At 28.6% G+C, this 57,671-nt stretch carries 60 protein-coding genes (2 of these 60 cut by a window edge); 50 read left to right on the forward strand and 10 right to left on the reverse strand.

The genetic code is table 11. From position 1 onward, the window contains the following. From L3B98_RS29130 to L3B98_RS16070, 24 genes are all read left to right on the forward strand, one after another. Positions 1 to 57, forward strand: the 3' end of a protein-coding gene (locus L3B98_RS29130; RefSeq protein WP_343073689.1) for a GNAT family N-acetyltransferase. Its footprint begins 750 nt before the window's first position; the window shows 57 of its 807 coding nt (coding positions 751–807); its start codon lies off the left edge, out of view; it ends in the stop codon at positions 55 to 57. Positions 58 to 132: 75 nt separating this feature from the next. Further along, on the forward strand, positions 133 to 732 hold the full coding sequence (locus L3B98_RS15960) for a Crp/Fnr family transcriptional regulator (RefSeq protein ID WP_238917477.1): 600 nt from the start codon (positions 133 to 135) through the stop codon (positions 730 to 732). A gap of 64 nt (positions 733 to 796) precedes the next feature. After that, a complete protein-coding gene (locus L3B98_RS15965) occupies positions 797 to 1,597 on the forward strand; it encodes an SDR family oxidoreductase (protein WP_238917478.1) in 801 nt (266 codons plus the stop codon). Positions 1,598 to 1,696: 99 nt separating this feature from the next. Further along, the gene (locus L3B98_RS15970; protein ID WP_238917479.1) at positions 1,697 to 2,686 is read left to right on the forward strand and encodes an alpha/beta hydrolase; all 990 of its coding nucleotides are present in this window, start codon (positions 1,697 to 1,699) and stop codon (positions 2,684 to 2,686) included. 242 nt (positions 2,687 to 2,928) lie between these two features. Next, positions 2,929 to 3,747, forward strand: coding sequence for a GNAT family N-acetyltransferase (locus L3B98_RS15975; protein WP_238917480.1), 819 nt, complete (start codon positions 2,929 to 2,931; stop codon positions 3,745 to 3,747). Between the two features lie 5 nt (positions 3,748 to 3,752). Then, positions 3,753 to 4,010 (forward strand): GNAT family N-acetyltransferase, encoded by a 258-nt coding sequence (locus tag L3B98_RS15980; protein WP_238917481.1) that lies wholly within the window; start codon positions 3,753 to 3,755, stop codon positions 4,008 to 4,010. A 565-nt stretch (positions 4,011 to 4,575) separates the two neighbouring features. Beyond that, positions 4,576 to 6,384 carry an N-acetylmuramoyl-L-alanine amidase family protein gene (locus L3B98_RS15985; protein WP_238917482.1) on the forward strand — a complete coding sequence of 603 codons (1,809 nt, stop codon included), beginning with the start codon at positions 4,576 to 4,578 and terminating at the stop codon, positions 6,382 to 6,384. A 292-nt stretch (positions 6,385 to 6,676) separates the two neighbouring features. Next, positions 6,677 to 7,750 (forward strand): S66 peptidase family protein, encoded by a 1,074-nt coding sequence (locus L3B98_RS15990; RefSeq protein WP_238917483.1) that lies wholly within the window; start codon positions 6,677 to 6,679, stop codon positions 7,748 to 7,750. Between the two features lie 62 nt (positions 7,751 to 7,812). Further along, on the forward strand, positions 7,813 to 8,448 hold the full coding sequence (locus L3B98_RS15995; RefSeq protein ID WP_238917484.1) for a GyrI-like domain-containing protein: 636 nt from the start codon (positions 7,813 to 7,815) through the stop codon (positions 8,446 to 8,448). Positions 8,449 to 8,473: 25 nt separating this feature from the next. Next, complete coding sequence (locus L3B98_RS16000; RefSeq protein WP_238917485.1) at positions 8,474 to 9,190, forward strand: DUF1287 domain-containing protein; 717 nt, start codon at positions 8,474 to 8,476, stop codon at positions 9,188 to 9,190. Between the two features lie 169 nt (positions 9,191 to 9,359). Then, entirely contained in the window at positions 9,360 to 10,652 is a 1,293-nt protein-coding gene (locus L3B98_RS16005) for an MFS transporter (RefSeq protein WP_238917486.1), read from the forward strand. Positions 10,653 to 10,842: 190 nt separating this feature from the next. Beyond that, entirely contained in the window at positions 10,843 to 11,094 is a 252-nt protein-coding gene (locus L3B98_RS16010) for a hypothetical protein (protein WP_238917487.1), read from the forward strand. 162 nt (positions 11,095 to 11,256) lie between these two features. Further along, positions 11,257 to 12,297 (forward strand): hypothetical protein, encoded by a 1,041-nt coding sequence (locus L3B98_RS16015; protein WP_238917488.1) that lies wholly within the window; start codon positions 11,257 to 11,259, stop codon positions 12,295 to 12,297. A 166-nt stretch (positions 12,298 to 12,463) separates the two neighbouring features. Beyond that, positions 12,464 to 13,072, forward strand: coding sequence for an HAD-IA family hydrolase (locus L3B98_RS16020; protein WP_238917536.1), 609 nt, complete (start codon positions 12,464 to 12,466; stop codon positions 13,070 to 13,072). 112 nt (positions 13,073 to 13,184) lie between these two features. Further along, positions 13,185 to 13,613: a pyridoxamine 5'-phosphate oxidase family protein gene (locus L3B98_RS16025; RefSeq protein WP_238917489.1), complete on the forward strand. Its 429-nt coding sequence runs from the start codon at positions 13,185 to 13,187 to the stop codon at positions 13,611 to 13,613. Between the two features lie 251 nt (positions 13,614 to 13,864). Then, positions 13,865 to 14,539: a ribose-5-phosphate isomerase RpiA gene (gene rpiA, locus L3B98_RS16030; RefSeq protein WP_238917490.1), complete on the forward strand. Its 675-nt coding sequence runs from the start codon at positions 13,865 to 13,867 to the stop codon at positions 14,537 to 14,539. A 97-nt stretch (positions 14,540 to 14,636) separates the two neighbouring features. Beyond that, positions 14,637 to 15,167 (forward strand): flavodoxin domain-containing protein, encoded by a 531-nt coding sequence (locus L3B98_RS16035; RefSeq protein WP_238917491.1) that lies wholly within the window; start codon positions 14,637 to 14,639, stop codon positions 15,165 to 15,167. A gap of 77 nt (positions 15,168 to 15,244) precedes the next feature. Next, positions 15,245 to 15,793 carry an AAA family ATPase gene (locus L3B98_RS16040; RefSeq protein WP_238917492.1) on the forward strand — a complete coding sequence of 183 codons (549 nt, stop codon included), beginning with the start codon at positions 15,245 to 15,247 and terminating at the stop codon, positions 15,791 to 15,793. 58 nt (positions 15,794 to 15,851) lie between these two features. Then, positions 15,852 to 16,625, forward strand: coding sequence for an RNA polymerase sigma factor (locus L3B98_RS16045; RefSeq protein WP_238917493.1), 774 nt, complete (start codon positions 15,852 to 15,854; stop codon positions 16,623 to 16,625). A 90-nt stretch (positions 16,626 to 16,715) separates the two neighbouring features. Further along, complete coding sequence (locus L3B98_RS16050) at positions 16,716 to 17,072, forward strand: VOC family protein (protein WP_015393478.1); 357 nt, start codon at positions 16,716 to 16,718, stop codon at positions 17,070 to 17,072. A gap of 88 nt (positions 17,073 to 17,160) precedes the next feature. After that, positions 17,161 to 17,631, forward strand: coding sequence for a GNAT family N-acetyltransferase (locus L3B98_RS16055; RefSeq protein WP_015393477.1), 471 nt, complete (start codon positions 17,161 to 17,163; stop codon positions 17,629 to 17,631). Positions 17,632 to 17,783: 152 nt separating this feature from the next. Then, on the forward strand, positions 17,784 to 18,290 hold the full coding sequence (locus L3B98_RS16060) for a DNA topology modulation protein FlaR (protein ID WP_238917494.1): 507 nt from the start codon (positions 17,784 to 17,786) through the stop codon (positions 18,288 to 18,290). A gap of 56 nt (positions 18,291 to 18,346) precedes the next feature. After that, a complete protein-coding gene (locus L3B98_RS16065) occupies positions 18,347 to 18,631 on the forward strand; it encodes a hypothetical protein (RefSeq protein ID WP_238917495.1) in 285 nt (94 codons plus the stop codon). 25 nt (positions 18,632 to 18,656) lie between these two features. Further along, the gene (locus L3B98_RS16070; RefSeq protein WP_238917496.1) at positions 18,657 to 19,124 is read left to right on the forward strand and encodes a hypothetical protein; all 468 of its coding nucleotides are present in this window, start codon (positions 18,657 to 18,659) and stop codon (positions 19,122 to 19,124) included. Positions 19,125 to 19,318: 194 nt separating this feature from the next. Here L3B98_RS16070 and L3B98_RS16075 read toward each other — a convergent pair whose 3' ends face one another. The 4 genes from L3B98_RS16075 to L3B98_RS16090 all read right to left on the reverse strand — a co-directional run bounded on the left by L3B98_RS16075 (position 19,319) and on the right by L3B98_RS16090 (position 23,060). Next, positions 19,319 to 20,116, reverse strand: coding sequence for a hypothetical protein (locus L3B98_RS16075; protein WP_238917497.1), 798 nt, complete (start codon positions 20,114 to 20,116; stop codon positions 19,319 to 19,321). A gap of 279 nt (positions 20,117 to 20,395) precedes the next feature. After that, a complete protein-coding gene (dapB, locus tag L3B98_RS16080) occupies positions 20,396 to 21,151 on the reverse strand; it encodes a 4-hydroxy-tetrahydrodipicolinate reductase (RefSeq protein ID WP_238917498.1) in 756 nt (251 codons plus the stop codon). Positions 21,152 to 21,160: 9 nt separating this feature from the next. Then, the gene (gene dapA / locus L3B98_RS16085) at positions 21,161 to 22,039 is read right to left on the reverse strand and encodes a 4-hydroxy-tetrahydrodipicolinate synthase (protein ID WP_077363794.1); all 879 of its coding nucleotides are present in this window, start codon (positions 22,037 to 22,039) and stop codon (positions 21,161 to 21,163) included. Positions 22,040 to 22,067: 28 nt separating this feature from the next. Further along, a complete protein-coding gene (locus L3B98_RS16090; RefSeq protein WP_015393470.1) occupies positions 22,068 to 23,060 on the reverse strand; it encodes an aspartate-semialdehyde dehydrogenase in 993 nt (330 codons plus the stop codon). A 269-nt stretch (positions 23,061 to 23,329) separates the two neighbouring features. Between L3B98_RS16090 and L3B98_RS16095 the strand changes: the two genes are divergently transcribed. The 11 genes from L3B98_RS16095 (at position 23,330) to L3B98_RS16145 (ending at position 33,604) form a co-directional block, all read left to right on the forward strand. After that, a complete protein-coding gene (locus tag L3B98_RS16095) occupies positions 23,330 to 23,545 on the forward strand; it encodes a small, acid-soluble spore protein, alpha/beta type (protein ID WP_077363792.1) in 216 nt (71 codons plus the stop codon). A 118-nt stretch (positions 23,546 to 23,663) separates the two neighbouring features. Beyond that, positions 23,664 to 24,401, forward strand: coding sequence for a class I SAM-dependent methyltransferase (locus L3B98_RS16100; RefSeq protein ID WP_015393468.1), 738 nt, complete (start codon positions 23,664 to 23,666; stop codon positions 24,399 to 24,401). A 140-nt stretch (positions 24,402 to 24,541) separates the two neighbouring features. Beyond that, entirely contained in the window at positions 24,542 to 25,423 is an 882-nt protein-coding gene (gene hslO / locus L3B98_RS16105) for an Hsp33 family molecular chaperone HslO (RefSeq protein WP_077363788.1), read from the forward strand. 209 nt (positions 25,424 to 25,632) lie between these two features. After that, on the forward strand, positions 25,633 to 26,391 hold the full coding sequence (locus L3B98_RS16110; protein WP_077363786.1) for a YdcF family protein: 759 nt from the start codon (positions 25,633 to 25,635) through the stop codon (positions 26,389 to 26,391). Between the two features lie 42 nt (positions 26,392 to 26,433). Beyond that, a complete protein-coding gene (locus L3B98_RS16115; RefSeq protein WP_238917499.1) occupies positions 26,434 to 27,282 on the forward strand; it encodes a pseudouridine synthase in 849 nt (282 codons plus the stop codon). Positions 27,283 to 27,333: 51 nt separating this feature from the next. Next, positions 27,334 to 27,669: a hypothetical protein gene (locus L3B98_RS16120; protein ID WP_077363782.1), complete on the forward strand. Its 336-nt coding sequence runs from the start codon at positions 27,334 to 27,336 to the stop codon at positions 27,667 to 27,669. A gap of 76 nt (positions 27,670 to 27,745) precedes the next feature. Then, positions 27,746 to 28,444, forward strand: a complete 699-nt coding sequence (locus L3B98_RS16125; protein ID WP_077363780.1) for a response regulator transcription factor — start codon at positions 27,746 to 27,748, stop codon at positions 28,442 to 28,444. A 285-nt stretch (positions 28,445 to 28,729) separates the two neighbouring features. Next, positions 28,730 to 29,989, forward strand: coding sequence for a TolC family protein (locus tag L3B98_RS16130; protein WP_173696425.1), 1,260 nt, complete (start codon positions 28,730 to 28,732; stop codon positions 29,987 to 29,989). A 2-nt stretch (positions 29,990 to 29,991) separates the two neighbouring features. Then, positions 29,992 to 31,413, forward strand: coding sequence for an efflux RND transporter periplasmic adaptor subunit (locus L3B98_RS16135; protein WP_238917500.1), 1,422 nt, complete (start codon positions 29,992 to 29,994; stop codon positions 31,411 to 31,413). Positions 31,414 to 31,418: 5 nt separating this feature from the next. Further along, complete coding sequence (locus tag L3B98_RS16140) at positions 31,419 to 32,156, forward strand: ABC transporter ATP-binding protein (RefSeq protein ID WP_077363774.1); 738 nt, start codon at positions 31,419 to 31,421, stop codon at positions 32,154 to 32,156. Continuing rightward, positions 32,147 to 33,604, forward strand: a complete 1,458-nt coding sequence (locus L3B98_RS16145; protein WP_077363772.1) for an ABC transporter permease — start codon at positions 32,147 to 32,149, stop codon at positions 33,602 to 33,604. The genes L3B98_RS16140 and L3B98_RS16145 overlap by 10 nt, the downstream gene beginning before the upstream one ends. Positions 33,605 to 33,745: 141 nt before the next feature. Here the strand turns inward: L3B98_RS16145 and L3B98_RS16150 are convergent, their stop codons facing one another. Continuing rightward, entirely contained in the window at positions 33,746 to 34,369 is a 624-nt protein-coding gene (locus L3B98_RS16150; RefSeq protein ID WP_077363770.1) for a hypothetical protein, read from the reverse strand. Between the two features lie 328 nt (positions 34,370 to 34,697). Here L3B98_RS16150 and leuA point away from each other — a divergent pair, with 328 nt between their 5' ends. The 11 genes from leuA to L3B98_RS16205 all read left to right on the forward strand — a co-directional run bounded on the left by leuA (position 34,698) and on the right by L3B98_RS16205 (position 45,210). Beyond that, a complete protein-coding gene (gene leuA / locus L3B98_RS16155; protein ID WP_077363769.1) occupies positions 34,698 to 36,368 on the forward strand; it encodes a 2-isopropylmalate synthase in 1,671 nt (556 codons plus the stop codon). 315 nt (positions 36,369 to 36,683) lie between these two features. Next, positions 36,684 to 36,953, forward strand: a complete 270-nt coding sequence (locus tag L3B98_RS16160; protein WP_015393454.1) for a CD3324 family protein — start codon at positions 36,684 to 36,686, stop codon at positions 36,951 to 36,953. A 58-nt stretch (positions 36,954 to 37,011) separates the two neighbouring features. Next, positions 37,012 to 37,389, forward strand: a complete 378-nt coding sequence (locus tag L3B98_RS16165) for a DUF1304 domain-containing protein (protein WP_236907718.1) — start codon at positions 37,012 to 37,014, stop codon at positions 37,387 to 37,389. A gap of 71 nt (positions 37,390 to 37,460) precedes the next feature. After that, positions 37,461 to 38,519 carry a histidinol-phosphate transaminase gene (gene hisC / locus L3B98_RS16170; protein ID WP_077363765.1) on the forward strand — a complete coding sequence of 353 codons (1,059 nt, stop codon included), beginning with the start codon at positions 37,461 to 37,463 and terminating at the stop codon, positions 38,517 to 38,519. A 115-nt stretch (positions 38,520 to 38,634) separates the two neighbouring features. Continuing rightward, positions 38,635 to 39,678 carry a M42 family metallopeptidase gene (locus L3B98_RS16175; protein WP_238917501.1) on the forward strand — a complete coding sequence of 348 codons (1,044 nt, stop codon included), beginning with the start codon at positions 38,635 to 38,637 and terminating at the stop codon, positions 39,676 to 39,678. Between the two features lie 96 nt (positions 39,679 to 39,774). Then, on the forward strand, positions 39,775 to 39,954 hold the full coding sequence (locus tag L3B98_RS16180) for a hypothetical protein (RefSeq protein WP_015393448.1): 180 nt from the start codon (positions 39,775 to 39,777) through the stop codon (positions 39,952 to 39,954). A gap of 146 nt (positions 39,955 to 40,100) precedes the next feature. Next, on the forward strand, positions 40,101 to 41,573 hold the full coding sequence (locus tag L3B98_RS16185) for a leucine-rich repeat domain-containing protein (protein WP_077363761.1): 1,473 nt from the start codon (positions 40,101 to 40,103) through the stop codon (positions 41,571 to 41,573). Positions 41,574 to 41,762: 189 nt separating this feature from the next. Next, on the forward strand, positions 41,763 to 42,695 hold the full coding sequence (locus L3B98_RS16190; protein WP_077363759.1) for a GTP-binding protein: 933 nt from the start codon (positions 41,763 to 41,765) through the stop codon (positions 42,693 to 42,695). A 52-nt stretch (positions 42,696 to 42,747) separates the two neighbouring features. After that, positions 42,748 to 43,380 carry a GTP-binding protein gene (locus L3B98_RS16195; RefSeq protein WP_238917502.1) on the forward strand — a complete coding sequence of 211 codons (633 nt, stop codon included), beginning with the start codon at positions 42,748 to 42,750 and terminating at the stop codon, positions 43,378 to 43,380. A 29-nt stretch (positions 43,381 to 43,409) separates the two neighbouring features. Beyond that, positions 43,410 to 44,405 carry a permease gene (locus L3B98_RS16200; RefSeq protein WP_238917503.1) on the forward strand — a complete coding sequence of 332 codons (996 nt, stop codon included), beginning with the start codon at positions 43,410 to 43,412 and terminating at the stop codon, positions 44,403 to 44,405. A gap of 37 nt (positions 44,406 to 44,442) precedes the next feature. Then, positions 44,443 to 45,210 carry a TIGR03943 family protein gene (locus L3B98_RS16205; protein WP_238917504.1) on the forward strand — a complete coding sequence of 256 codons (768 nt, stop codon included), beginning with the start codon at positions 44,443 to 44,445 and terminating at the stop codon, positions 45,208 to 45,210. Between the two features lie 408 nt (positions 45,211 to 45,618). Here the strand turns inward: L3B98_RS16205 and L3B98_RS16210 are convergent, their stop codons facing one another. The 3 genes from L3B98_RS16210 to L3B98_RS16220 all read right to left on the reverse strand — a co-directional run bounded on the left by L3B98_RS16210 (position 45,619) and on the right by L3B98_RS16220 (position 49,990). Continuing rightward, a complete protein-coding gene (locus tag L3B98_RS16210; protein WP_238917505.1) occupies positions 45,619 to 46,332 on the reverse strand; it encodes a FlxA-like family protein in 714 nt (237 codons plus the stop codon). Positions 46,333 to 46,485: 153 nt separating this feature from the next. Beyond that, entirely contained in the window at positions 46,486 to 48,255 is a 1,770-nt protein-coding gene (locus tag L3B98_RS16215; RefSeq protein WP_238917506.1) for an ABC transporter ATP-binding protein, read from the reverse strand. 1 nt (position 48,256) lies between these two features. Further along, a complete protein-coding gene (locus tag L3B98_RS16220) occupies positions 48,257 to 49,990 on the reverse strand; it encodes an ABC transporter ATP-binding protein (protein WP_077363751.1) in 1,734 nt (577 codons plus the stop codon). 606 nt (positions 49,991 to 50,596) lie between these two features. On the opposite strand from L3B98_RS16220, the gene L3B98_RS16225 reads away from it, so the two are divergent. Next, a complete protein-coding gene (locus L3B98_RS16225; RefSeq protein ID WP_238917507.1) occupies positions 50,597 to 50,842 on the forward strand; it encodes a hypothetical protein in 246 nt (81 codons plus the stop codon). 103 nt (positions 50,843 to 50,945) lie between these two features. On the opposite strand, the gene L3B98_RS16230 is transcribed toward L3B98_RS16225, so the two are convergent. Then, entirely contained in the window at positions 50,946 to 51,875 is a 930-nt protein-coding gene (locus tag L3B98_RS16230; RefSeq protein WP_238917508.1) for a DMT family transporter, read from the reverse strand. Positions 51,876 to 52,057: 182 nt separating this feature from the next. Continuing rightward, positions 52,058 to 53,281 carry a DEAD/DEAH box helicase gene (locus L3B98_RS16235; protein ID WP_238917509.1) on the reverse strand — a complete coding sequence of 408 codons (1,224 nt, stop codon included), beginning with the start codon at positions 53,279 to 53,281 and terminating at the stop codon, positions 52,058 to 52,060. Between the two features lie 356 nt (positions 53,282 to 53,637). On the opposite strand from L3B98_RS16235, the gene L3B98_RS16240 reads away from it, so the two are divergent. The 3 genes from L3B98_RS16240 to recQ all read left to right on the forward strand — a co-directional run. Further along, positions 53,638 to 55,080, forward strand: coding sequence for a DEAD/DEAH box helicase (locus L3B98_RS16240; RefSeq protein ID WP_238917510.1), 1,443 nt, complete (start codon positions 53,638 to 53,640; stop codon positions 55,078 to 55,080). 120 nt (positions 55,081 to 55,200) lie between these two features. Beyond that, a complete protein-coding gene (locus L3B98_RS16245; protein ID WP_238917511.1) occupies positions 55,201 to 56,070 on the forward strand; it encodes a methionyl aminopeptidase in 870 nt (289 codons plus the stop codon). A gap of 191 nt (positions 56,071 to 56,261) precedes the next feature. Further along, positions 56,262 to 57,671, forward strand: partial view of a DNA helicase RecQ gene (gene recQ, locus L3B98_RS16250; RefSeq protein WP_238917512.1) — the 5' portion only. It continues 1,047 nt past the right edge of the window; only the first 1,410 of its 2,457 coding nucleotides appear in the window; the start codon lies at positions 56,262 to 56,264; the stop codon falls past the right edge of the window.

Below are 57,671 nucleotides of genomic sequence, written 5' to 3' on the forward strand. Positions count from 1 at the left end.
TGGCAATGGTTAAATGGTGATAATTCAAGAGGTTCATCAATTATAGTGGAATTATAAATTAAAATTAGTATTGATACATAATTTTGAAGAGGAATAAATGTGTTAAGGATAATCAATGAAAGAGGTTTCTGAATGAAAGAGAAAACTGACAGTAATTTATTGATAAATCTCATGAAAAGTAATGAGGTTTTTCTTGATGAAGAAAATATAGCTTCATTAGAAAAAATTTTTAAGCCAAAGATAATAAAAAAAGAAATGTACTTTTTGGAAGAAGGAGAAAAATCTACAGAAATCGGATTAATCACTAATGGGATTTTTCGTTCTTATTATATAGATGGAATGGGTAATGATATAACAAAATATTTTTATAAAGAAAGTGATATTTTATTTTCTTACATGGCACATCTTTGTCAGAAAGAATCAGAATATTACATACAAGCATTAGAAGATAGCGAAATTCTTGTAGCTAAAATTTCTGATTTTGAAAAAATAGTTGAAAGTAATGATAAACTACTTTTGTTTTATAAAAAAATGATTGATAAGGTTTTGGTTATGAAAGAAAAACATGCAAGTAGTTTTAAATTATTAGATAGTGTGGGACGATATAAACAATTCCTTGATATGTACCCTGATTTAGAAAAGCGCCTTAAGCAATGTCATATTGCTTCTTATTTAGGAATGACTCCTGTATCTCTTAGTAGAATAAGAAAAAAATTGAATCTTAACAAATGATAATGCAAACAATCTCTAAGTAATTTATGATGTATATAAATTTTACTAATGGAGGTTGATTTATATGAAAAAAGAATTAGTTATTTTAATTACAGGTTGTTCCACAGGAATTGGACGAGAACTTTGTAAGAGTTTATCCGAGAAAGGATATACAGTTGTAGCAACAGCTAGAAATGTGGAAAGTATTATGGATTTGCCGGTGTCATTAAAGTTATCTCTTGATGTAACTCAAAAGGAATCCATATCTAATGTAATAAACGAAGTGTTATCAAAATTTAAAAAAATTGATATATTAGTCAATAATGCAGGTTACTCAGCTAGAGGAGCTTTGGAAGAGCTTGATTTAAATGTTGCAAAAAGTATGTTTGATGTAAATGTATTTGGTATAATTAATATGATTCAGGCGGTCATTCCAGAAATGCGTAAGAAGAATTTTGGCAAGATTATAAATGTGGGATCTATTTCTGGAAAATTTGTTCAGCCTATTAATGGTATGTATTGTGCATCAAAATTTGCAGTTGAAGCATTAAGTGATTCATTAAGATTAGAATTGTACAATGATAATATTCAGACAACTGTTATCGAACCTGGCCCTATAAAAACCAATTTTTTTAAAACTATGGTTAATAACTCAAAAGATATACTGACAAATCAAAATTCACATTATTCTAGGTTTTATGAATCAGACGCTAAATATAGGGATAAGCAAAATTTAACTGATCCTAAAGTGGCTGCAAAAGCAATTGCTGATATAATCCTTAGAAAACGACTTAATTCAAGATATAAAGTGGCTGTTCCGTTTTTGCATAGTATGGTAATACACTTTCCAGATTTTTTGAGAGAATATATTATGAGGAAGCGTTAGCTTTTAGTGATATATAGTACTAAAGAAGTATTCAAAAGCAAGTGGTTATGTATTTTTTATTTAAATGATACAGTACAGTCTTCATCAAAGGAGAAGTATATGAAGGTATTAGAAGAAGGTAAGAATAAGAGAAAATCGAGACTTAAAAAAATTATCGTTGTTGCTATAATAATGCTTTTAATTGGGACAGTATGCCAAAGTATAATGGTTGAAAAAGAAATGAAGATATTATTGCCTAAGGGAGAAATATTTAATATTAATAATCACAATATGTATATAAATTCGATAGGAAGTGGAAGAAATACTGTTGTTTTTGTTGCAGGCTCAGGAACACCAAGTTCCTTTACAGATTTTTATAGGATGCAAATGGAACTAAAGCCGTATGCAGAAACAGTAAGTTTTGATAATGCTGGCTTTGGTTGGAGTGAAAAAACAGATTTACCTAGAACCATAAATGTATTAACTGAAGAGCTACATGAACTTCTTAAAAAATCAGGACAACCATCACCTTATATATTAGTTGGACATTCATTGGCTTCTTTGGAAGTAATCCATTTTGCTCAAAAATATCCTAATGAAGTCAAAGGCATTGTTCTATTAGATGGAGGAAGCCCAGAATTTTATGCAAACGATTCTGAGGTAAAATCATATATATTAAATCGTATTAGTGCAGGATTAAGAATAACAGGAATTGCAAGAGCACTTGGAAGTTTAGATATTAAACTGCCACTGCTTGGAGAAAATTTACGTTTTAATGGATTACCAGAAGATATAAAGAAGGTAGATTTAGCAATGTATTATAGATATCTTGGGAATCCAATGAATTTAGAATATATTAAAAATATAAATGAAAATGCTACAGAAGTAATGAAGAATGGACATCTTAACAACGTTCCTTTAGTTATTATATCTTCTGATAGTGGGGAAGATTGGGAAAAAAGTCAGAAGGAATTATTACATTGGTCAAATCGAAGTTCACAGGAAACACTTCCTAATTCCAGTCACTATATTCATTGGACTAATAATGATTATGTAGTTGAAAAAATAAAGAGTCTAATATTTTTAACATCAAATATTGAAGATAATTAACTTGTAATAAAACACAGAAAATTTTTGAAGCAGAAGTATATCTGCAATGGTTAGAAGGAAATCAGGAAATTAAAAATTTAGGGATAGAAGGTTTTGGGGAGAAAAATTCTGAAAAACCACATTATAAGATATATAAGGAAAAATAAAAGAGCTCTAATTATTATTGTAATAGCTGAAGGAGGTGGTTTCATGATAAGTGACATAAGTGATATAAGGTTTATGAATTATAGAGGAGGAATATCATGTTTAAACCATTTTTTAGAGAAGATAAAGTTTTAAATGGAGGGATATTTTTAAATTATGAAGTACAATTTAACTTATTCCATTATATTATCGAAGGAAAAGAAGTAATTGCTTTAAAAACCTGTGATAATAATGCAATAGCAATCCAAAATACAGGGCATGCAATGTGGTTATGGGTGAATGAAAATCTTGAAAAATCCAAAATTGATAAAATAATAGGCTCTTTATGCAATCAATTGAAGGAGAGTAAATTATCTTCGATTTCAGGAAAACCTAAATTTGTAAAGAGCTTTTCAGAGAAGTATTCAAAAATTGCTGAATCATCTAATAAAATATCTCTTAGTATGGAAGCTTACCAATGTCAAAAAATTATTCAGCCTAAAAATGTTCAAGGAAAATTAATAAAAGCAGAATTAAGTAATAGGGATATTATTATTAAGTTTTGGATAGGTTTTGTTTTTGATTGTTATGGAATAAAGCTTATGGAAGAAAAGCAAATTGAAGTAGTTGAATCAATGATAAAATCTGGAGGTCTGTATTTGTGGAAAGTAGAAGCTGAGATAGTTGGCATGGTAAATATAGCACATAAAACAGAGAGACATGCTCGTATCAATAATGTTTATACACCACAAGAACAAAGAAAAAAAGGATATGCTAGTGCAATGGTTGCGGAATTATGTTCAAGTATACTTAAGGGAGGATTAACTCCTATGTTATATGCAGATATTAAAAATTATGATTCTAATAAGGTTTATAAATCAATTGGTTTTACTGAAAGTGGTAGGATTGACAATATTGTATTTGATTATAGTTTGTAAAGAAGGTGAAATCATATGATGATGAGAAAACTATTGGAGCAGTAACAATTGTTTCAAGAACTGATAATATAAATATGCTTGATGAAAGAGATGATATGACTGCATTATGGGATATACGTGTATCTGATACATATAAACATAAAGGTGTGGGGCAGAAGCTGTGGAGTGGTCTAAAGACAATGGCTTTAAACAAACGAAAATTGAATGTCAAAGTAATAATGTACCTGCCTGTAAGTTCTATCACAAACAGGGAGCAATTTTAAGAATGATTGATGAGTATGTTTATATTAAGAATGCTGATAGTAGATTTGAGGTACAGTTTATTTGGTATCTTGATTTGTAGTAAGGTATACATTATATGAATGTTATTGTGAAAAAGGTATTTATAGATTTTGGATGGAAATTCAATTATTGAATATTGAAGTTAGAAGCATCTGTATTTTCAGGTGATTCTTTATGAAATAAGGAATTAGAGAATAGTTTTTTGTATCTAAAGAAATATATTGAGGAAGTTTTAGCTTATTTCTTTACTTTAAGAAAATTAGTATAATATTGGTTAACCTAAAATTAACTTTACTTAATGAACGTTTTAAGATATCTTTAACATATGGAAATGTTACTAAACTATACCTTTTGAATATGTTATTGTATATTTCTAAAGTATGTCCATATAATGCAAAGGACATTTGACAATAAAATAATGTTTAAACTTTTTCTCTAAAATTAAGGATATAGGACTCTTGTTTTGAAAACGTGTGCAAGAATTGATATTAAATAGAGAAAGGTTAATATAAAATAAAAAAAATTCACTAGGGGGAAATTAAAAATATGTTAAAAAGAATTTCAAAAATGACAAGTTTATTAGTTTGTGCAGCATCAATTATCTCAATTGTTCCAGCGATGGCTGCTGATGTTAAAAAGGTAGATTCACAAGATGGAACTGTTTATGCTGCAAAAGCTAAAGGTGCAGGAATTTATATTGATGGAGAAATAAATGGTAAAGATGAAGCAGAATATTTTATGACTCCTGATGGAAAATACAATTCTATTGATGGTATTGATGCTGGACTTGCAGTGGATGATTTATTATTAAATCAATATCTTGTAATGGATGATAATGATACAGTTGCAGATATAAAAGACAACTATAAGATAGTAGATGGTAAGAAAAGATCGGATTTACAAGACGATGTAGCTACAACCTTAAGAAAAAAAATTAAAAATGACAATGATGGAAGATTTTCAGATTCTGACAAACAATTTACTACTACTAATAAATTTTTAGATGGTGGTAGTGGATTAAGTGCTTATACTTATACGTTAAAAACTCCATTTAATATTGGGGCTACATCAATTAAAACTACAGATACAGTTTATGTAGATTATGCTGGAAACTATGTTGATGCAGATTATAACTTAGGTAATATGAGAGTTGGTACGACAACTAGCAGCAGTGTTTATATCAAAAATACTAAGGATACTTATGAAATAAAGGACAATATAGGTACAGGAGATCATGAATTAAAAGCTGTAATTAGCAACTCATCATACATAACTGTTAGTTCTGATGTAGTGTATAGATGGGCAAACCTTTCAATATTTGAAAAGGATAAAGGTGCTGATGACTCAACTTATACGAATGTTACAGATACAATATTATTTGGAGGAAAAGGTACATTATTTACTTCAGGTTCAGGTCTAAATAAATCTGTGGCAGTATTACAACAATTTACAAAGGCTACTGCGACAGATGATATAGATGGTATTAAGTATCCTAAAGATTCAACTGTTTATTTCTGCGCAAAATACGATTCAAAAAGTAGCACTAATGGTGGAGTTTCAGATAAATTAGTATTAGGAAAATCTGTAGCTGATGCAAGCAGTAAAACTAGTCATACAATCAGTGCGGCAAAAATGACAGGTGATGCAACAGGTTTTGTAAGTGCAGCCTTAGACACTTCAACTGCTGGAAGTCATAAATTATATGCAGAAACTGTTAAATTAAAATCAGAAAATGGATTTAATCATTTAGACATTAGTGATTCTGACAGTATCGATGTACCAGATAATTATGCTATTCAAACTGGAAGTGGGACTTTATGGGGATTAGATTCAGGATATGTAAAGCAATGGGATAAGTCAAATGATAACTTTGCAAAAGTATATAAGGTAGATGGCGGATTGAATAATCTTTCTGTTGGTAACAAAGATATCATGATTCTTTGGAATGAAGATGATAAAAACTATTCAATTATAAACAATACAGCTAAAACAGGAACAACTGGAAGTACAGCAGCTACAAATGCAGGTACAGCAGCAACTACTACAGCAGCAACAGCTGGTTGGGTAAAAGCAGCTGATGGAACTTGGACTTATAACAAAACTGATGGAACTAAGGCTATTGGCTGGTTAAAAGATGGAACTGCTTGGTACTATTTTAAAACAGATGGCGTTATGTCTACTGGATGGATTAAGGATGGAGGTAATTGGTATTACTTAAATGCTTCAGGAGCAATGCAAACTGGTTGGATTAATGACAACGGAACTTGGTACTATTGCAATGCATCAGGTGTTATGCAAGCTAATACAACTGTTGATGGATATGTATTAGGTGCAAGTGGTGCTTGGATTAAGTAATTTTAAATTATAGAAATACAAAGGTAACTCAAAATTATTGAGTTGCCTTTTTTAGTTCTTCAAGAAAATATAATTAAGTTAAAGCTTTAGATAATTTTTGAAAGTATTAGAAACACAGAGTTTGCAAAACAGATTATTTTATTAAAAATAGTACTATTTTTATGGCTATTATTTGTAATATTTGTTATTATTTAATCATCAAGAATATTTCAAGTGCTGAGAGTATATTTATTGGTTTGTTTATAACTTTTTTGGTTATCTGCGTAATAAATTCATAAGGAGAGTGGGAGTTATGAAAAAGCCAAAAGCTTTAGTAAAGGGAGACAAAGTTGCAATTGTAAGTATGTCAAGTGGCTTGCTTGGTGAGGATTCTGCAAAACATGAATTAGAGTTAGGATTAAAAAGAATCAAGGAGTTCGGATTAGTGCCAGTTCTAATGCCAAATGCATTAAAAGGGATTGAATATTTAAAAAATCATCCAGAGGCTAGAGCACAGGATTTAAAAGAGGCATTTTATGATAAATCAATTAAAGGGATTATATGTGCTATTGGTGGAGATGATACTTATAGAACTTTACCATATTTGTTAGAGGATAGAGATTTCATTAATGCTGTTCAAAATAATCATAAATTATTTACTGGTTTTTCAGATACAACAATTAATCATTTGATGTTCTATAAGTTAGGAATGGAAACTTTTTATGGTCCTTGTTTTGTTTGCGATTTAGCAGAATTGGATGAAGAAATGCTCCCATATACTAAAAAAGCATTTCAGAAGTATTTTGAAAATAGTGAAGAGCAATGTATAGAATCAAGTAAGATATGGTATGAGGAACGCACAGACTTTTCAACAGCTGCAATTGGAACAAGTAGAATAGAACACTTAGAACAAAAAGGATATGAAGTCCTACAAGGAAGTGGAAAAGTTAATGGTAGACTTTTAGGTGGATGTCTTGAAAGTTTTTATGATATATTGACTAAGAATCGATATGACGATGAAAAAGCTATATGTGAAAAGTATGGAATATTTCCAAGATTAGATGAATGGGAAAATAAAATATTGTTTCTTGAAACTTGTGAAGAAAAACCGAAACCTGAAGAATTTGAAAAAGAATTGCTTATTTTAAAAGAGACAGGTATATTTGATGTTGTAAATGGAATTATTGTTGGAAAGCCTCAAGATGAGCAATATTATGAAGAATATAAAGAACTTTATTGCAAGATTATAGATAATAAAGATTTACCAATTATGTACAATGTTAATTTTGGACATGCGTTTCCAAGATGCATAATTCCATATGGAATCGATATTGAGATTGATTTATGTAAAAAGGTACTTACTTTGAAGGAAGCTATCTTTTCATGATTGATTGATATATATTAATATAATTTAGTTGTAATTTTTGAATGGTGATGGAGGTGTTAATTTTGAAATATGAATGGAAAAGAGAGGAAAAGGAACTCTATTTACCGAAAGAAAAACCAATTTTAGTTAAGGTTCCTAAAGCAAAATATTTTTGTATTAATGGAAAAGGAAATCCTAATTCTGAAGATTTTTCTAATAGGATTGGTGTTTTATATTCTCTATCTTATGCAGTGAGAATGATGCCTAAAAATGGTTTTATTCCTGATGGATATTTTGAATACACGGTTTATCCATTAGAAGGCTTATGGGATCTGACCGAAGAAGGTAAAAAAAGCGAAATATTTAATAAAGAAGAACTTTTATATACTATAATGATTAAACAACCAGATTTTGTTAATGAAGAAGTCGTAAAAAAAGCTTTTGAAATTGCTATTAAGAAAAAGTCAAACCCTTTATTAGAAGAAGTCTATTTTGATGAAATAGAAGATGGGTTAGCAGTTCAAATACTACATATAGGTTCTTATGACACTGAATCGGAAAGTTTTAATAAGATGAAGGACTACATTGATGAAAATAATTTAATAATTAAAACCCTTGTTCATAGAGAAATATATTTGTCAGATGCTAGAAAAGTAGAAAAAGATAAATTGAAAACAGTATTAAGATATATGGTAAACAAGAATGAGAATATAGAGTGAAAAATTATACAAGTGGAGGATCTGTGTGAAAAAAGTAAAAACGATTATTATAGTATTAAGCTTAATAGCAATAATTTCAGCAACTGTTACATTTGTGGTGAAATTTAAATATAATAAACCAAATAATGAATTAAATAGTAAAGTGGAAGAAATTGCTGATGATATTTCAGTTAATAGAGTTAACGTTCCAGATGAAAGTTCAAAGGTTGATAAAAATCAAAATGGAATACCAGATCCTATTGATATAGTGAATTCTGCTAGAAAAGAAGCTGAGAGGAAAACTATATATAAAGATGCATATTATGTTGGGGGATATCCACCAGATGGTGAAGGAGTTTGTACTGATGTAATATGGAGAGGTTTTAAAGGCATCAATGTATCAATTAAAGATTTAATAGACAAAGATATTAAAGAAAATATAACACAATATAAGGGAATCAATGGGAAGGCAGATCCTAATATTGATTTTAGACGAGTATTGAATCAAGATGTATTTTTTAAGAAAAATTGTATCCTGTTAACTACAGAATTCAAGCAAAATGACATTAATAATTTAAAAGAATGGCAGCCAGGTGATATAATAGTATTTATAGAAGGATATGAGCATATTGCTATTATTTCAGATAAAAGAGATGAGGATGGAATTCCTTATGTAATTCATAACTCTCATCCATGTGCTTCAGAAGCAAAATTAAGCTGGTTTCATAATCCAATTCATGGACATTATAGATGGAAATATTAGATAAGTTACATGATTATTTTTAATTAGGAGGAAGAAAAATGAAGCGTTGTATTGTATTAGCTCCATGCAGAGTCTAACTAGGACTAACCAGCATGGAGTAAAATAAAATTAGTCCTAAAAGACTTTGCATTTTTAGAGATAATATCAAAATAAAAGGAGCAAAGTCAATATGAATTTATTTAAGAATAGTATAAAGGAACTTCACAGTTTTTTAATTTTATGGATTACACAATCACTTTCAGAGTTAGGTAGTTCTATGACCAATTTTGCTTTAATTATATGGTCATATCAACAACATGGCTCGGCTTTAATAACGGCCATGCTTTCTGTTTGTACGTATTTACCATATGTAATTATGAGCATATTTGCAGGAGCATTGAGTGATAAATGGAATAAAAAAATAACAATACTTGTAAGCGATAGTTTTGCAGCTTTATGTACGATTGTAGTATTAATCCTACTTAAAACAAATAGGCTGGAGATATGGCATATTTATTGCTTAAATGCATTAAATGGCCTAATGAATACAATTCAGCAGCCTGCTGCAGATGTAACAATTAGTATTCTTACGCCCAAAAAACATTATCAAAAGGTAAGTGGAATGCGTTCATTTTCAAATTCTTTAATAACTATAATGACACCAATTATTGCAACAGCATTGTTGACACTAACTAATATGCAGGTAGTTATTGCATTTGATCTATTAACTTTTGGTATTGCTTTTATTTCTTTGCTATGTTTTGTGAAAATACCAAAAGTAGAAAATGAAAATACAAAGAAAGAATCTATGTTATCTTCAGTAAAAAGTGGACTTAGTTTTCTAAAACATAACCGGGGAATTTTAGATTTGATCTTGTTTTTAGCAGCAATTAATTTTACAGCTTCTATATTCAATGCAACTTTGCCTGCTATGATTTTATCAAGAGCTGGAGGTGGTGAGGTTGCACTTGGTATTATTAATACAGTCACAGGAAGTGCTATGCTCGTTGGCAGTATTGTGGCATCTATTTTACCAGCCCCTAAAAGTCGTGTTCGAGTGATTTGTAATGCTTTATTGCTTTCAATGAGTACTGAAAACTTTTTTCTTGCCTTTGGGAATACCGTGCCAATATGGTGTGTTGGAGCAGTTTTAGGTTGGATTGCTATTCCTATTATGGGGACCAATATGGATGTATTATTAAGAAGCTATATTCCAATTGATATACAGGGAAGAGTTTATTCTGTAAGGAATACATTGCAATTTTTCACAATCCCAATAGGATATTTTTTAGGTGGTATATTAGTTGATAAAGTATTTGAACCTTTTATGTTATATCAGCCATCAAGTGGATTTCTGGCAATGATATTTGGAACAGGAAAGGGTTCAGGTGCAGCATTATTGTTTTTTATTCTTGGCATTTTGGGTGTATTAACATGCATAATCTTTCGTAGAAATATTCACATATGGAATTTAGAAAAATAATTAATTAGAAAAAGCGCTAATCATAAATGATTGGCGTTTTTTTACCTTTATGTTTACTTATTAGTGAATTAAGAGAAAATTAAGGAAGATATAATGTATTGTATTTACAAAATATGCTATGATTAACTTAATATGAATTGTAAATTTATGAGAATGAAAAAATTATTATCCATTTGCATATAAAAATGATTTGATTAAACCATTTATAGGTTGTGCTATTTTCATTAATACCCCTTTAGATATTGCAATGGCAAGACGCGTGTTACGGGATATGCACAATTCCACTGGGGATGAAATCAGGGAAGAAATGATTTTTTATTTAAAATATTCGAGAATTGCATATGAAGAAATGTTAAACATTATTCTGCCAAATTCCGATTATGTTATTGATGGCAGTATTTGCGTAGAGGAGATTGTAAAAAAAATTATGGATATAATATGATGATGAAGTTCGAATTACATGGTATTTAGATTTACAATTATTTGGCTTTAAGGACGTATTATTCAGATGGAGAATCAAAATAACAAACACATGAAATTGACGAATACAAAGTTTGTGTTGCTCTAGACAATAGCGTTTTAGAATTTGCGAAGGGAGAAATTTATGAATAAAAGAAATGATATGATTATTGAATGGGCAATAAAAAAAATAGAAACAGATTTTAAGGATGATGTAAGCCTTTTACTTTTTTATGGCTCCTATGAAAATGGAACTGATAATCCGCTTTCAGATGTAGACTTCTATTTTATACCAAAGACAGAACGCGCATATAAATTGACTAAAACATTTATAGTAGAAGGCGTAGGTTTTGACTTGTTTCCGATGTCATGGGAACGTATTGAAGGAATTGCAGAAGTTAATGAAGTTTTGTTACCATGTATAGCAAACGTCAAGATTCTCTATTGCAATTCAGATGCTGACAAAACAAGATTTAAAGAATTACAGAATAAGTTAAAGAAAAATTTAAGTAATAAAGTGTTTATGTTGGATAAAGCATCTAAGAAGATGGGAAGAGTAGAAGATTTATATAAAACTATGATTTTTGAAGATAATATGTGTGAATTGAGAACAATTGCTGGTCATATAATTTTGTCTTTAGCAGATATTGTGGCATATTCAAACCAAACTTATTTTAGTAGAGGAGTAAAGAAACAGATAGAGGATTTGAAAAATATGGAGGTAACTCCAAAGGACTTCATTTTACTGTATGAATCAGTTATAAAAGCTGATTTAGAATTTCAGCTCAAAAAATATTGTTACAAAATTATAAAAAATACACAAGAATTTTTGGATAGCAAAACTGAAAAAGCAAATAAGGAAGAAAATAAAGCAAATTATGAAGCTCTTGCAGAACTTTACCAAGAAATTATTTCTACTTGGAATAAAATCTATATATGTTGTGATAGTGGAGATATTAATCTTGCATATATTTCGGGGACAAGTCTTCAACGAACATTGAATGAGGCTGCAAGAGAAAATGGTTTGAATAAATTCGATTTAATGAGTTATTATGATTCAAGACATTTAAATCAATTTAAAGAGAGAGCTATGGAAATACAAAAGACTTTTGTGAAAACAATTGAAGAGAATGGTGTAGTAATTGAATCATACGATAAAATAGAAGAGTTTATAGAAAGAAATTAACTATTTTAATAGTTTTTAACAAGATTGCGTTACGCCACGAAGATCTTAAACCATGGAATGAATCGCTTATTGGTATTGGAAATTATGAAAAATTATTGGAGATTTCAGTAGCTTCAAAGAACATGGAGCGTTTTGCTCAATTTGAATTTGAGGATGTGAGTATTTGATGGAATGGTTATTCATGGATATTGGATCTGCATTGGTTGATGAAGAGCAATGTGATAAGTATAGAATAAAGGAGACTTTAAAACAAGAAAAAGTACCTTTTAGAGACGAATTTGTATCGAGAATGAATTTTTATGCTACGCAAAATAAAGATGCATATAAATGTACTTTAAAAGAATTTGGACTAAATAAAGTGAAGTGGAATTGTGATTATGAAAAGCTATATGAAGGTACTTATGAGGTGCTTGAGTTACTGCACCAAAGATTTAAATTGGGGATAATAGCAAATCAAGTTCTTGGTACAGAGAAAAGGCTCTCTAATCTAGGAATAAGGTGTTTCTTTGATCTAATAGTAACTTCTGCTGAAGAAAAAACTTCAAAACCAGATTTAAAAATCTTTAATATTGCATTAAATAGAGCAAATTGTTGCCCTAGTAATGCATATATGATTGGAGATAGATTAGATAATGATATTACACCAGCAATAAAAATAGGAATGAAAACTATATGGGTGAAACAAGGATGGGGAGGAATGGGCAATTTGGATGAATTACCCAAAAAGCCTGATATTATAATTTCTAATTTCACGGATATTATTAATTATATATAAATCATAAAATGATTAAATTTGGTCTAAGTGGTTAGTAATTTAGAAAGTAATTGAAACAAGGAATAGTACAATCTATTTCTAATTAATAATGTTATATAAGGAGGTCTTGGGAATGATAGATGAAATTGTTATTATTGAAAGTAACCAGTTAGTGGAGGATTCGAAAATTGTGATGGTTGGGACAAATGGAGAAAATGGTTATCCTAATATAAAAGCAATGATGAGATTAAAACATGATGGGTTAAAGAAATTTTGGCTTAGTACAAACACTTCTACAAAAATGGTAGAACGCTTAAAAGATGATAATAAGATGTGCTTATATTTTGTTGACGATAATAACTTTGCAGGACTTAGGCTAATTGGTACAATTGAAATATTACAGGATAGAGCATCTAAGGAACTGTTGTGGACTGATGGCTGTGAAGTTTATTATCCATTAGGCGTAGATGATCCTGATTATACCGTATTATGTTTTACGTCAGAATGGGGAAACTATTATCGTCATTTAAAAAATGTAACATTTAAAATGGAAGATATTTAAAGTAATATATCAGTTACTTTGAATATTTTAGATTTGGTATATTAGGTTCTTGCTTTTTTATTAATGGAGGGATAGCTATGGATGAAAATAATGGGTAATTTATGTATGAGGAAACCTCAATAGGGAATGATGGTATTGAACTTGAATTACATGTTCTAAAAAAATATTATAATTACCTTGAAGTACCAGAATATTTAAAAATACTTCAAGAAAAATAATATATTAGTCACAAAGATATTTTGGAGGTATGTATGGAACTAAAAAGAGTGGCAGGAGAAAAAGCGGCGGAATATATAAAAGATGGAATGATACTAGGATTGGGAACGGGTTCGACATCATATCATATGATTAAAAAGGTAGGCGAGTTAGTTCAAAATGGTATGAATTTGAAGGCAATTGCAACTTCAAGAAGCACAGAGAATTTAGCAAAAGAATTACATATTCCTTTAGTAGAAATAGATGAAGTAGATAGAATTGACTTATGTATTGATGGTGTAGATGAAATAGATAAAAATTTCAATGCAATTAAAGGTGGTGGAGGGGCATTATTTAGAGAAAAAATAGTTGCTAACTTAGCAAATGAAGTAATATGGATAATGGATGATAGTAAATTAGTTGATAGCATTGGAGCTTTTCCATTACCAATTGAAGTATTACCTTATGGATATACACAAGTTATCAAGAAATTAGAAACATATTCTTTAAATCCTAAATTAAGGAGGAAAGGTGCCAATATTTATATAACTGACAATGGTAATTATATAGTTGATTTGCATATAGGAAAACCAATTGATATTATTGATGTTAGTGAGAAAGTTAATGGAATAATAGGAGCCTTAGAAACTGGATTATTTATTAATATGTGTAAGTACATTATTGTTGGCACTAATAATGGAGCAGAGGTTATTGAAAATAAAATTAATTAATATATAAAGTAGACTTGTTCTAGTTATGATTAAATGATGTGCCAAGTCTGAATAAGAATGGAAACTATATGATTGAAGTAAGGGGTGGAGGTACATAATGAAAACAATAGTAGTATATAAGTCTAAAACAGGTTTTACAAAGAAATATGCACAATGGATTACAGAAGATTTATCTGCTGATCTTTTTGAAGTGTCAAAGGTTAATATCGATATACTGACTCAATATGATACCATAATTTATGGCGGCAGTTTATATGCAGTAGGTATTATTGGAGTAAAATTAATAACAAAAAATATTAATAAGCTTAAAGACAAAAAGGTAATAGTTTTTGCAACAGGGGCATCACCAGCAAGGAAAGATGCGATAAAAGAGGTTACAGATAAAAATTTTACTCCAGAAGAACAAAAATATATTAAGTTTTTTTATTTAAGAGGTGGATTTAATTATAGTAAATTGAACGCTTTTGACAAATTCTTAATGACATTACTAAAATGGAAAATAAAACATAAAAAACAAGGAGAATTATCAAATGATGAAATAGGTATGCTTTCTGTTTATGATAAACCAGTTGATTATACATTAAGAAAGAATGTTGAATCAATAATAGCTTACGTTAACCGTAATTAACGTACTTAAAGATTAATAGGTTCTTTATAGTTTAAGTTTTGTTAGTAAATGAACATTAATTTGTAAAGGAGAAAACTATGTATCCAAGCGTAATTCACATATATGGAGCATCAGGTTCAGGAACAACTACATTAGGTAAATTCATATCAGAACAATTAGGATATACATTTATGGATACAGATGATTATTTCTGGATCAAAACGAATCCTGAGTACACACAAAAAAGAAAAATAGAAGAACGGATTCAAATGATGAAAAAAGATATTTTACATTCAGATAAAGTTGTTATTTCTGGTTCAATGGTAGATTGGGGTGATGACTTAATTCCATATTTCACATTAGCAGTTCGTGTGGTTACAGATAAAAATATTCGAATTGATCGCCTAAAGGAGAGAGAAAAGAAACATTTTGGCTCACGTATTGAGATAGGTGGAGACATGTATCAAAATCATATTGAATTTATTGAATGGGCAACAGCTTATGATACTGGGGATATTAATATGAGGAGTAAGTTAAAACATGACCAATGGCAAAAATTGATCAAATGTAAACAAATTATTGTGCGTGGTGAAGATGATTTAAAATATAATTTAGAAATCATAAAAGTTGCTCTTGTGTTAGAGTGATGGATTTCAGTTATAGATTTTGATGAAGTAATTAGTATATAAGAGAAAGGTGAAAATAATGAATGCTGATGAGTTAATATATAACTATGGAACATATATATACAACTATGCTCTTAAATTATCATGCCATCCAAATACGGCAGAGGATTTATGTCAAGAAACTTTTATAAGAGCATGGGAAAAAATTGATACTCTAAAAAATCCTGATGCAATTAAATCTTGGCTACGTAGAATATGTTTAAATAATTTCTTAATGAATGAGAGACAAAAAAACAATCATATGGAACTTCTTTATGATGAAATTGAAATCCTTGAACAGGAAGGTAATCTTTATATAAATACATATACTAAACCAGAAGATGAAGTTATTGTAAAAGAGTCAATAAGCGAATTACAAAATGGGTGTTTTCTTGCTATGGCACGGCTTCTTACCCTGAATCAAAGAATAGCTTTTTCCCTTGTAGATATGTTTGGTTTATCATTAGAAGAAGTATCAGAGATATTAAATATATCAAAAAGTGCCACAAAGGGACTTCTTTATCGTGCTCATATGAATCTTTCTTCTTTTTTTGATAAGCATTGCAATATTTTAGATGTGAAAAATCCATGTAGCTGTGAAGCATGGATTGAGTTTGCTAGTAAAAAAGAAAATTTACAAGATGAAGTGAAACAAAAGAACAGTAAACTAGTTAAAACCCTAAATTATAAAGAATCAAATTATGCTTTTAATGATAATGTTCGTAATAAAATCATTTATTTATATAAAAATATACCAGATAAGAAACCTTCAGATGAATGGTATGAAAGAGTTATTTGGGTTTTAAATAATTAATTTTAAATTTTTTTAATTAAGTTGCGTGACTTTCATATTTTTAGTGCATCTATATATATGAATAGGAAAAAATTTAAGGAGGAATTTATTATGAAAAACTATGATAATTTTTTTATGGGAGTAAGCAATTTAGAAGAGGCACGAAAGTATTATGAAAATATTTTAGGATTACAGTTAAAATTTGATTTTTCAAAAAAGGGAATGATTGCTTTTAATATTGGTGATGAAGAACCAGCAATTATTTTAAAAGACGAAAATATATTTCCAAATATAAAACCAACAATTTGGTTTGAAGTTGAAAATGTTGAAAATGAGTATAACAAATTAAAAGAAAATGGTGTTGCATTTTTATCTGAACCTTTTCAAATTATGACTGGAATGGCTGTAGAATTTGAAGATCCATTTGGAAATAGATTAGGTATCACAGATTATTCTAAAAGAAAGTAAAATGATACTTTACCAATGGACGTATGAGATAGATTTTCGGTATAACCATATATAAAAATAACATGATTAATAAAAGGAAGGTACAACAATGAAAATTACAGAAACTCAAGCGAATACACAAGATGCTATAAATTTAATGGAAGAACTATCTAAGAGTTTAGAATTTATAACGGGTGATAGTGGAAAAAATTCTTTTAATTCAAATGATGTTTCTGTTCCTCGTTCATTATTTGTAGTAGCATATAATGAAGAGGGGGAGGCAATAGGTTGCGGAGCAATACGACCTATTAATGAAGAGGTTGCTGAGGTTAAAAGAATGTTTGCAAAGACAAAAGCAATTGGAGTTGGAAGTGAAATCTTGCACTACTTAGAGAATGGAGCAAAAAAGTTGGGTTACTCTGCTCTTTGGCTTGAAACTAGATTGATAAATGAAAGAGCAGTAAGATTTTACGAAAAAAATGGTTATCATCGTATCTCTAATTATGGTAAGTATGTAAATAAACCTGAAGCAGTTTGTTTTGAAAAAAATATAATCATGGATTTGAAAGGGAACTATTAAAGTAATTGTGATTAATAAAGTTTATATGTAAATTAAAAGGTGAAAAAATCAATACAAATAATTTAAATATCGAACAAGTTGTAGATATTATTATTAAAAGAATTACGTAGCTTTGAAGTGTAAACTGTGTGCTTATTTATGGAGGTGATATTTTGAAGATAGATATTATTGGAGCAGTTGGAAGTGGTAAGACTACATTAGCACACAAGATAGCTAAAGAATTCCATATTCCTTGTTATGAACAAGATAATGTTGTTTGGATTAGAACAAGTAAAGGTGATGTTAGGCGTACGGATGATGAAATAGAAAAATTTTTTTTTGATATATTAGAAAGTGAGAATTGGATAATTGAAGGTTCACCAAGAAAGCTTTTAAAAAAGCGCTACGAATATAGTGAATATATTATTTTTTTAGATACAAATTCTTTATTAAGATTGTATAGAATTTTAAGACGATGGGTTCGGCAGAGATTTGGAAGAGAAGCTTATAATACCAAACCAACTTTAAAATTTTTATGGATGAATATAAAATGGCATTTTGAATTTAATAATGAAAAGAAGCTGTTAATGACAGAATTACTACAATGTGGTGAAAGGTATAAGAGATTTACAAATGGACGAGAAGTTATGGATTTTTGTTCTAGTACATACAAAAAGTAAGATGGTATTTAGCAAAATTTATAAATCATAATGTAATTTGAAAAGGAGTTTGTATTATGGAATATGATCAATATGTAGAATTAGGATTAAATGGTGAAGCACCGTTAAAATTAATATTATGCGGGAATGTTGAAAATAAAAATGACTGTAATGTTGGAGTAGTAGCAGTTGTATATGCTACTACCGATAAAAACTTGGCGGAAGAAAAGATGAAGGAATTAATAAATAATAAAGAGAATTCAGATAAGTATTATATGGTGTATAGTGTTCCACTTAATACTGATTTGACAACGCTTGATCATTATCCATCAATAGAAATAACTAAAGAAGATTTATTATAATTAAGAGAAGTAAATGGAGGTAAAAATGGAAAATAAAAATAAATTTGTACCAGATGATTTTATTGTTCCTATTGAGCATATAAGTGAAAATTTCACTATACGTAAACTAACTGCATTAGATTTAAAAGAAGATTATATTGCAGTTATGGAAGCTAAAGAGCATATTCATGAACTTTATACGGAAGAATATACAAATGGATGGCCAGCTGATAATCTAACAATCGAGGAAGATGAGATGGATTTAATAAGGCACGAGAAAGAATTTGATGAAAGAGTAGCGTTTGCTTATACTGTATTTGATTTAGAAAATAAAAACTGTTTGGGATGTCTTTATATTGATCCAAGCAATTATCATGATGCTGAAATTACAATGTGGACAAGAAATAGTATAACAGACGAACTTTTGTATAGAATCATTAAAAATTGGATAAAAAGAGATTGGCCATTTAAAAATGTCAACTACCCAATCTTTGAAGAATTATATGATAAATAGTGTCAATGAAGAATCTATTATCGTAATAGAACATAAGCTCAATTTGAAAATTAAAGAATAACCATTAATTGGTTATCCTTTTTTTCATATTAGTCATGCATAATACTTCACCCTTTGTTTTTCAGATTTTAAAATAAGCATTTGTTTATATTATAGTATTGACAAATATATTGTTACTTATAACAAGAATTTATTTATTTTATATTTGGATTTTCCCAATTTAATGAATAAACTAATAACATTTTGGGATCATCAATTGTTACTTCAATTTCACTATTATCAGGAAAATGATACTCTTTCGTTTCTAAAGCTATGCGGCTATCTGTAGAAGGAAATTTCTCATAAATTGCAGAATCAGTTCTATATTTTTTATTAATTTTAATTGTTAATGTTAGTTTTTTTGTAGGTTCAACAATTGTTGTAGAAAAAGATGGTGACGCTTTCATTTCTTTATCAGTTAATTTAAAAATTAGAGTTAAATCGATGATTTCTCCTTTTTTAAACTTTTTACCAAAATAGACTTCAAATTGTTGGTAAGAATCTCTTCTTGTTGTAGAAAAAATTTTATTATGAGAATCTGAACTTGTAATAATAGGATTATTGTCACCGGTCCAATTATATTTATCATGAAATCTATCAGTGCTCTTACGCAATAGAATTTTATATTTTTTTGTATATGTTATGTCCTCTGGACTATTATATTCATATGTCAGCTTTTTTTCGAGAAATATATAATCAAAATCTATATCTAAATAGAAATTATGAAGAGGACTAACCTTTTTATAGATCACTAATGCTAATAAAGCAACTAAAATAACAGAAGTAATAGTGATTATAGGTGCATAATCCATCAAATATTTGTTATTAATAGAAATAGAGTGAGTTATAAGACCAGAGATTCCACCAAGTGCGAAAACAAGCAAATAATTAATTAAATCATATATACCTTTGCCAAGTGCACTTTCCAATGCTTTTTTGATACATTCTAGCATTCGATAACCTCCATAAATATATAACTTTTATAAATTTTATTATTAGAAGTTATAAAATATACCCATACATTGTATCGATTAAAAAATATTTTTTTTATTAATGCAGATTTGCGGAATTTAATAAATATGCCAAATAAAATAACACAATATATTACATTTTCAATAATCTGAATAGATTATATTTAAGGTGGGATTTGACAATTGATAAGTGTTATATATAAATATATAAAAACAGAAGTGATGTAAGTATCACTTCTGTTTTTTATAAGTTCAAATTTATTATTCAAGCCCTATGACATCATTCATATCATAAAGACCTGGATTAGTTACAGTAGCCATGTATTCGCAGGCTTTTAAAGCACCAACTGCAAATACTTCTCTTGAAATTGCTTTATGAGTTAATTCAATTACCTCACCAGTTCCAGCAAAGATAACTTCGTGATCGCCTATAATACCACCACCTCTAACAGCATGGATACCAATTTCATTTTCTTCTCTTTTAGCATTGCCTTCTCTTCCATAAACATACGTTGTTGTATCTTTTATAGATTCCTTAGCAGCGTCTGCAAGCATTAATGCAGTACCGCTAGGTGCATCAACTTTTTGGTTATGATGTTTTTCGATTATTTCTATATCATAATTTCCATAAAGCATTGGAGTGATTTTCTTTAAAAGAGAACTTATTAAATTTATCCCAAAAGACATATTGCCAGATCTAAATAATTTTAAAGTTTTACTTTTTTCATCTATTAGTGCTATATCTTCTGGTGTAAAGCCAGTAGAACATATTACTAATGGCTTTTGAGTTTTTTCAGTTAAGTTTAATAAATCATTAAGAGCTTCGGCTCTTGAGAAATCTAATAAAACATCATATTCAAGATTTAAAGCTTGTGCATTTTCAAATATAGGGTAGGGTGCATTACTTTGGAACTTATCAATCCCAGCAACTATTTCTAAATTTTTGAATTTAGTAGAGCAGTCAGTAATCATTTTTCCCATTTTACCTGAACAGCCGTTTAATACTATTTTAATCATCTTATCACCTTACATTAATTTATTCTCTTTTAAAACAGCTTTTAAAAGTTCTTCATTTTTATCTTCCATTTCGCAAAGAGGAAGTCTAAGCTCTCCAACTTTAAAGCCTATAAGATTCATTGCTGTTTTAATAGGGATCGGATTTGTTTCTACAAATAGAGTATTTGTTAAAGCTAAAGTATCAAGTTGAATATCTAAAGCTTCTTTGAAATTATTATTTAAACAATTTTTAGCCATTTCATGGACTTTGTTAGGAATTATGTTGGCTAATACAGAAATAACTCCTTTACCACCAAGTGCCATAATAGCTACTATTTGATCATCATTACCAGAGTATATATCAATAGAATCTTTGCATAAGGCCTTCATTTGTACAACCTGACTGATATTTCCACTAGCTTCTTTTATTCCAACAATATTATTTAATTTAGAAAGTTCTAGTAAAGTGCTTGGAGTTACATTAACTCCTGTTCTACTTGGAACATTGTAAATTATTATTGGTGTATTTACTTCAGCATTGATAGCTGAAAAATGTTTTACCAAGCCCTTTTGAGTGGTTTTATTGTAATAGGGTGTAATAACAAGAAGTCCATCAGCTCCAGCTGCTTCTGCATATTTACTCATGGAAATGGCAGAAGCAGTATTATTAGAGCCTGTTCCAGCTATAACAGGAATTCTTTTGTTTATTACATCAACAGTAAATTTAATCGTAGCTTGTATCTCTTTTTCTGTCATTGTAGTAGCTTCACCTGTAGTGCCACAAATAACAATTGCATCTGTACCTTCCTTTACATGCCATTCTAAGAGCTCTTCAAGTTTCTTGAAATCAACTCCAGTTTCATTAAAAGGGGTAACTATGGCTACAGCTGAGCCTTGAAAGATTGACATTTAGATTCCTCCAACGTAATTACTTAAATTATTTGTTGTCCTTTATCATTATTTCTGCAATTTGGATAGCATTAAGAGCTGCTCCTTTTCTTATGTTATCACCAACAACCCATAGATTTAATCCATTGTCAATACTAAAATCTCTTCTGATTCTTCCAACATATACATCATCTTTACCTGAAACTTCAAGAGCTGTTGGATATTTTAATTCCTTAACATTATCATATACAGTTACACCTTGAGTGTTTCCTAATAATTCAAAAATATCTTTTATATCAAATTCAGAATTTAGTTCAACATTGATACTTTCACTATGTCCGTTAAGAACTGGAACTCTAGCAGTAGTAGCTGTAATTCTTAAGTCTGGTTCATGAAGAATTTTTCTTGTTTCTTTAATCATTTTTTCTTCTTCTTTAGTATAACCATCTTCTAAAAATACATCTATATGAGGTAAAACATTACCAGCTATAGGATATGGGAATTTCTTAGGTGCTACACCTTTAACTCCATCTTCTAAATCTCTTATACCTTGGATACCGGCTCCAGATACTGCTTGGTAAGTAGAATATACTATTCTCTTAATTCCATATTTGTTATGTAAAGCTTTCATGATTGGCATTGCTTGAATTGTAGAACAGTTTGGATTAGCTATAATTCCTTTATGAAGTTTGATATCTTCAGGGTTAACTTCAGGTACTACTAGTGGTACCTCAGGATCCATTCTCCAAGCACTACTATTGTCAATTACTACAGCTCCATATTGAGCAAAAACAGGTGCAAATTCTTTACTTGCATCCCCACCAGCTGAAAATAGTGCATAATCTATTTTTTTATCTTTTATATTCTTTTCACAAGTTTCTTCAACCACATATTCTTTTCCTTTAAAAGGTAAAGTACTTCCTTCTGATCTTTTTGATGCGAAAAGATATAAATCTTTTACTGGAAAGTTTCTTTCTTCTAAGATTTCTAAAAACTTTCTGCCTACGTTTCCAGTAGCCCCAACTATTGCAACATTATACACAATAATCCCTCCTAAATTTATTTATAATAATTTTATTTATACAAATACTATAGTTAAATATTGAATAAATATCAAGTCAATGAGAAAAATAATTTGAAAAAAACTATTCATTAATCAATAATTCTTTTCATTATCAAAGAAAAATCAAGGATTATGTGAATAATTATACATAATTATTTATAAAATTATGAAAAGTAATTTATAAGAATAGATATAAATAATAAGGATAAAATAGCAATAGTAGATTTTGAAATTTGGAGGAATAAGTTATGGCAGATAGAACTATGAAAAAAGTAATAAAGGCAAAATTAAAAGCAAATAAGGAACTTACAGAAGAAGAAAAATTGCGAGAAAAAATTAAATATGAAATAGCGGAAGAGCTAGGTTTAATGGATAAAGTTAATAGAGAAGGCTGGGGAGGCTTATCAGCAGGAGAAACTGGTAGAATAGGTGGAATTATGGCTAAGAGAAAAAAAGAAAAATAATCATAGCAATTCTTGACATGCTATTTATTTTCATGTGCCTAATTTGACTAAGTAAAGAATTACGATATAATATATTAGAAGAATTAGTATTTTAAAATTAAGGACGTGATTAAAGTATATGGCATATAAAGAATTTGCAACTATTTATGATGAATTAATATATGAAGATATTAATTATGATAAAATTGCAGAAAAAGTAGTGAATTTATGCAAAGAAAACAATGTGAATTTTGACAATTATCTAGATTTAGCCTGTGGAACAGGTAATGTAGCAATAAAGGTAGCAAAATACTTTAATAGCCTATATGCTGTAGATTTATCAGATGAAATGTTAAATATGGCTTTTGAAAAATTCAAGAAGAACAAGATCAAAGCAAAAGTAATATGCCAGGATATGAGTGAGTTAAGCTTGAATAAAAAATTCGATCTAATAACATCAGTTCTTGATTCAACAAATTACATAACAGAAACTGAAGCTTTAGAAAATTATTTTTTAAAAGTAAATGAGCATTTATCTGAAAATGGACTTTTTATTTTTGATATTAATTCATATTATAAACTTTCAACAGTACTAGGCAATAATATTTATACATATAGTTCTGACGATGTTTTCTACACATGGGAAAATTCATTTGAAGATGATATTGTAAATATGTTTTTAACATTTTTTGTTAAACAAGAAAATAATTTATATGAAAAGTTTGAAGAAGAGCATTTTGAAAGAGCTTATAGTGAAGAATATATTGAAGATATTTTAAAGAAATGTCAATTTAAAATACTGAATAAATTTGAAGGATATTCAAATGAAAAAGTAAAAGAGAATTCTGAAAGAATTCTTTATGTTGTGGGAAAATAGTGCTATTAGATGACAATTATCAATAGTAAACTATAAATGTTTAATTAATTAGGAAATTTAGGATTTCTTAAACTTAGATTTCTAATATTAATTAGAACCTATAAATAAATAATTAACTTAATAAAGTAGGAGATAAAGATATGGGAAAAGATAAAATAATAAGAGCAACTGCAAAAGGTGGAATGGTAAGAATTATTGCAGGAATTACAACTGAATTAGTAGATGAAGGTGCAAAACTACACGATTGTACTCCAGTAGCATCAGCAGCTTTGGGAAGAATGCTTACTGCAGGAGCTATAATGGGCGCTACATTAAAGAATAAGAAGGAAGTTATCACCTTAAGGATAAATGGTGGTGGTGAAATTAATGGAATTACTGTTACAGCTCATAGTGATGGAACTGTAAAGGGAGTTATAGGTAATCCATATATTGAAAGACCATTAAATAATATAGGAAAACTTGATGTTGGTGGAGCAATAGGAACAAATGGAATTTTTTATGTAATAAAAGATTTAGGATTAAAAGATCCATATATAGGACAAGTGCCAATACAAACTGGTGAAATTGGTGATGATTTAGCTTTTTACTATACAGTATCTGAGCAAACACCTTCAGCTGTTTCACTAGGTGTATTAGTTGATACAGATTTATCAATAAAAGCAGCTGGGGGATTTATTGTACAAATGATGCCAGGTGCAGATGAACTTCTTGCTGATGTAATAACTTATAGACTTCAAGAAATTCCTCCAATTTCAACCTTAATAAGTGAAGGCAAAAGTATAGAAGAAATTTTAGAATTTATATTTGATGGAATGGATTTAAAAATATTAGATTCAATGAATCCAGAATATAAATGTGATTGTTCTAGAGGAAGAATAGAAAAAGCTCTGATATCTATTGGTAAAGAAACACTTCAAGAAATATATGATGATAATAAAACAGAAGAAGTTGTATGTCATTTTTGTAATAAAAAATATGAATTTACGCATGAAGAAATTGGTAAATTGTTAAATAATAAATAATTTATATACCCAATTAAATGCACTTTTGTTGAAAGTTAGTTTAGCAAGAGTGTATTTATTTGTGAAAAATTAAGTATAACAATATTATTACAAACTATTAAGAATCTATTACATATCCTATAAATTTCTCTAAATATAAGCATAAAGCTACAAAAATTAGTTATAATGAGCTTAATAAAGACATGACTAATTTGAAGGAGATGAGATTTATGAGAAAAAATTGGAGCATTATATTAGGTATATTTTTACTTATTTATGTAATCTACATTAATTTTATTAGCGGAACTAAAATTGCCTTTAGTGTTCCAATAGTATTTTTAGGAATTATATTAATATTCTTTAATTTCATTAAGGAAAAAATTATGAGAAATAAAGCTATAATAAAAGGCTTAAGTATTATAAAAAAGCTTTTAGTCGTATTACTTATTTGCTTTATTAGTATTGAAATAGTTATTGTTGCTTTTCCTAAACATAATGATAAAAAGGATGATTATGCTATTGTTTTAGGTGCTGGATTAGCCAATGGAGAAACTCCTAGTTTAATACTTGAAGACAGGCTTGATGTAGCAATAAAATATTCCAAGGAAAATCCTGATTCATATTTGGTTTTATCTGGAGGGCAAGGTGCGGATGAAAAGCTGCCTGAATCTCTTGCAATGAAAAAATATTTAATTGACAATGGAATAAATGAAAACAAAATATTAATTGAAGATAAATCAAGAGATACAAATGAGAATTTTAAATATTCAAAAAAAGTAATAGAGAATAATAGTCATAAAGATATAAAAGATGTGAGCGTAAAAATAATTACAACAGACTTTCATGCATTAAGAAGTAGTATTTTAGCAAAGAAAAATGGTTATGGATATTTTGATAATTATTCAAGTGATACTGTTTGGTATTTAATTCCTATTACATATACTAGAGAGGCTTTTGCACTCATAAAAAGCATATTATTTGATAAATAGTAGAATGATTGATTTATATTGAGGAAGGAATAAAGATATTTAATGAGAATAAATAAACTTTTTAGCAATTATGGAATTTGTTCACGAAAAGAAACTAATAAATTAATTGAAGAAAAGCGAATTAAAGTAAATGGTAAACTATGTGTATTAGGACAATGGATTGAGGAGGATGTAGATAAAATACTTCTTGATGATAAACCTATTTACAAAAAGGATAAAATTTATATTGCTATGAATAAACCAGTTGGAATTATCTGCACAGCACAAAATGATGTCAAAGGTAATATAATCGATTTTTTAGGGCATTCTGAATATGTTTTTCCTGTAGGAAGACTAGATAAAGACTCTCAGGGACTTATAATAATGACTAATGATGGTGAATTAGCTAATGCAATTTTAGAATGTGAAAATTTACATGAAAAAGAGTATATTGTAACTGTTGATAGAAAATTTGAAGATGAATTTATTGCTAAAATGTCTGAAGGTGTTGAAATTTCAGTAGATGAGAGTTCTGGAATAAAAAGGATATCGGATACCTTAGGGGTATATAAAAATATAAATGAATTTAATTCAGAAAAATTCACTGATTTTGTAAGTTTAAAGGAATTAGCGGAGAAGAATCTTATTAAGAAAAATAAAATAAAAACCAGACCCTGCAAGCTTGTAAAAATAGATGATTTATCCTTTAGAATTATTTTAACACAAGGACTTAATAGGCAAATACGCAAAATGTGCGGAGCCTTAGGTTACAAAGTGATCAGGCTTGAAAGGGTCAGAATTATGAATATTACCATAGATAATTTAGAAGATGGAAAATGGAGATATCTAAGGAAAGAAGAAATAGCTGAACTTAAAAGTAAAGCTTTTAATAGTGAATATTGTAATAAGTAAAGCCTTATGAGATAATAGCTTGAATACAAATATGTGTGGAGCGTGTAGAAAATGGACAAAGAATATATAAATGCAATAGAAGCAGCAAAAAAGTATAATTTGTTTTTAAAGGTAGTTGTGTCAGTGAAAAGTTTTGATTCATATAATAGTTTCTTTAATATCTATAGTGAACAGGAGGAACCCTGTAGAAGAATTGCGGTTCTTACTAAAACTCAAGAGTTAGAGGAAGTCTATGAGAAAAATGATGCAGAAAAAATAAATGAATGTAAAATTGTAGATGGAAACATATGGATTAAGGATTACTCTTTGCTAACTAATCCAGAAAAGATTGATTTAAAGAGTTTGAGTGTTGATGAGAAATTAGTAGAGGAATTAGTTTGCAAATAAAATATAAAATTGATAAATGAAGTGCAAAGGGCACTTACTTCAAATAAGATTTAACCATTGATTTGGAGGAAATATGGTGAAAAAAATATTAATTATTGAAGATGATGAAAGCATTGCAGAGTTAGAAAAAGATTATCTTGAGATAAATGGATATAAAATAGAAATTGCGCACGATGGAATTCTTGGAGCTAAATTAGCATTAATGGAAGAATTTGATTTAGTATTGCTTGATGTTATGTTACCTGGAAAGGATGGCTTTAAAGTTTGTCAAGAAATTAGAGCAGTTAAACAAATACCTATTTTAATGGTTACAGCTAAAAAAGAAGATATATATATAATTCAAGGACTTGGGCTTGGTGCAGATGATTATATTCTAAAACCGTTTAACCCTAGTGAACTTGTAGCAAGAGTAAATGCACATATAGCAAGATATGAAAGGCTGACTTCCATAGAGAAAAACAATGATATTGATAAAAGTTTAATAGTAATAGGTAGAGTGAAAATATTACTAAAAGCAAGAAGAGTATATGTAGAGGAAAAGGAAGTAAGACTCGCAAATAAGGAATTTGAATTACTATTATTCTTAGCTTCAAATCCTAATATAGTATTTTCAAAAGATACATTGTTAGATAGAATTTGGGGAGAAGAATCTGTAGGTGATAATTCAACCGTAACAGTACATATTAATAGAATTAGAGAAAAGATTGAACAAAATAGTAGTAATCCTCAATATATAGAAACAGTATGGGGCGCTGGATATAGATTCAATATTTAGCAATTTAACTATAATTGTTTTAAATATAAGCATTAAGCTTTGGGAAAGTACAATTATCAAAATATAAAAATGGTAATTGTACTTTTTTTGTAATAAAAAAATAATTTAACATAAATTTAACATTGGTTTATATTTTGTTTAGAATTGTGTAATAGGGCTGTTACAATACCCAATTATAATTAGAGAAACAATTTAAAGTAAATATTGTAATTTTATAATTATATAAGGAAATTAGAAAAATATATAATTATGTTAGAAAAGCGACAAATATGAGGAGGAAAAATGTTGAAAAAGAAATTAATTGGATTTTTGATAATAACATTGGTTTTAACATCTAGTCAAGCATTAATAAGTCCAAGCCGTGTATATGCAGATACTACAACTACTAGCACCACAAGTGAAAATGATTCGACAACAGTAAATGGTAAGTTAAAAGTAAATTTAGATAATATCAAAGATATTATGATTGAAAATAGCTTGAATATGAAAACAATTGATAATAATTTGAAAATAACAAAAGAAAACTATAACTATAATAAAGATCAGAATGGTACAATACCAGAATTAAGGACAAAAATAACCGATACACAAAGTGATATAAGTGCATTTACACCAACTTATGATCCAATAACTGGAAAACAAACAAATGCAGATGATTATACTAAATTAACAAGCAATTTACAAAGTTACAAAAATGAACTTAATAGTTCTGTTTCGTTAAAGTTTCAGTATCTTAAAGCTCAAAAAGATTATAATGACAAAATAGAAACAGCAGTTTATCAGGCTCAAACTGATTATTTAAATTATCTAGTTGCTTTATCTAATGTAAATGTACAAGAAGATCAAACTAAGATTGATAATAAAACAAAAAATATAAATCAGATAGCATATGATAGTGGTTTTATTGCAAAAAAAGATAATGTTACAGCAGGATTAAACACAGCTCAATCAAATAATACTTTAAATGATTATAAAAATGCTGAAGCCTTAGCAAAAACCAAGTTATGTAATGAACTTGGTGTTCAAGAAGATAACGTAGAATTTCAGGTTGATGTTACCGAGGATTTTCAAAAAATAGAAAGTATTAATTATGAAAATGACTTAAATAAAATGTTAGAAAATAATTTGAGTATTCAAGAAGCAGATGATAATATATCTCAGCTTAAAGAAAATAATGATTTAAGAGACTATAATAATGAGGAAAGCGATTTAAATGACCACAATGATACTCTTTATAATTACAATTTAGATAATGCGAATATCTCGTTAGAACAAGCTCAAATGACGGCGAAAACAGATTTTCAAAATCAATATAATACTCTTATTAGCGAATATAATGCTATAAAAAACAGTTACAATCAAATAATTGAATTACAGTCAGAATATAAGGCACAACAAATACAAGTAGATTATGGATTTTTAGCTGCAAATGATTTAGAAAACAATAAATTAAATTTAGATAAAAAAACAGCACAATTTATTAAGGATAGAAATACATGCTACTTGGCGTATTTAAAGTACATTGAAATGAAAGAAGGGTATTAAAATTGGCAGTTAGAAGCGAAAAGTTTAAAAAAATATTGAAAAATAAAAAAATAATAATTAGTGTAGGATTAATATTAGTTTTAGTTGCTGCTGGCGTAGGAGCTAAAGTTTATATTTCAAATAAAAATAGCAAAACTCAAACTAATGTCAGATATGTAACACTTAAAAAAACAAAGGTTGAAAGTACAATTAGTTCCTCAGGTGCAATAAAAAGTGGTGACTCCACTAATGTTTATTCAAACTTTACCTATAATGTGCAAAGTATAAATGTTAGCATTGGAGATGTTGTGAAAAAAGGTGATGTTTTAGCTACAATTGATACTACGACATTAGAACAAGATATTGCGCAAAATGAACAAAGTGTTACTTCTAGTGAGCAAAAAGCTCAATTGAATTTAGCTAATGCAAAGCAGAAGTATGATAATTTGCAATATTTAAATGACAATAACTTGAATACTGATATAATAAATTCTGAAAAAGCTCTTGCTGCTGCAAAACTTGATCTTGAAGAAAAGCAAAGGGTGTATGAATATGATAAAACAATGCTGTCAAATGGACAAATATCTCAAGATACATTAAACAAAGCTAAAGCAGATTATGATAATGCACAAGGGGTTTCTGATAAGAGCTCAGTTGCATTAGAAGCAGCAAAAGTTAATGCAAAGCAAAATCTTGCTCAGGCAAAATCAGATTATGAAACAGCAGAGGCAAATGCCAATGATCACAGTGCAAGACTTCAGTTACAAAATAAAAAGGATCAATTAAAAAATCGTGAAGTAGTAGCACCAGTTGATGGAACTGTAACTAATATAAATGCAGTAGTTGGACAAGAAAGTAGTGGAGCATTATTTGTAGTTCAAGATTTAAATAATTTAATAGTAAATGTAACCGTAGATGAAACAGATATAAATAAAATAAAAGTTGGACAAAAGGCAGAAGTGACAACAGCAGCAAGTGGAAATAGCATTGTTGAAGGTCAAGTTGTTAGCTTTGAACCAGTTTCTAGTGCAGCTAGTGCAAATACTAGCTCAACTTCTACAAGCAATGGAAAATCTAGTACATCTAGCTCTAGTAGCAGTAATTCTACAAGTAGTGATGTAACCTTTAATGTAAAAGTACAATTAACAGGTAAAAATGATGCAATTAAGGTTGGAATGAATTCAGTTGTAAATATTATAACTGATGAAAAATCTGATATTTATGCTATACCATATGATGCAGTTCTTAATAAAAATGGGAAAACAGAAGTTTATGCAGCAGTAGATCAAGGTGGTAAGTATGTTGTTAAAGAAATCCCAATAACCGAAGGGCTACAAGCAGCTGCTAACGTTGAAATTCAAGGAGATCTGTCTGATGGAATGATAATTCTTGATAATCCATCTAGTTATACTGTAGGAAATACAGTGGATATAAAAAAGAGGTGATTTTTTTGAGTGATAATATAATAGAAATGAAGGATATTAGAAAAAGCTTTTACATAGGAACTCCAAATGAATTACACATTTTAAAGGGAATAGATATTAGTGTAAAAGAAGGGGAATTTGTATCCATAGTAGGATCATCAGGATCAGGAAAAAGTACTTTAATGAATATTATAGGAGCACTTGATAGAGCTACTTCTGGAAATTACATTTTAGATGGAACTAATATTGAAGAAATATCTGATAATGGTTTATCAGAAGTAAGAAATAAACAAATAGGATTTGTGTTTCAAACTTATAATTTGATACCAAGAAGTTCGGCTTTGAAGAATGTTGAGTTACCAATGCTTTATTATGGAATGGGAAGAAAAGAAAGAAAAGAACGTGCAAAAGAGCTTTTAGAACTTGTAGGAATGGCGGATAGAATGAATCATCAACCTAATGAATTATCAGGAGGTCAAAAGCAAAGAGTTGCTATAGCTAGAGCTCTTGCTAATAATCCAAGTATTATACTTGCAGATGAACCAACAGGTGCACTTGATTCGTCAACTGGTAGATTAGTAATGGACTTATTTCATAAAGTTCATGAAGAAGAAGGTAAAACCATTGTATTAATTACTCATAATAATGAGTTAGCAGATGAGACCCAAAGAATTATAACCTTAAAAGATGGAAATATTATATCTGATAAAGAAAATATGGGTTATTATAAAAGAACTCATAAAGAGGAAAAAATATGTTTATAAAAGAAAATATAATGCTTGCAATAGCAGGCCTTAAGTCAAATAAAATGCGAGCATTGCTCACTATGTTAGGAATAATAATAGGTATAGCATCTGTAATAGGAGTTGTATCTGTAGGAAATGCAATGTCGTCATCTGTAACAAATTCAATGGGTCAAATGGGAGCTAGTAATATAACTGTAAATGTACAGCAAAAAGATACTTCTAGCAGCACGAATTCGTATAGTTCACAAGGAAATAATAGTCAATCAGGAAGTGGAAATAATCGAAATGCTTCTGGAAATAATGGAACAAATAGATCTGGTGGAACAGGTGGAGCAAATCCTCTTGGAGGTGCAGGAAGGGCACTAGGAGGTGGAGCACCAGGTGGAGCACCAGGTGGAGGTAGACCAGGAGGTGCAACAGCAGGAAGGCCTGGTAGTTCAAAAGTATCTTCAACAAAAGATACAGATCTTATAACAATGGAACAAATACAAACTTTGCAAAGTAATTTTAGTGACGAAATAGATAGTATAAGCATAAATGAAAACGGAAGTTCTGGAAAAGTTAAATCTGGTACTGCATATGCAAATGTGCAGATAAATGGAACTAATATTGGATTTCAAAATGTTAAGAATATACAAATGCAATATGGAAGTTATTTTTCTCAAGATGATATTGATGGCGCAAGGAATGTGGCAGTAGTTTCTGATAAATTAGTTACTAATGTGTTTGGAAGTGGAGTTAATCCAGTAGGACAAGACATACAAGTATATACTTCAAACGCTATATACACTTATACAGTAATTGGAGTATATCAATACAAATCGCAAGGAAATAGTAGAACTGACTCAGATGCTAATTTAACTACAGATTTGTATATCCCAATATCTGTTGAAAAGAAGACTGCAACTAATAAGAATTATCAAACGTTTCAGATAAAGGCAAAAGATGGAGTTAATGTTCAAGATCTAACAAATAATTTATCTAATTATTTGGCAAATCTTTATGCTAGAAATTCTAAGTTTCAGGCATCTGCAAGCAATATGGAAAGCATGCTTGAGTCAATGACTTCAATGATGAGTTCTATCTCAATGGCTATATCAGCAATTGCTGCAATATCTTTATTTGTTGGCGGTATTGGAGTAATGAATATAATGCTAGTATCAGTTACAGAGAGAACAAGAGAAATAGGAACGAGAAAAGCCCTTGGAGCCAAAAGTGGCCAAATAAAGATGCAATTTATTGTTGAATCTATGATAATCTGTGCAATTGGTGGTATAATAGGAATAATTCTAGGATTAGGGGCAGGAGCCATGGGATCAAAGGCTATGGGATATTCTACAACAGTATCTCCTTTTGTAGTTATAGCAAGTTTCACATTTTCAATGTTTATTGGAGTATTCTTTGGATATTATCCAGCTAAGAAAGCCGCAGAGCTTGATCCAATAGAAGCTCTAAGATATGAATAATTTTAAATGATAAATTAAGGTTGATTTCCTTTGGAAATCTTTAAAATCTGAATAAATTCGTTGTACAATATATGTATCAATTGAATAATAAGAAAGAAAACAATACATTTTTCGTGTAATGTTTTCTTTTTTATAAGGAAACTAAATAAAAGCTTCATATATACCTAAGATGATTATAATAAGCCCAGAAATTATACTTCCATTTTTCTTTAACCAATTATAAACATCAGTATTGAAATATAAAGAACCTAAGTAAAGAAAAATAACAGAAAAGATAAAATAAAAGAAGATACTAATGCTAATATTAATACCAGTAAGCCCAGCACCAAAGGTAGTATAAAGTGTATTTAAAATTAGTGCAGTTGAAAGTGTTAAACCTTCCTTTAATTCAATAGAATTAGATTTATCTAAATCAACTATACTTGGATTTTCGAGAATACTTTTATATTGTAATCCGTTTTCAAAATAGAAGGAAGTATCATAACCAGCATGTTTTTTTTGAATTCGAAAATTATCAGAAATGAAGTATACTCCACTGAGACTTAAAACTACTGCGCCAAATATATTACCTAGAGAAGGATCAAAAAATGTTAAAATAAATTTACCTAATAGCATAGAAATAAAAGTGCCAATAGTTACTATAATAGCTATTAATAATATGATAAATTTAGGAAGTTGAATCTTTTTGTTCTTAAAATTTGATGATACTTGTAAGGTAAAAATAGTAGAAGTGATAGCAAGTAAAAGTGGTGATAAAAATATCATATTAAGCTCCCTAAAAATTATTATAATATAGTATATTCAGGTTCCTTGTAAATGGTTATAATTTGATAAATTTATATAATATATGTATAAATATTAATATTTTCGTTGAAAAAAAGTTAATTTATTTACATATAATAAGTGGTATGGTAAAATACATATAATATTCAAAATTCTAAAGAGGTGATTTAAGTGGGGTTAATAAGAAAGTAGATAAAACAATAATATTTATTATGAAAATTCGAGGCGTAGTTGAGGGACTATATCTGGGAGTCAAAATGGCATGTGGAAATGAATTTTATAATAAATATATATTTGGGGGGCTAATTAGATGTTAAATTATAAGAAATATAAGAGATTTGAAACCATTAAATTCAAGGAAAGAACTTGGCCAGATAATGAAATAACAAAAGCACCAACTTGGTGTAGCGTTGATTTAAGAGATGGTAACCAAGCTCTTATAAATCCAATGACAGTAGATGAAAAAATAGAATTTTTTAAATTGCTTGTGAAACTTGGCTTTAAAGAAATTGAAGTGGGATTTCCTTCAGCATCACAAATTGAATATGATTTTTTAAGAAGACTAGTTGAGGAAAAGCATATTCCAGATGATGTTATAGTACAGGTTTTAACGCAAGCAAGACCACACTTAATCGAAAGGACTTTTGAAGCATTAAAAGATGTTAAAAAAGCGATTGTTCATATTTATAATTCAACTTCTGTTCTTCAAAGAGATGTTGTATTTAATATGGGTAAAGATAAAATTAAAGAAATTGCAATTGAAGGAACTAAATTAGTAAAAGAGTATGCTAAAGAGTTTGATGGAGAAATTTTGCTTGAATATTCTCCAGAAAGTTTTACAGGAACTGAAGTAGAGTATGCTGTTGAAATTTGTGATTCAGTTCTAGATACATGGGGAGCAACTAGTGAAAATAAGGTTATAATTAATCTTCCTTCTACAGTTCAAATGGATACTCCTAATGTTTATGCTGATCAAATTGAATGGATGTGCAAAAACTTTAAAGATAGGGATAGAGTAATGGTAAGTGTTCATCCTCATAATGATAGAGGTACCGGTGTAGCTGATGCAGAACTTGCACTTCTTGCAGGTGCTGATAGAGTTGAAGGAACTTTATTTGGAAATGGGGAGAGAACAGGAAATGTAGATATTCTTACTATAGCTTATAATATGTTTTCTCATGGAGTAAATCCTGAATTAAACCTAGAAAATGTAGATGAAATAATAGAAGTATATGAAAGATGTGTTAAGATTCCAGTTCATGTAAGACATCCGTATGCTGGAAATCTTGTATTTACTGCATTCTCTGGATCACATCAAGATGCAATAAATAAAGGAATGAAGAAGTATCAGGAAAGACATGATAACATATGGCAGGTACCATATTTACCAATAGATCCAAGTGATTTAGGAAGAGAGTATGAAGCATTAGTAAGAATTAATAGTCAGTCAGGTAAAGGCGGAATAGCTTTTGTTATGGATCATTGTTATGGATTTAAGATTCCAAAAACTATGCAAAAAGAGTTTGCAGATGTTATTCAAAATATTTCAGAGGGAAAAGGTGAAGTTTCTCCAGCAGAAGTTATGAACGCATTTGAAAGGGAATATTTAAATTTAGAAGAACCATTTAAGTTAGTAAAATGTGCAATATCTGATATATCTGATTACGATGGAGATGAAGATACCAAAGTTAATGTATCCATAGTTCACAATGGAAATGAAAAAGAACTTGAAGGTATTGGAAATGGTCCTATTGATGCATTTAAAGCAGCCTTAGCAGGAAGTAGTTTGATTAATATTAAGATTATAGATTACACTGAGCATGCATTAAGTACAGGTTCTGAAGCAAAAGCAGCTGCATATGTATATATGGAAAGAGCCGATATCGGTAGTAAAACTTTCGGTGTAGGTGTTGATAGTAATATTACAAGAGCATCAATAAAATCAATGATAAGTGCAATTAACCGTCTATATAAGAATTAAATATGTTTGAATGGATATTTGACTAATAATAAAACCTATATTATTATATAAATGGTAAGTATAGGTATAATATAACTATCTAGTATTAATACTTTATACTAGGTAGTTATTTTTTATGGAAATGGCTAATTAATAAATGTAGATTAGGGGGAATCGTTTTGCAAAAAGACACACCTTTTACACTTTGCGCAGAGTTTATTTAAGGCTTAGGCATTTGACTTAGCATGAAGTTAGAACAATAAGAATAATAGCCTAATATATTTTAAATAAATTCTGTACCCTTAGAGTAAATAATTTCTAAGGAGTGGAATAAAAGTGAAATATATAAGCGCAGAAAATATATTACCAAAAGAATTAATTGAAACAATCCAGAAGTATTGTCAGGGGCAATACGTCTATATCCCAAAGGAAGATGGGATTCGTAGTAAATGGGGAACAAAATCAGGTGCAAGAAAAGAACTTGAAATAAGAAATAAAGAGATTAAATTCAAATTTCAATGTGGACAGAGCAAAGAATCTTTAGCAGAAGATTATTGTTTATCAGTTTCAAGTATAAAGAAGATTGTATATGAAACTAGCACTTAATTTGATAAAAAGTGATAATCTCATTTGCTCATATTGAAACCTTAGAAGGGAGTATAGAATGATGAAGATAATTTTAGATGCATTAATTTTTGCAGTTTCAATGGAACATTTTTTTATTATGATACTTGAGATGTTTTTTATAAAATCTCCAGTGGCTAAAAAAGCTTTTGATTTGGAGAGTGAGTTTCTTGAACAAAAGAAAGTTAATGTAATGTTTGCTAATCAGGGATTATATAATGGATTTTTGGCAGCTGGACTTTTATGGAGTTTATTAGCCTCTGAAGCTATGGGCTTGTACTTAAAGATTTTCTTTTTAAGTTGTGTTATAGTAGCCGCAGTATTTGGATCTATTACTGCAAATAAAAAAATAATATTTACTCAAGGTGGCTTGCCTATTGTTGCAATGGCTGTATTGATTGTTAGTATTTTTGCCTAATGAGTTTTGCACACAAAGATATGTTAAGGTATAATGTATTTAAATAGCAAAACATACTAGGGGGCAATTAAATGAGTAAATTTTGGAATGACAAGGTAAAAGAAATAGAGCCTTATGTGCCTGGGGAGCAGCCTAAGGACAAAAAGTACATAAAATTGAATACTAATGAAAATCCATATCCACCAGCAGATAATGTAATTGAGGCTATGAAAAATGCTGTAAATGATGATTTGAAGCTTTATCCAGATCCAACTTGCAGTGAACTCATAGAGGAAATTGCAAAATATTATAGTTTAAATAAAGATGAAGTTTTTATTGGTAATGGTTCGGATGAGATTTTAGCATTTTCATTTATGACTTTTTTTTCAAAGGAAAAACAAATTTTATTTCCTGATATAAGTTATACATTTTATAAAGTATATGCTGAACTTTTTAATTTAGATTATAAGTTGGTAAAATTAGATGATAATTATAATATACCATTGGAAGAATTGAAATTTTCGAATGGAGGAATAATAATCCCTAATCCAAATGCACCAACAGGTAAATACATTGATATTGAACGGTTGAGAGTCTTAATTGAAACAAATAAGGACAGTGTAGTTATTATTGATGAAGCTTATATAGATTTTGGTGGCGAGTCTATGGTGAAATTCATTAAAGAATATGATAATCTTTTAGTTATTCAAACCTTATCGAAATCACGTTCATTAGCAGGACTTAGAGTAGGTTTTGCTTTAGGACATAGAGATTTAATAGAAGGTTTAAATAGGATAAAAAATAGTATAAATTCATACACTATAGATAGAGTTGCTCTAGCAGGTGCAAAAGTAGCTATAAAGGAACAGGAATATTTTAAAGAAATAACAAATAAAATAATAAATACAAGAGAAAGAACCGTTAATGATTTAGAGGCTTTAGGTTTCCTTATTTTAGAGTCTAAAGCAAATTTTGTTTTTGTGCAGCATAATAAAGTGTCAGGGAAATATCTTTATGAGACATTAAAAGACAATGGAATATTAGTTAGATATTTTAATAAAGATAGAATAGATAATTTTTTAAGAATAACCATAGGAACTGATTTTGAGATGAACACTTTAATTGAAAAGTTAAAATTGATATTAAATTAATCAAAAACAATATTAAAAATGCCCTAGAGGATAGAATGTAAGAAGTTTATCACTATCTAGGGTACTTTTGCATAATAAAAATATAAAAAATCATAATAGACTTTTGGAGGTAAAAATGAGTAATAATATAAGTGTAAATAAAGAATTTGTCTTAAATACGGCAAAAGAAATATTAGAATTTGATAGTCCTACAGGGTTTTGCTTTGAAATAATAAATAAAATAGAAGAAATGATAAAAGGTTATGGATATAAATTCGAGAGAACTAACAAAGGGTGCGGGATTATTACTATTGAAGGAAATAGTAATGACAAGACAGTTGGACTTTGTGCGCATGTAGATACATTAGGGGCTATGGTTAGATCTATAACGGCTAATGGAACTATAAAGTTTACAATATTAGGTGGGCCGATAGTACCAACTTTAGATAGTGAGTATTGTAAAATAAGAACAAGAGATGGAAAACTTTATACAGGAACATTTTTAAGCACTAGTCCAGCAGCTCATGTATTTGAAGATAGTAAAACTAAAGTAAGAGATGAAAAAAACATGGAAATTAGAATTGATGAAGTGGTAAAAAATAAAGAGGATGTCTTAGCGTTAGGAATTGCTCCAGGAGATTTTATATTTATCGAACCAAAGACAACAATCACTGAAAGTGGGTTTGTAAAATCTAGATTTATTGATGATAAAGGCAGTGTAGCAGCTATAATAGCTTTGTTAGAATTAATGAATAGAGAAAAAATTAAACCTAGGTTCACTACAAAAATAATAATTTCAATATATGAAGAAGTTGGACATGGATCTGCATATGTACCAAATGATATTACTGAATTAATAGCAGTCGATATGGGGTGCATAGGTGATGATTTATCTTGTACAGAATATCAAGTTAGTATTTGTCCAAAGGATTCAAGTGGACCTTATGATTATGAAATGACTACAGAATTAATAAATTTAGCAAAAGAAAACAATATAGATTATGCTGTCGATATTTATCCAATGTATGGGTCTGATGTAAGTGCTGCATTAAGAGCAGGAAATGATATAAAAGGGGCACTTATTGGCCCAGGAGTTCATGCTTCACATGGTATGGAGAGAACACATTATAAAGCATTAGAGAACACAATCAAACTTCTGCATTTATACTTAACAAAATAGTAATTAGACAGAATTAAAAAAATAATTCATATAATTTACATAATGTGATATAATTATAAGGAAAGTATAAAATTGCAATTAAGGAGGAGAGAGTTTATGATGTCTGGGGTAGGAGCAGGATTTGGAATTATACTTGTATTGATTTATTTAGTAATATTTGGTGTATCTATTTATTCGCTAGTTTTATTTATCAAACTAGCTAGAAGAGGTATAAAAGCTCTTGATATATTTATAGATGAAAAATCTAAAAATCGATCATCTAATGATATATACTAAATCAGTTAAATAAAATGATAAAGAGGACTCTAGGAATAGAGTCCTTTTAGTATTAAATTTCGAAATTAATGTTTTTTAGCATAATTTGAGATTTTATAAATATAGTGCTATAATATATGAGGGAAAAAATTAAGGGAGACGATTAAATGCGACATAATAAGGTGAAAAAATTAGTAATATTAACAGTATTTTTATGTATTTGCAGCTCGCCAGCTGTAACTTATGCAAAAGATACAAGAATTAATGGGGAAATATCAGAGCAAATTAGTATTAATGTTCATGATAACTGGCTTACTCAAGAGGTGGCTAAGCAATTAAATAAAAAGGTTGATGATCTTACAAATCAAGATTTTTTAAGCATAAAGAAGCTCGACTTAAAATCTGTGAAGATTGAAACTGAAATACCCGATGAAATGAAATTATTAAAAAATTTAGAGTATTTGAATTTAAATTATTGCCGATTAACTGGACAAGTTCCAGAATATTTGGGAGATTTGCCTAAATTGACTTATTTGGATTTAGGAGACAATAAGTTAACTAAATTACCTGATAACATAGAACAAAAAATTATTAATGGGAAATATACATATAGTGATGTAGAAGGTAATAGATTTAGTCTTGATGAAGGATGGCATTTTCTTAAAGGAAAGTGGTGTTACTTAGATAGAAAAGGACAAAGAATAAAAGGAACTCAGACAATTGATGGTAAGGAATATCAATTTACTGATGATGGAAATGTAAGAGAAGGTTGGGAAACTGATAAAGATAATAATAAATACTATTTTGATAAAATGAATGGGCTAGTAAAAAATGATTGGAAATCTATTGATGGAAAATGGTATTATTTTGATGATAAAGGAATAATGCAAAAAGGATTTCAAACAATAAAAAATGTTAAATACTATCTTGATGATAATGGAATAATGGTTACAGGATGGCAAAAAGTTGATAGTAAGTGGTATTATTTTGGTAACATTGGTGCAATGCAATACGGATGGGTAATATACAATAATAAGAAGTATTATCTTGATCCTAAAACAGGAGTAATGGCTATTGGACAAACTACTATTAGTGGAAAAAAATATACTTTTTCTGGCGATGGTTCCTTAATGACAAATGTATGGCTTGATACTTATAATTATATTCAGCCTAATGGTCAAAGTGTAAATACTCTTTATAATTATTCTCATTCAAACACAAATTATCAATTGTTTAAATATATGACTTCGCCAGCTAACCAAGCAAGTGTTGATAGCACTGCGATAGCTTTACATGGTGGTGATCTTAAAAACAATTGCGTATATTTTTCATCAGAAGCTTTAAGAAGAATTGGAGTTAATATTCCGAGAGGAACATGTAATACAGTTCAATTTGAAAATATACTAAAAGGAATGGGCTTTGTATATAGCTATGATTTACAACAATTAAAACCAGGAGATCTTGTATTTACAAATGGATATTCTCATGTATTTATATTCATGGGGTGGGATGAAAATGGTTATGCATACATAGTAGATAATCAAGGAATAACTTATGGAGGTACCCTTCATAAGAGATTGATATTTATAGATGGAGCAAATACTGACAGAGCAACACACTTCTTCTATTATCCAAATTAATAGTTTAATAAATATAACATCCATAATTAATAATTATTTATTAATTATGGATGTTTTTTTGTATTTAGAATTCCACCAGTTTATTGGTTATCGTGACTTGAAAAAATTGTATGGAAGTTCAATCATATATATCAAAAACTAATAGTATAAATAAAGATATGAACATAATTAAAGAAAGGGAAAAGAGTAATGAAAGCTAAGATAGATATATTTTCTGGATTTTTAGGTGCTGGAAAAACATTGTTAATAAAGAAATTGCTAAGCGAAAAGGCTTATGGGAATAATACAGTAATTATTGAAAATGAATTTGGAGAAGTTGGAATAGATGGACAGATACTTAGAGAATGTAAAATTGATGTAAAAGAAATCAATTCAGGCTGTATTTGCTGTCAAGTATCTGGAAACTTTGGGGATGCAATTATTGAAGTCATAAATGGGTATAATCCAGATAAAGTAATTATAGAGCCTTCAGGAGTAGCAAAGTTAAGTGAAATACTAAATTTGCTAAATGGTTCTAGGTTTCAAAGCATACTCGAAATAAGAAATATATTTACCTTAATAGATGTTAGAAATTATAAAATGTATTTGAAGAACTTTAAAGAATTTTATGAAAATCAAATAAAAAAAGCAAATAAAATTGTTCTAAGTAGGAGCCAAATGCTGGATAGAAAAGCAATTGATGAAATAATCAGTTCATTAAAAACTATTAATTCTGGAGCTGAAATTATATATGATAGTTGGGATAATTTGAAGGCTAAAGATTTTTTAAAGAACAATACTTTACAAAGCGAAATAAAGAGCAATAATAGTACTAAATTTCTTATACGTCAAATAAATCATTCAGCAAAAGAAATATTTGAGAATTTTCCAATCTATATTAATAAGAATGTTAACATAGAAGAAATTGAAAAAAAGTTTGAAGTGATTTCTAATAATGATATTTATGGGAATATAATAAGGGCAAAAGGAGTAGTAGAAGATTGCAAGGGTATATTTCATCAATTTGATTATGTTCCTAATGAATTCAAAAGCAGGAATATTAAATGGTCTAATGTGAAGGTTTTATCGATTATTGGAAGTCATTTAAATAGAACAGAATTAGAGCAATTATTTAGTAAGTAATGAATAGTAGACCGCTTATTATTAAATCGTAACAAAAAGGGATGGTGGGAAAGTGAAAATACATATTGAACTAGTTACTGGGTTTTTAGGGGCTGGGAAAACTTCATTTATAAATTCTATTTTAAGCGAAAGTATAGTAGAGGGCGAAAGAATTTTAGTTTTACAATTAGAACATGGGAAAAAGGAAATTAAGCTGGCTAACAATAATAATTCATTTATAGTTCATAAGTTGTACGATATAGATGAACTAAAAGAAAAACTCATATCTTTAATAAGACAATATAATCCAAATAGAATAATTGTTGAATATAATGGAACAATAAATTTTAATACTATTCTTGATGTTTTAAATGAAAAAGTCTATAAAGAATGTTGCAAAATTACTACTGTATTTTTTGTAGCTGATGGTATTACTCTGAAACAATTTATTGATAATTTGGGAAGTTTTATAGTTCCTTTTATACAAAATGCAAATATGATAGTTGTTAATAATACAGATTACTGTAGAAAAGAATTACTAGATCAAAATATTAATAAAATTAGAAATATAAATCCTAGAGCATATATATTAAAAGTGAATAATAAGTATTCTATTAAATCTACATTAAAGGAAGCTAAAGTTTTGGATAATGGATATTTAAAGAAATTAAGAATCAAAGTAGTAAATCACTTTAAAACATATTAAAGAAAATTTGGAGGAATTAATATTAGTATATGAAGAATTGTAATAGTAAGATTTTAATATTTCTTTTTATTTGTGCGATTGTATTGCTATTTTGGTTTTATACTAATGACAAAGGTACCTTTCTAAAAGAAATAGGAGACTTTTCAAGTATATTCACAAGCATTTTAATTGAAGCAATTCCTTTTATTATTATAGGAGCATTAGTATCAGCAATAATTCAAACATGTATATCTGAAAAATTTATAGCAAAATTAGTGCCTAATTCTAATACTGTTGGATACTTGGTTGCAGCATTAATTGGATTGATTTTTCCAATATGTGAGTGTGCCATAGTTCCTATTACAAGAAGATTGATTAAAAAAGGGATGCCAGTTGGATTTGGAGTGACGTTTATGCTTGCGGTACCTATAATTAATCCAGTGGTAATAATGTCAACTTATTATGCATTTTACGATAAAATAATTATGGTATTTATTAGAGTTATTGGAGGAATTGTTGGTGCTATTTTAATTGGAATAATTGTAAATGCATTAGAAAATAGTGGACATCCAGTAATCATGGATTTTTTTGAAAGTGAGGCATATTGTAATTGTGGCTGTAATTCATTTGTTGAAAGCCAAAATAAATTCAGAGCTGTTATTGAGCATACTAATAGGGAGTTTTTAGATATTATGGGATATTTAATTTTTGGAGCATTTATCTCAAGTTTATTTCAAATTATAGTACCACATGGGAATATGGACTTTTTATCTAATAATAAAGTATTTGGAATAATTATAATGATGTTACTTGGCTTTTTTTTATCTTTATGTTCTGAGGTTGATGCTTTCGTTGGAAGAAGCTTTTTAAGTAATTACTCATTTTGTGGAGTGGCTGCCTTTTTGATTTTAGGGCCTATGCTTGATTTAAAAAATCTTATTATGCTAATAGGTGCTTTTAAAAAAGGTTTTGTATTTAAATTAACCTTAACTACAGTTAGTATAGTATTTTGTATATCTTTCTTATACATGTTATGTGGATTGTAAGAACAATTATAATTAATCCATGAAGGGAGATATATAAGTGAAAAGATTTAATTTTGATGAATTTTTATGGTTTATAGTTTTATTTTTACTAGACTTATTTTTAATAGATTTAGTGATTACTAATAAAATTAATTTCTACATTGGAAATAATATGACAAAATATATTTATTTTGCTATAACAAGTATAAGCATTATTACAATTTTTCAAGTAAAAAATGTATTAACTCCAAAGAGTGCTATTAATATTAAAATTAAATTACTGCCTATAATTTTAGCTATAATATTGGGAGTGATTTCAATAAGAACCCATCAAACATTTAAGCACTTTGAGTTAAACAATGAACTTAAAGAAAACAAGATTAGTAATATTGATAAACAATTCCTACTTGAATATGAAATGAAAAATAAAAATGTAAATTTAGATAATATTGAAGATAATTCTAAGAAAAATTTTGAGAAGCCTATAATTGTAAATGATAGTAATCCAATGGTTCTTGAAGATATAAGGATGAATCCAGAGAAATATTTAGGAAAAGAATTAGAAGTTGTAGGTTTTGTTTGTAAAGAAGATTATTTAAATAAGAATCAGTGTATAATAGAAAGATTAATTATGAACTGCTGTGCAGCAGATTCAAAAGCTGTTGGAATAATTGGAGAATATGATAAAGTTAATGATTTACATGAAAATGATTATGTTGTTGCAAAAGGGAAGATTAGAATTTCAAAGATACAAGACGATAATAATGTTAGTCATTACATACCAGTAATAGGTATAGAAAAATTAAGAATTGAGAATTCAGAATAAAAATATATGCTGTAACTACAATCTAAAATTATGCTTTGGTAATTACAGCATATGAAACTTTTTTATTCTTTAGGAATTTATAATGCAGTAAAATCTGTGTATAATATATGAAAAAGGCTATTTAACTGAGTTGTGTATAAGAAAAGAATAAAAAACAAATTACTCGCCTGCATATAATGTTCTCATATGCAGCATAGCTGCCTTTTCTAATAAAATGTTCTTATATGCAGCATAGCTGCCTTTTCTAATGTGCACATTTTTCTCACATACTTTCGAAAAGGCAGATGCGCACCTATAAAAAGAGTGCGAAGCACAATACGGAACTTAATATTAAAAATCTCCGGCTCCACTGTCGCCTGCGATTTTTTTATATTTGAAATTAAAAGATTATTCTAGAAAAAAATAAATTTAACAGTGTTCGTCAATAGCATTTAATTTTTTTGAATCTTTAGTATTTGATTCGTTGATGGTATCAGTATTTTCAGAATCAGTATTAATGCTATTTTTAGAAGAATCAGTATCATCTTGTGAATTTTTATATGCTTTTTCAATAATAGATTTTTCCTTATTTGCAACTTTTAGAGTTTTACCAATTTCTTTAGAAATAGCCCGGTCAATTCTGTTGGCGATTTCTGGAGAAGAATTTTTATATCTTGTTTTTAGTTCACTTAAATCACTGCATATTTTATTTGATCCATTAGCCATAATTAATACTTTTGAACTTGAAGATGCTAAAATATCCTCTTTTGTTTTAGTATTCGTTTGTGAACTTAGTTCTTCTTCTAATCGTTTTTTTTCAGCATCTTCTTTTGCTTTTTCAGCTTCGGCTTCTTTTTTATTTTTTATAGCATCCTGAATTTGTGCTTTTATTTCACTAATTTTATCATCAATTTCTTTTTGTTTTTCCAGAAGCTGCTTTGGATCTAATTTTTGATTTTTTAAATTTTCCTTTTGTTTTTTTAAATCTTCAATATTTTTCTGAAGTGAGGCAATTGCATTATCAGAACTATTTTGATTAGTATTTAATGAATTGCGATTTACCTTTAATGAGTTATTGTTATTCGATGAATTGTTGTGGTAATTATAAATAATATTTGAGTTTAGCTTGCTAATACTATTCATTATAGAACCCCCATAATTTTTACATCGAATAAATAAAAGAAAACTTTACACTATTTGGATAAAAAATAAAATGCTTACTTTTGAAATCTGTGTAAAAAATCACATACTCAAGAAAAAAGTAGTAATTTCTTAGAGCATGTGATTTTCTATTTTTTATGCATCTTGCTTAAGAAAGCTGTATTGAGCAGTATATAACTTGTAATAATAACCATGATTAGCAAGTAGCTCCTCATGAGTACCAGCTTCAACTATTTTTCCATGGGAAAGCACAAAGATTTTATCACAATCTCTTATGGTGGAAAGTCTATGAGCAATTACTATAGAAGTTCGTCCTTCCATAAGTTTTTTTATTCCTTCTTGAACTAATATTTCAGTTTGAGTATCAATATTTGCTGTAGCTTCATCTAATATCAATATTCTTGGATCAGAAATAAGAGCTCTTGCAAAGGCTATTAATTGTCTTTGACCAAGCGAAAGTCTTGAACCTCGCTCATTTACATCAGTATCATAACCATTTTCAAGCTTTATTATGAACTCATGAGCGTTAACAGCTTTTGCAGCCTTTACTATTTCTTCATCAGTGGCAGTTAATTTACCATACCTAATATTTTCTTTAATAGTAGTTGAAAATAAAAATGAATCTTGAAGCATAATTCCCATTTGGCTTCTTAAGCTTTCAATTGTAACCTCTTTAATATCAATGCCATCTATTTTAACAGAACCTAAAGTAGGATCATAAAATCTGCTTATTAGATTGGTTATTGTTGTTTTGCCAGCACCAGTTTCACCAACTAATGCAATTTTTTCACCTGGATTTATTTTAAAAGTAGTATTTTTTAGAGCAGCTATTTCAGCATTTGTATATGAAAAAGTAACTTGATCAAATTCAATTTCTCCATTTATTGGTGGAAGGCACTTAACAGAATCTTTATCAACAATGTCACTAGTGGTGTCTAAAATATCAAAAATTCTTTCACCAGCAGACATACTTGTAACAAATGCATTATAAAATGATGATAAATTTATTATAGGTCTCCAAAGCATTTCAATATACATAAAAAATGCCATTAATGTACCTAAACTTAAATTTCCTTGTTTATTAAGTAAATAACCAGAAACTAATAATATAACCATACTTAAGCCACGAAATGCAGTTAAAAATGGCCAAAAGAAATCTTGAGTGAAAACGGCTGTCATAAAGCCTTTTGAATGTTTTCCAATATGGCTATCAAACTTATCCTTAGCATAATATTTTTTACTAAAGCCTTGGATTACCTTCATACCAGAAAGCGATTCATGAGTATATCCAATCAATGAAGAACGATGCTCTCTAAATAGTCTCCATTTTTTGTCTGCTTTAATTTGAATAAAAAGCATAACAAAAAGTAATAATGGCATAGTAATTAGGCAAATTCCTGCAAGCATTGGATTTAGAAAAAGCATTACGCAAATTACTAAAATAATAGTGAATACATTTGGAATTAAATTTACAATACTATTATTTAACAAATTTTGAAGAGCATTAACATCTCCAACAACTCTAGAAATGATTTTTCCAACAGGACGATTATCAAAAAAATTAAAACTCAAAGTTTGAATATGAGTATACAAACTATGTCTAATATCTACAAGTATTTGATTGGTAATTTTAGACATTGCTATTGTTCTTATACCTGAAAGGATAGTGGAAAATATATTTAAAAGAATTAAACCACCACCAAGTAATAATAGAGCTTGTATATTTTTTTCGGCAACAAAAGTGTCTATGGATAACTTCATTAAATATGGAGTTAGAGTGTTACAGGACATAACAACAAGTAAAAGAAATACAACAAAAGCAACTTTTATTTTATAAGGTCTAACATAAGTTAATAATCTTTTTATTATTTGAATTTTTGATGATTCATGAATTATATCATTCATATTAATTCGCCTCCAATGTCAGGGCTTCAAAATCTTGGAATTGATGAGAATAAACATTAAAGTAATAGCCTTTTGAATTAACTAAGCTAGAATGAGTGCCTTTTTCGATAATTTTACCATCTTTCATGAAGAGTATAATATCAGCATCTTTTACACCAGATATTCTATGTGCAATTATAAAGGTTGTTGTTTTTTTCTTATCATTCTTTAAGTTTTGAAGAACCTTAAATTCTGTTTCCATATCTAGAGCTGAAGTTGAATCATCAAGAATCAAAATAGGTGATTTTCTTATGATAGCTCTTGATATAGCTAGTCTTTGTTTTTGTCCTCCAGAGAGACCAAGACCTCTTTCTCCGATTATTGTGTCAAAGCCTTCAGGCATTTCCTTGATAAATGAGTGAGCAGTACTATCTTTAACTGCTTTGATTAATGCACTTTCTGATTTACCACTACCAAAATCAATATTGTTTTTTATGGTATCTGAGAATAGGAAAGTGTCTTGGAATACTACTGACATATTAGCTCTTAAAGTTTCTAAATTCCAGTCCTTAACATTAACGTTATCTACTAAAATTTCTCCAGCAGTTACATCGTAATATCTTCCAATTAAAGAAAGGAGAGTACTTTTACCACAGCCAGTAGTTCCCATTATTGCAACAGTACTACCATGAGGTATATTTAAATTTATATTATGGAGAATTTCAATATTATTATAAGAAAAGCTTACATTTTTAAAGACAATATCTCCTTTAACGTCAGTAGGGTTATAACTATCATTTTTTGAAACAATAGCAGATTTTCTATTTAATATATCTGCAATCTTGCTCATAGAAGCTTTATTTTGAGAAAGTAAGTTAATAAATGCACCTAAATTTCTTACACACCACGATAGATTAAAAATATAGCTAGTAAAAGCAACTAGACTTCCAAAACTTAAATTCCCTTGAATACATAGATAACCTCCGTATATAATCATCAAAATTGGAGCAGAATTTGTTAGTAGCTCAATCAAAGGACCATAGGTACCAACAATCTTTGCTTGGTCAACATTTAAATCATAGAATTTTTGGTTTACTTTTAAAAATTTAGATATTTCATATTTCTCACGAGCAAAAGCTTTTACAAGTCTAATTCCAGAAACATCCTGTTGAACTATAGAATTAATTTCAGCGGTTTGATCACTTATTTGTGAATATACATTCCAAAACTTCTTGTCCATAATCATTCCAATATAAGCAACTGGCAACAATACTATCAAACAAATTATTGTTAAAGTTTTGTTAATGCTAAACATAATAGCTACTGATACTGAAAAGAGTATTATTGCTTCGATTAATAATCTTAATCCAAAGGCTAGTGTATCCCAAACAACATCAACATCCTCAATAATTCTTGAAAGTAATTCTCCAGTATTGTTATTATCGAAGAATGAGAATTCAAAGGATTGAAATTTGGTATATAAATCTTGTCTCAATTTTTTGCAGATGATCAATGCAAATTTATCAAATAAAAATTCATTAATATAAGCAAATAAACCATGAAGTAATGCTATCATTGAAATTATTCCTAAAAAAATAGTTAAATAATCATGATTATTTCCTAAAATTATATTATCTATAAATATCTTTTGAAAATAAGGATAAGAACTATCTGCACAGATACATATAATCATTGCAAAAAAGGGAATAATAAATAATTTCCACTGTTTTACAATGTAATTTTTGAATAAAGTCATAAAAATTCCTCCTTTATATATTTATGTATTAGTTTTGTCGAATACAGTTTAGTTAGTAAACAAAATATTATTTTTGGACTGCAGTCACTAATTATTACTTAACTGAAATTGTACCTTTAATGGAATTGAATGTTTAAAATTATTGATATATCTATATTGATATGGACGAGTTTGAATTAATTAAACGCAAAAAAACACAGCTTATTCAGAGCTGTGTCAAACAAAACATTATAAAAGTTAAATGCTAAACGTAAAGTATGTATATCAAATAGCATATCTCTTATGAGGTTTCACAGATGAATAATAAAATATATTTGATTTTATAAAAGTAATAAATATTCTATTTGTATTCATAGTTAAACCTCCTTATAATTTTATAATTCTAAACATCTTGTTGTTAATATACTATAAATTAAAAAATAATGCAAGAAAAAAATAGAAAAAATTTATAATTAATGTAAAAATTGATTAAATAATTCTACTAAAAATACTATATTATAGAGTATTAAATTAATTTATTTGTTAAATTAATATCTTTTATTGCACACGTGTGCGAAGAGTATTATAATTAGTTTATAAAAATAAAAAGCAAGGGAGATAATTAAAATGGGTAGAGATAATACAGTAAAATTTGGTACAGTAAATGAAGAAAAAGAGGTGCTTGCAGTACTAAAGGCAAGTGTTGTTAATGGACATGAAGTAGAATCTACATTGTTAGGACTCTATGAAGATGAAAAAGAATTAAAAAAAGATAAAAAGAATTTAGAATTAGATGGTCATAAGACTATTGTAAGAGTAAAAGTAAAAATGGAACCAGTTGAATATATGGGGGATATAGAGAATCTTAAATAGTAGATTTTAATTTATAGATTAAGCGAAATTGAAAATTTGTTGAGATCAATTAGGCACATTAGGGAGATATATATGCGTTATCTTCTTAATGTGCCTTGTATGTTTAATAATCATTTTTAGATTTAAATAAATTTTTAGAAAGAAGTAAATTACCTAGCTTGGAACCATTTTCTGAAACATATACACCTAAGAAAATGAATAATGCACCAAGTGCAGAATATACAGTGATTTTTTCATTTAGGATACAAATAGATAATAATAATGTAAAGGCTGGAATAAGATAAATATAATTATTAGTTTTTATTACTCCAAGCTTGTCTACAGTAAAATTCCATACAACATAACATAAACTAGATGCTATCGCACCTAGAAATAGAAGATTCATAATAACACTGATATTTTCGATTTTTTTTATATCAAAATTAAATTCTGACGTCCATAAAAAAGGAATCATAGTTATCAAAGCGTAAAAGAAAATTTTTCTAGTTAAATATAGATGATTATATTTACTGCCAAACTTTTTAGTTGTTATAGAATAAACTGACCAAGATATTGCTGCGCCTAAGGCAAGCATATCTCCAACTGGATTTAATTTAAGCATAAAGCTACCATTAAAAATAACTAAAAAAACCCCTGAAATTGCAATGATAAAACCATAGATTAAATTCCTATGTATATGTTCACCTTTAGTAAAAAAGTGAGCAAGGAGGGCAGTTATAATTGGTGCAGTGGCAACTATAAGTCCGACATTTGATACTTGTGATATTTTAACAGCTGAATTTTCAGTTAAAAAGTAAAGTGACCCTCCCGTAATACCGCATATCAAAAACATGAACTCCTCTTTTAAAGAATGTATTTTGTGAAATTTAGGATGAATTATAAGCAATAAAATATAAGCAATTATAAATCTATAAAACATAACTTCAAGTGGAGTAAAAATATTTAATAATATTTTACTAAAAATAAAAGTAGTAGACCAAATGATTACTGTAATTAGTGCTAATAAATTTAAAAGAATTTTATTGTTGTTCATTAAAGTGTCCCCTTTGTGTTTTTCTTAACTAAATATAGTATACGATAACTTATTTTTAAAATAAATACTATTAAAAAATAAGTTGATTATTATACAGAAATATTTAGAGTAATATAAATAAAAGACTTAATAACAGTATTATCAAGTCTTTTGTAGAAAAATTTTAGATTTAATAAAAGATTTTATTTATGAAATTTTGATTTGTCAAATTTATTGCTGTAGGATTTATTTTTTGTTTTATCATTGTTTATTTCAGCGGAATAATTATAGTCTTCAAGAATTCCTCCAAATACTTTTTTTTGTTTAAATTCAACATTGAATTCTCTTTCATATTTTTTTATTATACTTAACTGTTTGATTGTTGTTACACATATAGAAGTACCATGAGCATCTCCTCTAGCAGTTCTTCCAGCTCTATGTAAATATTCATTTAATTTCAAAGGTAAATCTAAGTGAAATACATGAGTTATTCCTTCAACATCTAAACCTCTAGCAGTTACATCTGAAGATACTAGAATTTTAATTTTACCATTTTTAAAACTCTCGATTGCAAGTTTTCTATCTTCTTTTGATATTTTACCAGTCATTGCAAAACAATCTTTACTATGATAATTTAGTTTTACAGTTGTTAATTCAATATCATCATTATCATTAACAAAAATAATTGCTTTCTCTGGTTTAACAGCGACAAGAAGTTTTCTTAGAGTTTCAAATTTATCACGTCTTTCACATACAATAAACATATGCTCAATATTAGGGTTGATCTGTGGTTTATCCTCACCTTTTATAATTAAAGGTTCCTTCATTAAAGCTTTTGCTGTTTCTAAAGTTTCGGCTTTAATTGAGGCAGAAAAAATCATAAGTTGTCTATCTCTCATTGTTGTTTTAATAATGTTTTTAGTGACAAGAGCTCTTTTAGGGTCTAATAAATTATCGGCTTCGTCTATAACAATTGTCTTAATAGTATGAGCAGTTATTTTCTTTTTTTGAATTAGATCTAGAATTCTTCCGGTTGAGCCAACAATAATATGAGGTTTAATATCTTTCAATTTTTTAATTTGATTATTGATATTTACATCTCCAATTATTGATAAAGATGTAACTGGTACATCAGAGTTTTGAGCTAAAAGCTTAATTTGATCTTCAATTTGTATAGCAAGTTCGTGAGTAGGAGCTAAAATTATTCCTTGCATTTCTCTTTTTGTTGTATCTATCTTATGAAATAATGGAATTAGATATGCTAAGGTCTTTCCGCTTCCGGTAAAAGCTTCACCAATTATATCTTTATTTTCAATAGCTGGAATAATTGATGATGATTGAATTGCAGTTGGAATAGTAATTCCTTGTTTTTTTAGTCCTTCTACTATATTTGAATTTAAATTTAAATCGCTAAATGAATTGTTCATTAATTTCTCCTTTTATGTTTAGATTTACTTCACAATGAAAAAATATATTTAAGTTAGAATAGTTAACTAAAATTTGATTAATAGCTTGATTTTTTATCATTTCAAACTAATTATATCTTTATTATATGAATATTGCTAGATAAACTTGTATAATTTGCTTTTAATGCAACTATTAGTTGACAAAATTCTATTTTTAATTGATAGAACTAACTAATTAAATTTGATATTATAGAAAAGATATAAATATAGATATGATTTTTTATGTTTTAAAAATAGATAAGGATGGTATAATAAGAAAGATTATAATTACAAAGGAATAAAAGTGTAAATTATTAGATTAAGGAGAAATTTAAATAATGAAGAATGGGTTTAGCGAGTTTAAAATTGGAGAAGATCTTTTGAAGTCTATTGAAGGACTTGGATATAAAAAGCCATCTGAAGTACAAGAGAAAGTTATACCAGAGGTTCTTTTAAATAAAGATGTTATTGTTAAGTCACAGACAGGAAGTGGAAAAACAGCTGCGTTTGGTATACCTTTATGTGAAAAAATAGATTGGGAAGAAAATATTCCTCAAGTGTTGATTTTGACACCAACAAGAGAACTTGCAGTGCAAGTAAGCGATGATATTTCAAATATAGGACGATTCAAAAGAATACGAGCAATTGCTGTTTTTGGTAAGGAGCCAATTTCGGAACAAGAAAGAAAATTAAAGCAAAAAACACATATAGTAGTTGGAACTCCAGGTAGAATTTTAGATCACATAGATAGAGGAAGTCTTGATACTACAAAAATAAAGTATTTTGTTATTGATGAGGCTGATGAAATGCTAAATATGGGCTTTATAGGGCAGGTTGAAGGAGTTATTAGAAGAATTCCAAAGAAGAGAGTAACAATGCTATTCTCAGCAACAATCCCAGAAGAAATAAAAGCTTTATGTGAAAGACATATGGATAGGCCCATAGATATCAGTATTAAGAGTCAAAAGTTAATTACAGATAATATTGAACATAGGTTGTATTATGTTCAGTATGATAAGAAGTTAGAGGCATTAAATAATATATTAATATGTGAAAAACCTGAGACAGCTGTAATTTTTGCAAAGACAAAAGAAAATGTTGACATGGTTTTTGAGTATTTGAAATCTAAAGGATATTCAAGTAATAGGATTCATGGGGGCCTTATGCAAAAAGAAAGGCTTGAGGTTATGGAAAAGTTTAGGCGTGGAGAATTTAGGTTATTAGTAGCAACGGATTTAGCATCAAGAGGAATAGATATTGAAGGAATTACTCATGTAATAAACTACGATTTACCAGTTGAAAAAGAAGCTTATGTACATAGAATCGGGCGAAGTGGTCGTGCAGGTGCTAAAGGAAAGGCTATAAGTTTTTGCACTAATGAAGGAAATAAGTTATTAATGGATATTGAAGCATACATAGGATTCAATATACCAGTATATAATCAATTGGATGAAAAAGAAATCGAAGAAAATAAAGAGGTTTCTATTAAACTTTTAAAAAGTAAACCTAAAGCAAAGAAAGAAAAGAGTAAAGTTATTAATTCAGATATAACAAAAATATATTTAAATGGAGGAAAGAAAAAGAAAATCAGACCAGGGGACATTGTTGGTACTATCTGTAATATAGAGGGTTTAAGTGCAGATGATATTGGAATTATTGATGTACAGGATTCTGTATCTTATGTAGATATTTTAAATGGAAAAGGCAAAAAAGTTATAGAACAATTAAAAACTATGACAATTAAGGGGAAAAAGATTAATGTTGATAAAGCAAAAAAGTAACTAATTAATGGTTACAATGTTATGTTATTGATATATAATGTATTAGAAAGTAAATTATAAAAAAATATGAAATCTATAGTTCTTTAATATAGATAAGTTTGAAGAGGTGTTATTAAGAAAATGAATTTTGATAGAAATGCAAAATGTTGGTGTGGTAGTGGATTGAAGTATAAAAAATGCCATTTAGAATTTGATGAAAAAATTGAAAGTTATAGACATAAAGGGCATATAGTGCCACCAAGAGATATAATTAAAAGTCCCGAAGATATAGAAGGCATTAGAAAAAGTGCTAAAATAAATAATGAAGTATTAGATTTAGTAGCAAGTAAAATTAAGGCTGGAATGAGTACAGCTGAAATAGATAAGTTAGTTTATGATTATACTACAGAAAATGGCGCAATTCCTGCACCGTTAAATTTTGAAGGTTTTCCAAAGAGTGTATGTACATCAATTAATAATGAAGTTTGTCATGGTATCCCAGATGAAAAAATCATTTTAAGAGATGGTGATATAGTAAATGTTGATGTTTCAACAATTTTAAATGGATATTACTCAGACGCTTCAAGAATGTTTATGATTGGGGAAGTTGATGAAAAAGCAAAAAGACTGGTTACTGTAGCTAGAGAAACTATGGTTAAGGGAATAGAGGCAATAAAACCATGGGGCTTTTTAGGTGATATTGGAGCTGCTTGTCAAGAACATGCTCATAAAAACGGATATACAATAGTTAGAGCTTTAGGTGGTCATGGGGTAGGTAATCAATTCCACGAAGAACCTTTTGTACCTCATGTAGGCGAAAAAGGAACTGGAATGCTTCTAGTACCAGGAATGGTTCTTACTGTAGAACCAATGGTAAATGAAGGAGATTTTGATGTTTTTGTTGATGAAGTAAATGAATGGACTATATATACAGCTGATGATAAATTATCAGCTCAATGGGAACACACTGTTTTGATAACAGAAACTGGAGTTGAAATTTTAGCTAAGTAAAATTTTGATTTTATATTAATAAAGGTAGGATTGAACTTTTGTCAGTCCTATTTTTATTGTACATAACATTATTAAGTTTAAGAATTGTGAATGATTAAAATATATACAATAGCGTCAATAATATTATTGGGAAATATTAAGTGAGTTGATTTTAGAAATTATAGAATAAATTATTTAAGGAGTATTAATTAATGAATGACTTAGCACTAGCACATGAAGTTTTAGAAAAATATTATGGGTATAAAACCTTTAGAAAAGGTCAAGAAGATATAATAAATAAGATAATAAATGGAGAAGATGTACTAGCCATAATGCCAACTGGAGGAGGTAAATCCATATGCTATCAAATTCCTGCTCTAATATTAGAAGGGATTACCGTAGTTATTTCACCACTGATTTCATTAATGAAAGATCAAGTTGATACATTAAAAGATATGGGTATAAATGGGGCATTAATTAATAGCACATTAAGTTCTGTAGAAGAAAATCATGTAATTGAACAGCTGCAAAATGGTGAGATAAAAATACTTTATATTGCACCTGAAAGATTAGAATCATTTGAATTTCTTAATGTAATATCAAAATGCTGTATATCACAAATTGCTGTTGATGAGGCTCACTGTATTTCTCAATGGGGGCATGATTTTAGGAGTAGTTATAGAAAAATATCAGATTTTATAAACTTGCTTCAAAATAGGCCAATTGTTACAGCGTTTACCGCAACAGCATCTGAAGAAGTTAGAGAAGATATTATTAATCTTCTTAAATTGAAGAATCCAAAAGTTTTTATAACAGGTTTTGATAGAGAAAACTTGCTTATAAACGTAGTTAAAAATGGAAATAAGAAAGAGTATCTATTCCAATATATAGAGAATAATAAAGAAGTTTCAGGGATAATATACGCAGCGACAAGAAAAGAAGTTGATTTAGTCTATGAAATGTTAAATGCTAAAGGATACAAAGTCGCTCATTATCATGCTGGATTGTCTGAAAATACAAGAAAAGAAAATCAAGAGAATTTTATTTATGACCAAGCAAATATTATGGTAGCAACAAATGCATTTGGAATGGGAATAGATAAACCAAACATAAGATATGTAGTTCATTATAATATGCCAAAGAATATAGAAAGTTACTATCAAGAAATAGGGAGGGCTGGAAGAGATGGTGGTGAGAGTGAATGCATATTATTATTTTCACCTCAAGATGTTCAAGTTCAAAAATACTTAATTGAGAATTCAATAGAAAATATTGATAGAAAGAATAATCAATATAAAAAACTACAACAAATGATGGATTTTGTTTATAGCAATGATTGTTATAGAAAATATATTCTTGAGTATTTTGGCGAAACCCATGCAGGAGAATGTAATAAATGCAGCAATTGCTTAAGTGAAGGCGAACTTGTAGATAAAACTATCGAAGCGCAAAAAGTACTATCATGCATTTATAGAATGAAAACAAAATTTGGTATTGGAATGCTAGTTGATGTACTTAGAGGCTCTAAAAATAAAAAGGTTATTCAATTTAATTTTCATGAATTATCAACTTATGGCTTGATGAAAGATTATTCTTCAGATCAGCTTAAGACTTTTATTAAT

This window comes from Clostridium sp. YIM B02555 (genome assembly GCF_022320955.1).
Lineage (GTDB): Bacteria > Bacillota > Clostridia > Clostridiales > Clostridiaceae > Clostridium > Clostridium saccharoperbutylacetonicum.

Bases quoted from the DNA above. Each gene is read 5' to 3' on its own strand.
- L3B98_RS15960 (WP_238917477.1), top strand. From the start codon at position 133: ATGAAAGAGAAAACTGACAGTAATTTATTGATAAATCTCATGAAAAGT.
- L3B98_RS15965 (WP_238917478.1), top strand. From the start codon at position 797: ATGAAAAAAGAATTAGTTATTTTAATTACAGGTTGTTCCACAGGAATT.
- L3B98_RS15970 (WP_238917479.1), top strand. From the start codon at position 1,697: ATGAAGGTATTAGAAGAAGGTAAGAATAAGAGAAAATCGAGACTTAAA.
- L3B98_RS15975 (WP_238917480.1), top strand. From the start codon at position 2,929: ATGTTTAAACCATTTTTTAGAGAAGATAAAGTTTTAAATGGAGGGATA.
- L3B98_RS15985 (WP_238917482.1), top strand. From the start codon at position 4,576: ATGTTAAAAAGAATTTCAAAAATGACAAGTTTATTAGTTTGTGCAGCA.
- L3B98_RS15990 (WP_238917483.1), top strand. From the start codon at position 6,677: ATGAAAAAGCCAAAAGCTTTAGTAAAGGGAGACAAAGTTGCAATTGTA.
- L3B98_RS16005 (WP_238917486.1), top strand. From the start codon at position 9,360: ATGAATTTATTTAAGAATAGTATAAAGGAACTTCACAGTTTTTTAATT.
- L3B98_RS16015 (WP_238917488.1), top strand. From the start codon at position 11,257: ATGAATAAAAGAAATGATATGATTATTGAATGGGCAATAAAAAAAATA.
- L3B98_RS16020 (WP_238917536.1), top strand. From the start codon at position 12,464: ATGGAATGGTTATTCATGGATATTGGATCTGCATTGGTTGATGAAGAG.
- L3B98_RS16025 (WP_238917489.1), top strand. From the start codon at position 13,185: ATGATAGATGAAATTGTTATTATTGAAAGTAACCAGTTAGTGGAGGAT.
- rpiA (WP_238917490.1), top strand. From the start codon at position 13,865: ATGGAACTAAAAAGAGTGGCAGGAGAAAAAGCGGCGGAATATATAAAA.
- L3B98_RS16035 (WP_238917491.1), top strand. From the start codon at position 14,637: ATGAAAACAATAGTAGTATATAAGTCTAAAACAGGTTTTACAAAGAAA.
- L3B98_RS16040 (WP_238917492.1), top strand. From the start codon at position 15,245: ATGTATCCAAGCGTAATTCACATATATGGAGCATCAGGTTCAGGAACA.
- L3B98_RS16045 (WP_238917493.1), top strand. From the start codon at position 15,852: ATGAATGCTGATGAGTTAATATATAACTATGGAACATATATATACAAC.
- L3B98_RS16050 (WP_015393478.1), top strand. From the start codon at position 16,716: ATGAAAAACTATGATAATTTTTTTATGGGAGTAAGCAATTTAGAAGAG.
- L3B98_RS16055 (WP_015393477.1), top strand. From the start codon at position 17,161: ATGAAAATTACAGAAACTCAAGCGAATACACAAGATGCTATAAATTTA.
- L3B98_RS16065 (WP_238917495.1), top strand. From the start codon at position 18,347: ATGGAATATGATCAATATGTAGAATTAGGATTAAATGGTGAAGCACCG.
- L3B98_RS16070 (WP_238917496.1), top strand. From the start codon at position 18,657: ATGGAAAATAAAAATAAATTTGTACCAGATGATTTTATTGTTCCTATT.
- L3B98_RS16075 (WP_238917497.1), bottom strand. From the start codon at position 20,116: ATGCTAGAATGTATCAAAAAAGCATTGGAAAGTGCACTTGGCAAAGGT.
- dapB (WP_238917498.1), bottom strand. From the start codon at position 21,151: ATGATTAAAATAGTATTAAACGGCTGTTCAGGTAAAATGGGAAAAATG.
- dapA (WP_077363794.1), bottom strand. From the start codon at position 22,039: ATGTCAATCTTTCAAGGCTCAGCTGTAGCCATAGTTACCCCTTTTAAT.
- L3B98_RS16095 (WP_077363792.1), top strand. From the start codon at position 23,330: ATGGCAGATAGAACTATGAAAAAAGTAATAAAGGCAAAATTAAAAGCA.
- L3B98_RS16100 (WP_015393468.1), top strand. From the start codon at position 23,664: ATGGCATATAAAGAATTTGCAACTATTTATGATGAATTAATATATGAA.
- hslO (WP_077363788.1), top strand. From the start codon at position 24,542: ATGGGAAAAGATAAAATAATAAGAGCAACTGCAAAAGGTGGAATGGTA.
- L3B98_RS16110 (WP_077363786.1), top strand. From the start codon at position 25,633: ATGAGAAAAAATTGGAGCATTATATTAGGTATATTTTTACTTATTTAT.
- L3B98_RS16115 (WP_238917499.1), top strand. From the start codon at position 26,434: ATGAGAATAAATAAACTTTTTAGCAATTATGGAATTTGTTCACGAAAA.
- L3B98_RS16120 (WP_077363782.1), top strand. From the start codon at position 27,334: ATGGACAAAGAATATATAAATGCAATAGAAGCAGCAAAAAAGTATAAT.
- L3B98_RS16145 (WP_077363772.1), top strand. From the start codon at position 32,147: ATGTTTATAAAAGAAAATATAATGCTTGCAATAGCAGGCCTTAAGTCA.
- L3B98_RS16150 (WP_077363770.1), bottom strand. From the start codon at position 34,369: ATGATATTTTTATCACCACTTTTACTTGCTATCACTTCTACTATTTTT.
- leuA (WP_077363769.1), top strand. From the start codon at position 34,698: ATGTTAAATTATAAGAAATATAAGAGATTTGAAACCATTAAATTCAAG.
- L3B98_RS16165 (WP_236907718.1), top strand. From the start codon at position 37,012: ATGATGAAGATAATTTTAGATGCATTAATTTTTGCAGTTTCAATGGAA.
- hisC (WP_077363765.1), top strand. From the start codon at position 37,461: ATGAGTAAATTTTGGAATGACAAGGTAAAAGAAATAGAGCCTTATGTG.
- L3B98_RS16175 (WP_238917501.1), top strand. From the start codon at position 38,635: ATGAGTAATAATATAAGTGTAAATAAAGAATTTGTCTTAAATACGGCA.
- L3B98_RS16180 (WP_015393448.1), top strand. From the start codon at position 39,775: ATGATGTCTGGGGTAGGAGCAGGATTTGGAATTATACTTGTATTGATT.
- L3B98_RS16185 (WP_077363761.1), top strand. From the start codon at position 40,101: ATGCGACATAATAAGGTGAAAAAATTAGTAATATTAACAGTATTTTTA.
- L3B98_RS16190 (WP_077363759.1), top strand. From the start codon at position 41,763: ATGAAAGCTAAGATAGATATATTTTCTGGATTTTTAGGTGCTGGAAAA.
- L3B98_RS16200 (WP_238917503.1), top strand. From the start codon at position 43,410: ATGAAGAATTGTAATAGTAAGATTTTAATATTTCTTTTTATTTGTGCG.
- L3B98_RS16210 (WP_238917505.1), bottom strand. From the start codon at position 46,332: ATGAATAGTATTAGCAAGCTAAACTCAAATATTATTTATAATTACCAC.
- L3B98_RS16215 (WP_238917506.1), bottom strand. From the start codon at position 48,255: ATGAATGATATAATTCATGAATCATCAAAAATTCAAATAATAAAAAGA.
- L3B98_RS16220 (WP_077363751.1), bottom strand. From the start codon at position 49,990: ATGACTTTATTCAAAAATTACATTGTAAAACAGTGGAAATTATTTATT.
- L3B98_RS16225 (WP_238917507.1), top strand. From the start codon at position 50,597: ATGGGTAGAGATAATACAGTAAAATTTGGTACAGTAAATGAAGAAAAA.
- L3B98_RS16230 (WP_238917508.1), bottom strand. From the start codon at position 51,875: ATGAACAACAATAAAATTCTTTTAAATTTATTAGCACTAATTACAGTA.
- L3B98_RS16235 (WP_238917509.1), bottom strand. From the start codon at position 53,281: ATGAACAATTCATTTAGCGATTTAAATTTAAATTCAAATATAGTAGAA.
- L3B98_RS16240 (WP_238917510.1), top strand. From the start codon at position 53,638: ATGAAGAATGGGTTTAGCGAGTTTAAAATTGGAGAAGATCTTTTGAAG.
- L3B98_RS16245 (WP_238917511.1), top strand. From the start codon at position 55,201: ATGAATTTTGATAGAAATGCAAAATGTTGGTGTGGTAGTGGATTGAAG.